The sequence below is a fragment of the Roseovarius sp. genome, assembly GCF_027019125.1.
Lineage (GTDB): Bacteria > Pseudomonadota > Alphaproteobacteria > Rhodobacterales > Rhodobacteraceae > Roseovarius.
Genome location: NZ_JALUXE010000030.1, coordinates 452151 through 507207 on the forward strand (window position 1 = coordinate 452151; position 55057 = coordinate 507207).

A 55057-nucleotide genomic window follows, 5' to 3' on the forward strand; every position below is an offset into this window, starting at 1 on the left:
GGGATGCGCCGATTTCCACGCTGGACCCGCGCGAAGTGGGCACGCTGAGCCCGGTCGCACCGGAAGCGGATCGCGACAGCGGTATCGCGCTGGCACTGCGCGAGGCGCAGGAGTTTGACGCACCGGGCCCGAACCGGCCACAGGTGGTGGCGGGAGCCATGGCCGAGGTGCAGGTGGTCGCGGTGCGCCCGGCATGGGTGCGGGTGCGCGCCGCCGATGGCAGCGTGATCTACGAGGGTATTCTGAACGCGGGCGACAGCTATGCCGTGCCCGCGACAGAGGAGCCGCCGACGCTGCGCGTTGGCGAATCGGGTGCCATCTATTTCGCGGTCAATGGTCAGCATTACGGGCCTGCGGGCACGCGCGGGGCTGTGACCTCGGGGCTGGCGCTGACGGCAGAGGAATTGACCGGGCGCTATGCCTTGGCCGATCTCGAGTCCGATCAGGACCTGATGCGTTATGTCGCCGAGGCCGAGATCGCGCCTGAGGCAGCACCGCAGCAATAAGCCACACGCGATTGCCGCGAACCCCGGCACGGTCTATCGTGCGGGGAACAGTCACCTTAAGTCGAATGGGGTCAGACGCGATGTCGCTCAATCATATCCGCCCGTGGCGCAATATCTATCGCCGCAAATCCCGTCAGATCATGGTGGGCAATGTGCCGGTCGGGGGGGACGCCCCGATTTCGGTGCAGACCATGACCAACACGCTGACCACGGATGTGGCGGGCACGGTGGCACAGGTGCAGGCGGCGGCAGAGGCGGGAGCGGATATCGTCCGGGTGTCGGTGCCGGACGAGGCAAGTGCGCGGGCGCTGAAAGAGATCGTGCGCGAAAGCCCGGTGCCAATTGTGGCCGACATTCATTTCCATTACCGGCGCGGGATCGAGGCGGCAGAGGCGGGGGCCGCCTGTCTGCGGATCAATCCGGGCAATATCGGCGATGAAAAGCGGGTGCGCGAGGTGATTGCCGCGGCGCGGGATCATGGCTGTTCGATGCGGATCGGCGTCAATGCCGGGTCACTGGAAAAGCATCTCCTGGACAAATACGGCGAGCCGTGCCCGGATGCGATGGTCGAGTCCGGGTTGGCGCATATCCGTATCCTGCAAGACAATGATTTCCACGAGTTCAAGATCAGTGTGAAAGCCTCGGATGTGTTCATGGCCGCTGCTGCCTATCAGCAATTGGCCGAGGTCACCGATGCGCCGATTCACCTGGGCATCACCGAGGCGGGCGGGCTCATGTCGGGCACGATCAAGAGCGCGATCGGTCTGGGCAATCTCTTGTGGATGGGGATTGGCGACACGATCCGGGTTTCCCTCAGCGCCGATCCGGTGGAAGAGGTCAAGGTGGGCTATGAGATCCTGAAATCTCTGGGCCTGCGGCATCGCGGGGTCAATATCATCTCTTGCCCGTCCTGCGCGCGGCAGGGCTTTGACGTGATCAAGACGGTCGAGGCGCTGGAAAAGCGGCTGGAGCATATCAAGACACCGATGAGCCTGAGCATCATCGGCTGCGTGGTGAACGGCCCCGGTGAAGCGCTGATGACCGATGTCGGCTTTACCGGCGGGGGCGCGGGGCATGGCATGGTCTATCTCGCGGGCAAGCAGAGCCACCGGTTGGACAATGACCAGATGATCGAGCACATCGTCGAACAGGTCGAGCGGCGGGCAGCCGAGATCGACGCGGAAGAGGCGGCGCGGGCGGCGGAGTAGCGCGGGCGTTGCTGCGGCTGCGTGATTTCTGCCGCGTTTGCAAAGCACGGAAAACTTGCTAAGGCAGGCGCGAGTTCATTCCAGCAGAGGATTCCCGCCCATGAGCAGCATCATCGACATTCACGCCCGCGAAATTCTGGACAGCCGGGGCAATCCGACGGTTGAGGTCGATGTCACGCTGGAGGATGGCACCATGGGCCGTGCGGCGGTGCCGTCGGGGGCGTCAACGGGTGCGCATGAGGCGGTCGAGCGGCGCGACGGCGACAAGGGGCGTTATCTGGGCAAGGGCGTGCTGGAGGCGGTGGCCGCCGTCAATGGCGAGATTGCCGAGGCGCTGGCGGGCATGGATGCGACGGAACAGGTCTCGCTCGACATGGCGATGATCGAGCTCGACGGCACGCCCAACAAGAGCCGTCTGGGAGCCAATGCGATCCTCGGCGTGAGCCTTGCCTGTGCCAAGGCGGCGGCGGATTACTCGGGTCAGCCGCTCTATCGCTATGTGGGAGGCACCTCGGCGCGGGTGTTGCCGGTGCCGATGATGAACATCATCAATGGCGGCGAGCATGCCGACAACCCCATCGACATTCAGGAATTCATGATCCTGCCGGTGGCGGCGGAGAATATCCGCGATGCCGTGCGCATGGGGTCTGAGGTGTTCCACACGCTGAAAAAGGAACTGTCGGCGGCGGGTCTGGCAACCGGCGTGGGCGACGAGGGCGGCTTTGCCCCGAACCTTTCGAGCACGCGCGACGCGCTGGATTTCATTCTCAAATCCATCGAGAAGGCGGGGTATCGCCCCGGCGAAGAGATTTACCTTGGCCTCGATTGCGCCGCGACCGAATATTACAAGGGCGGCAAGTACGAGATTTCGGGCGAAGGATTGAGCCTGAGCAGCGCTGAGAACGTCGCATATTTGCAAGCGCTGGTGGCGGATTATCCGATCATCTCGATCGAGGACGGCATGGCCGAGGACGATTGGGAGGGCTGGCGCGCGCTGACCGAGGCGCTGGGCGACAAGGTGCAGCTGGTGGGCGATGACCTCTTTGTCACCAACCCGGCGCGCCTGGCGATGGGGATCGAGCGCGGCTGCGGCAACTCCATGCTGGTCAAGGTCAACCAGATCGGCACGCTGACCGAGACGCTGCAAGCGGTCGATATGGCGCATCGCGCGCGCATGACCAATGTGATGTCGCACCGCTCGGGCGAGACCGAGGACGCCACCATCGCCGACCTGGCGGTGGCCACCAACTGTGGGCAGATCAAGACCGGCAGCCTTGCGCGGTCGGACCGGCTGGCGAAATACAACCAGTTGATCCGCATCGAGGAAATGCTGGGCGAGACCGCGATTTACGCGGGGCGTTCGATCCTCAAGTAAGCGGGCGCGCGACGGGGACGGAAAATTGAAAATTTTCCGGGGCGGAATTTTTTCAAAATTCCGGTCCCCCCTGCGCGGTGCTTTTGTTTTTCGCAGATTGGTTTTAGGCTTGGCCAAGGCGCACTGAGGCGTCTTGGCCCGGAGGCGGTCTGGCATGGGAATCGACGATCTGCGCAAGGATGTGGGCGACCAGACCTGGGTCGATGTGTTGCGCGCCATGGACCGGACCTATGCTGAACTGGTCGATTACCAGGAGCAGCTTGAGAGCCGCAATGCGGAGTTGACCAATCTGCGGCATTTCCTGTCGTCGATCATGGTGTCGATCAGCGATTACCTGGTGGTGGCTGACAAGCATGGCACGATTGCCGATGCGAGCGCGTCCTTTTGCACGCTGGTCGGAATCGAGGTGGCCGATCTGGTGGGGCGGCCCCTGCGCGATTTCGTGGCCGAGGCGGATACCGGGCGGTTGAGTGCCGCGATGGCCGAGACCGTGGCGCTGCGCCGCACCCATACGCAGAACGCCGATCTGGTGACGCCCAGCGGGCCTGAGCCTGTGGAATTCAGCATCGCGCCGCAACTGGACCGCCGCCGCAAGAGCACGGGTGTCGTGTTGACCGGGCGGCCACTCGGGGCGCTCAAGCGTGCCTATGCCGAGTTGGAGCGCAGCCATGAGGCGCTGAAACAGACCCAGGGGCAATTGGTGCGCAATGAAAAGATGGCCTCGCTAGGCCGATTGCTGGCCGGGGTGGCGCATGAGTTGAACAACCCGATCAGCTTTGTCTACGCCAATACGCACACGCTGGAGAAATACCTCTCGCAATTCGAGACCTATTTCGAGCGGGTGCAGGCGGGGGCGAGCCGCGAGGAGCTGGTGGCGTTGCGCGAGGCGCTGAAGCTGGATCGCAACCTCAAGAACCTTGCCCAGGTGGTGCAGGGCGCGCGCGACGGCGCAGAGCGGGTGCGCGACATTGTCGAGGATCTGCGGCGGCTATCGGCGGATGGCGCGGGAGAGATGACCGATTTCGACCTGTTCGAGACCGCGCGCGTTGCCGTCAACTGGATCGAACGGGGGGCGAAATCCGATCTGCGGACCAGCTATTCGGGGGAGGCGCCCTGTTTGGTGCGGGGGCGGCCGGGGCATATCCAGCAGGTGTTGATGAACCTCGTGCAAAACGCGGTGGATGCGATGGAGGGCATGGCGGACCCGGCGCTGCGGCTTGACCTGCGCTACGAGGGCGCGCGCGCGGTTCTGGAGATATGCGACAGCGGGCCGGGGATACCGGCGTCGGAGGTGCCGTCGATCTTTGATCCGTTCTTCACCACCAAGGAGGTGGGCAAGGGCACGGGCCTCGGCCTGTCGATCTCGCACAAGATTGTCGAGGAGCATGGCGGCACGCTGGAACTGGTCGAGCGGGCGGGACCGGGGGCGTGTTTCCGCCTCAGTCTGCCACGCGGGGGGACGGCATGAACATTCTCTGGCTGCAATCGGGGGGCTGCGGGGGCTGCACCATGTCGCTCTTGTGTGCCGAGGATCCCAATGTGCTGGCGCTGCTGGCGGGGGCGGGGTTGGACTTTCTCTGGCATCCGACGCTGAGCGAGGCCACGGGCGCGCCGGTGCGGACGCTGCTTGAGGAGATACGCGAAGGGCGACAGGCGCTCGACATTCTCTGTGTCGAGGGGTCGATTCTGCGCGGGCCCAATGGCACCGGGCGGTTTCACATGCTGGCGGGCACCGGGCGGTCGATGCTTGATTGGGTGCGTGATCTGGCACCGCGCGCGGGCCATGTGGTGGCGGTGGGCACCTGCGCCACCTATGGCGGTGTGACCTCTGCGGGCGAAAATCCCGCCGATGCGGTGGGGGTGCAATATGACGGGGCGCATCCGGGCGGCGCGCTGGCGGCTGATTTCCGGTCGCGTTCGGGCCTGCCGGTGATCAATGTGGCGGGCTGCCCGACTCATCCCGATTGGGTGACGGAGACGCTCTTGATGCTGGCGGCGGATGAGATGCACGAAGAGATGCTGGATGGCTACGGGCGGCCGAGGTTCTATGCCGATCATCTGGTGCATCACGCCTGTCCCAAGAACGAGTTCTACGAGTACAAGGCGAGTGCCACGCATCTGTCGGAGATGGGCTGCATGATGGAGCATCTGGGCTGCGTGGGCACGCAGGCGGTGGGCGATTGCAATATTCGCAGCTGGAACGGCGAGGGCAGTTGCACGCGGGCGGGATACCCTTGCATCAACTGCACCGCCCCGGAATTCGAGGAGCCGGGCCACGGCTTTGCCGAGACGCCGAAATTCGCGGGCATCCCGGTGGGTCTGCCCTCGGATATGCCGAAGGCGTGGTTCATGGCGCTGGCGAGCCTGTCCAAGGCCGCCACCCCGCCGCGCATCGCGCGCAATGCGGTGGCCGACCGGATCACCGTGCCCCCCAGCCTCAAGAAGCCCAAGCCATGAGTGATACACAGCTTTTGGTGGGGCCGTTCAACCGGGTTGAGGGGGATCTCGAAATCCGGCTGGATGTGGCGGAGGGCCGGGTGCGGGCGGCCTATGTCAATTCGCCGCTCTTTCGCGGGTTCGAGCGGATGCTCTTGGGCAAGGGGGCGATGGACGCGCTGACCATCACGCCGCGCATTTGCGGGATCTGTTCCATCAGCCAATCGGCGGCGGCGGCGCAGGCCCTGGCGCAGGCGGGCGGGATCGTGCCTGCCCCCGAGGGCGAGATGGTGGCGGCGCTCTTGCATGCGGTCGAGAACCAGGCCGATCACATGACGCATTTCAACCTCTTTTTCATGCCGGATTTCGCACGGGCCACCTATGGCGGGCGGCGCTGGCATGAGCGCGCGGTGGCGCGGTTCACGGCGATGCAGGGCTCGGCGTTGCATGGCGCCTTGGAGGCGCGGGCGCGGCTTTTGCATATTGTGGGGATGCTGGGCGGCAAGTGGCCGCACACATTGGCCATTCAGCCCGGCGGGGTGACGCGCGCGCCGTCGCTGCGCGACAAGCTCAGGATGCAGGCCAGTTTGCGGGCGTTTCGCACCTATCTGGAAGCGGAGATGTTCGGCGCGCCGCTGGAGGCGTTTGTCGCGCTGGAGAGTGTCGCGGCGCTGGAGGCGTGGGACACGGGCGATGTGGCGCTCTTTCTGGAGATTGCCGCCGATCTCGATCTGGCGGCGATGGGGCGGGGGGCCGGGCGGTATCTGTCCTATGGGGCCTATCCGACCGCTGGGGGGCCGGTTTTTGCGCGCGGCATCTGGGCAGAAGGGGCGCCGGGTGCCTTTGATCCTGCGTTGATCGCCGAGGACCTGAGCCACGCCTGGATGCTGGGAGAGGCGGTGCATCCGCAGGCGGGGGAGACCGTGCCCGATGAGGCGATGCGCGATCCCGGCTATAGCTGGTGCAAGGCCCCGCGGCTTGGGGGCCTGGGCTATGAGACCGGTGCCCTGGCGCGGCAGGTGGTGGATGGGCATCCCCTGGCGCGCGCGCTTGCCGGTGAAGGCGGGGTGCGGGCGCGGATCGTGGGGCGCCTTCTGGAGATTGCGCGCACGCAACGGGTGATGGAGGCGATGCTGGCGGGGATTGACCCCGCGGCGCGTTTCATGGCCGATTGGACCCCGCCGCGCGACGGGGTGGGCGCGGGGCTGGTCGAGGCGGCACGCGGGGCCTTGGGCCATTGGTGCCGGATCGAGAAGGGGCGCATTGCGTCCTGGCAGATCATCGCGCCGACCACGTGGAATTTCAGCCCGCGCGATGCGGGCGGCGTGCCGGGGCCGCTCGAGGCGGCGCTGGTCGGGGCCGAGGTGCAGCCGGGGGAGGACACACCGATTGCGGTGCAGCATATCGTGCGCAGTTTCGATCCCTGCATGGTCTGCACGGTGCATTGACCGGTGCATTGAGCGGGGAAGGTTGGGGGCGCTGCCCCCGTCCCGGACGCGGTCCGGGACTCCCCCGAGGTATTTGAGGCCAGATGAAAGGCCGGGGTATGGATGAAGGCTGGCGCATCCGGGTGCGGGGGCAGGTGCAGGGGGTGGGATTTCGCCCCTATATCTGGCAATTGGCGCGCAGCATGGGGTTGCGGGGACGGGTGCTCAACGACCCTGAGGGGGTGTTGATCGAGGCGGCGGGCGACGGTCTGGCGGCCTTCGTGGCGGCGATCCCTGCGCGTGCGCCGATTCTGGCGCGGGTTGATGCGGTGACGCATGAGGGGGCGGTGTTCGATCTGCCCGAGGAATTCGAGATTGCCGAGAGTCGCGGTGTTGGAGCCGAGACACGGGTGACACCCGATGCCGCGAGTTGCCCGGACTGCGTGGCGGAGGTGTTCGCGCCGGGGCGCAGGCAGGGCTATGCCTTCACCAATTGCACGCATTGCGGGCCGAGATTCACCATCCTGCAGGGGTTGCCCTATGACCGGGCGCGCACCACGATGGCGGCGTTTCCGATGTGTGCCGCCTGCCGGGCCGAATATGAGAACCCCGGCGACCGGCGCTTTCATGCGCAGCCTGTGGCCTGTCCTGACTGTGGCCCGCGTATCTGGCTGGAACCGGGGGGCGGCGAGGCCATCGCGGGGGCGGTGGCGGTGCTGCGGTCAGGGGGGATCGTTGCCGTCAAGGGGCTGGGCGGGTTTCATCTGGCCTGCGACGCGGGCAATGCCGGTGCGGTGGCGCTCTTGCGCGCGCGCAAGCGGCGGCCTGCGAAACCCTTTGCGCTGATGGGCACGCTGGCGATGATCGGTGCCACCTGTGCGGTGTCCGAGGTCGAGGCGGCGCTCTTGCGCGATCCGGCGGCGCCGATTGTTCTCTTGCAGAAGGTTGCAGAGCTGTTGCCGGAAGAGGTGGCGCCGGGGCAGGCGGTGCTGGGCTGGATGCTGCCCTATACGCCGTTGCATCATCTCTTGATCGCGGAATTTGGTGGGCCTCTGGTGATGACCTCTGGCAATCTGTCGGGCGAGCCGCAGGTGATTGGCAACGAAGAGGCGCGCGACAAGCTGGGGGCCTTTGCCGATGCCTTCCTGATGCATGACCGCGAGATTGCGCGACGGCTGGATGACAGCGTGGAGCGCGCCGCGCCGCCGATGGTCTTGCGCCGGGCGCGGGGGCGGGTGCCGGGCACGCTGCCCTTGCCCGAGGGGTTCGAGACCGCGCCGCAGGTGGTGGCCTATGGCGGGCAGATGAAGGCGGCCATCTGTCTCTTGAAGAACGGTCAGGCGCTTTTGGGGCATCACTTGGGCGAGTTGGACGAAGCGCTGACATGGGAGGCGTTTCTGGCGGCGGATGCGGATTATGCCGCACTCTTCGATCATGCGCCGGAAGTGGTGGCCTGTGACCCGCATCCCGGCTACCGGGCGACGCAAGCCGCCCACGGGCGCGGCCTGCCGGTGGTGGAGGTGCAGCATCATCACGCGCATATGGCTGCCTGCATGGCCGAGAATGGCTGGCCGCTGGGCGGCGGGCCGGTGGTGGGGATCGTGCTGGACGGGGCGGGGCTTGGCCCCGATGGCACGATCTGGGGCGGCGAGCTGCTCTTGGGCGATTATCTTGGGTTTGAGCGGCGCGGCTGGCTGAGCCCGGTCGCAATGCCCGGGGGCGACAGGGCAAGCCGCGAGCCCTGGCGCAATGCGCTGGCGCAGCTTGATGCGGCCGGGCTGGAGCATCTGGCCGACGAGATGTTCGGGGCGCAGCCGCTTGACCTGCTGCGGCAGGCGGTGCGTGCGGGGGTGAACGCGCCGCTGACGTCGTCGGCCGGGCGGCTTTTTGATGCCTTTGCGGCGGTTTTGGGATTTGCAGGCGCGCAGAGTTTCGAGGGCGAGGCGGCGATGGCGCTCGAGGCGCGCGCGGTCTTGGGCGATGTGGGGGCCTATCCGCTGGGGGGTGTTGAGGGCGTGATCGAGACCGCCCTGCTGTGGCAGGCCTGGGCGCAGGACCGTGCGGCGGGGGTCTCGCCGGAGGGGATGGCGGCACGGTTTCATGCCGGGCTGGCGCAGGGCTTTGCCCGCCGCGCGCGGGCGCTGGTGGAGCGGGGCGAGGCGCGTGCCGTGGCGCTGTCGGGGGGGTGTTTCCAGAATGCGCGGCTCTTGGGTTTGACGCTGGGGTCGCTGGGGGATCTGCCGGTGCTGATCCATCGCCGAACGCCGGCCAATGATGGCGGTCTGGCACTGGGGCAGGCGGTGGTTGCGGCGGCGCGGGCGGTAAGCGGCTGACCGGTTGCGGCGTGGGGGCGGTTAGTGACTGGCCGGTTGAGCGGCGCGAGCTCTGCGTCAGGGGCAGGTAAGCCCATGATTTCGTTTCAGATTATTATCCCGGTGAGAGAGTCGCCTTTTCTTGGACAGGCGCTTGGCGGCTTGGTCTGATGGCCCGTGAGGGGATGTATACGCATGCATCCCAAGGGGGACATCGAGGGAGGACCAGCCGTGAGCCAGATCGAAACCTTTTATGATGTGATGCGCAGGCAGGGGATCACCCGGCGCAGTTTCATGAAATATTGCTCTTTGACCGCCGCAGCCTTGGGGCTGAGCCCGGCCATGGTGCCGCGTATCGCACATGCGATGGAGACCAAGCCGCGCACGCCGGTCATTTGGGTGCATGGGCTGGAATGCACCTGCTGTTCGGAAAGTTTCATCCGCTCGGCGCATCCTTTGGCCAAGGATGTCGTGCTGTCGATGATCAGCCTTGATTACGACGACACGCTCATGGCGGCGGCGGGGCATGCGGCTGAGGCGGCGTTTGAAGAGACCATCGCGAAATACCGGGGCAATTACATCCTGGCGGTCGAGGGCAATCCGCCGCTCAACGAGGATGGGATGTTCTGCATCACCGGCGGCAAGCCCTTTGTCGAAAAGCTGCGCCATGCGGCCAAGGATGCCAAGGCGATCATCTCCTGGGGCGCGTGTGCGTCCTATGGCTGTGTGCAGGCGGCCAAGCCCAACCCGACGCAGGCCACGCCCGTGCACAAGGTCATCACCGACAAGCCGATCATCAAGGTGCCGGGATGCCCGCCGATTGCCGAGGTGATGACCGGGGTCATCACCTATATGCTCACCTTTGACCGTCTGCCGGAGCTGGACCGGCAGGGACGGCCGGCGATGTTTTACGGTCAGCGTATTCATGACAAGTGCTATCGTCGGCCGCATTTCGATGCGGGCCAGTTCGTCGAGGCGTGGGATGATGAGAACGCGCGCAAGGGCTATTGCCTCTACAAGATGGGGTGCAAGGGGCCGACCACCTATAACGCCTGTTCCACCGTGCGCTGGAATGAGGGCGTGAGCTTTCCCATTCAGTCGGGTCATGGCTGTATCGGCTGTTCCGAAGACGGGTTCTGGGATCAGGGCAGTTTTTACAACCGGGTGACGGATCTCACGCAGTTCGGGGTTGAGGCCAATGCCGACAAGGTGGGCATGGCTGCCGCCGGTGTGGCGGGGGCCGCTGTCGCGGTTCATGCTGCCGTCTCGGCGCTGAAAGCCGCGCAGAAGAAGACCCAGACGCAAACCAGCAAAGAGGAGGCATAAGCCATGACTGTAACCCCAAACGGCTTTGACCTCGACAATACGGGCCGCCGTATCGTGGTGGATCCGGTCACGCGGATCGAAGGGCATATGCGCTGCGAAGTGAACGTGGACGAGCAGGGCGTCATTCGCAACGCGGTCTCGACCGGCACCATGTGGCGCGGGCTGGAAGTGATCCTGAAGGGCCGCGATCCGCGCGACGCCTGGGCCTTTACCGAGCGGATTTGTGGGGTGTGCACCGGCACGCATGCGCTGACATCGGTGCGCGCGGTTGAGGATGCGCTGGGGATCACGATCCCGGACAATGCCAATTCCATCCGCAATATCATGCAGTTGAACCTGGAAATTCACGATCACGTGGTGCATTTCTATCATCTGCACGCCCTCGACTGGGTCAATCCGATCAACGCGCTGCGGGCCGATCCCAAGGCGACGAGCGAGTTGCAACAGGCCGTGAGCCCGTCGCATCCGCTGTCCTCGCCCGGCTATTTCCGCGATGTGCAGAACCGGCTCAAGAAATTCGTCGAGAGCGGGCAGCTTGGCCTTTTCAAGAACGGCTATTGGGACAATCCCGCCTATCTCTTGCCGCCCGAGGCGGATCTGATGGCGACGACGCATTACCTTGAGGCGCTCGACCTGCAAAAGGAGATCGTCAAGGTTCACACCATCTTTGGTGGCAAGAACCCGCATCCCAACTGGCTGGTGGGGGGCGTGCCGTGCCCGATCAACGTCCATTCCACGGGCGCGGTGGGCGCGATCAACATGGAGCGGCTGAACATGGTCAGTTCCATCATCGACATGTGCAACGAGTTCAACCGCAACGTCTATCTGCCCGATGTCATCGCCATTGGCGGGTTCTACAAGGGCTGGCTGCATGGCGGCGGGCTGTCGGGCAAATCGGTGCTGGCCTATGGGGATTTCCCCGAGAACCCCAATGATTTCTCGCCGTCGAACCTGCATCTGCCGCGGGGGGCCATCATCAACGGCAACCTCAACGAGGTGCATGAGGTCGATGTGCGCGATCCTGAGCAGATTCAGGAATTCGTCGATCATAGCTGGTATCGCTATGGCGAGGCGGGCAAGGGGCTGCATCCCTGGGATGGGGAAACGCAGGCCAATTACGAGCTGGGGCCCAATGCCAAGGGCACGCGCACCAATATCCTCGAGATCGACGAGGCGGCGAAATATAGCTGGATCAAGGCACCGCGCTGGCGCGGGCACGCGATGGAGGTGGGGCCGCTGGCGCGTTATGTCGTGGGCTATGCGCAGGGCCATGAGGACATTCGCAACCAGGTGGATGGTCTCTTGCGCGCGCTCGACGCACCGTTCGAGGCGATTTTCTCGACCCTCGGGCGGACGGCCGCGCGGGCGCTGGAAAGCGAATATTGCGGGCGGCTGCAAAAGCATTTCTTCGACAAGCTGGTGCAGAACATCAAGAACGGCGATGAAAGCACCGCCAATATCGCGAAATGGGATCCGAGCACATGGCCCAAGGAGGCCAAGGGCGTGGGCATGACCGAGGCACCGCGCGGTGCGCTGGGCCATTGGATCAAGATCAAGGATGGCCGCATCGAGAACTATCAATGCGTGGTGCCGACCACCTGGAACGGCAGTCCGCGCGACACGGCGGGCAATATCGGTGCCTTTGAGGCGTCGTTGATGAATACGCCGATGGAACGCCCCGACGAGCCGGTCGAGATCCTGCGCACGCTGCACAGTTTCGATCCGTGCCTCGCCTGTTCGACGCATGTGATGTCGGAAGAGGGTGCAGAGTTGACCACCGTCAAGGTCCGTTGAGCCAAGGGAGGGCAAGGCAATGAAATACGCGATCACGATCTATCTGGCTGGCACGGGGGCAGCACTTGCGCATGGGGGCCATGATCCGAGCCTGCCGCAATCGGGGCTGTCGCATTGGCTGGCGGCACCTGTGCATGCGCCGGGGCTGATCCTGTTGGTGGCGGTTCTGGGCGGGCTGGCGGTCTGGCGCGTCGCGCGCCAACGGGATTGAGGAGGTCCTGCCATGAGCACGAGCGAGAGCGGGCTGCATGACGTGGACGAGAGCGATCTCGCCACGGTCAGCCGACAGACGAGCGTCTATGTCTACGAGGTGCCGGTGCGGCTCTGGCACTGGATCAATGCGCTGGCGATCATGGTCCTCTGCGTGACGGGCTATTTCATCGGCTCGCCGCCGCCCTCGATGCAGATTGCCGAACCCACGCATCAGTTTGTCTTTGGCTATATCCGGTTCGCGCATTTCGCGGCGGGGTGGATATTGGCGATCGGCTTTCTCGGGCGGGTGTATTGGGCGATCTTCGGCAATCACCATGCGCGACAATTGTTCTATGTGCCGATCTGGCGCGGCTCCTGGTGGCGCGAGGTGTTTTTCGAGGTGCGCTGGTATCTGTTTCTGGAACGTGCCCCCAAGAAATACGTGGGCCACAACCCGCTCGCACAACTGGCGATGTTCTGTTTCATCACGCTGGGGGTGAGTTTCATGATCGTCACCGGCCTTGCGCTCTATTCCGAGGGGCTGGGCAAGGAGAGCGGGCTTTATGCGCTCTTTGGCTGGGTATTCACGCTGTTCGGCAACAACCCGCATATCGTGCATACCTATCACCATCTTGGGATGTGGTGGATCGTGATCTTCATGATCATTCATATCTACGTCGCCATCCGCGAGGATATCATGAGCCGTCAATCCATCGTTTCGACGATGATTTCGGGCACGCGCACCTTCAAGGATGATCTGCCGGACTGAAAAGCGGATCACCACTGGGGAGAGACTCAGAAAAGCGGGCTTTCGGCCCGCTTTTTTCATTTGGATGATTGGTGTTCGATTTGGTATAAATATGGAAAGTCACTTTGCATATTGGCGTGATCCTGGATGCTAATCCTCTGTTTTTAATTCACTTTTTATAAAGCCATCGGGAGCGGATTTTGGTGTTCTTTGGCATGCGGTCGCGGCCATTCTGAGCGCAGGGAAGGCTTTGGCATGGAGGAGGGGTCATGCAACCGAGCGTGCTGATACTGGGCATCGGTAATGTGCTCTGGGCTGATGAGGGGTTTGGCGTGCGCTGTGTCGAGCGGCTGGCGGCGCGCTGGTCCTTTGGGCCGGAGGTGACGGTGCTGGATGGTGGCACGCAGGGGCTTTACCTCTTGCCGTTTCTCGAGGCCGCCGACCGGCTGATCGTGTTCGATGCGGTGGACTACGGCCTGCCCCCCGGCACGATGAAGATCGTCGAGGACGAGGCCGTGCCCGCCTTTATGGGCGCGAAAAAGATGAGCCTGCATCAGACCGGGTTTCAGGACGTGATCGCGACGGCGCAATTGATGGGCTATTGCCCCGAGCACCTGTTGCTGATCGGCTGTCAGCCCGAGGAGTTGGAGGATTACGGCGGCGGGCTGCGCGATGTCGTGGCCGCGCAGATGGATCCCGCCATCGAGGTGGCGCTGGCGCGGCTGCGCGACTGGGGTATCGAGATGCGCCCCGGCATGAGCGATGCCACCTATCTTGCTGATCCCTCGATCCGGCAGGACGCCTATGAAGCGGGTCGTCCGAGTGCCGATGCCGCCTGTCGTGTGGGGGATGCGCGGTTCTTTCCCGGTGAGGGCTGAGCCATGTGTGTGGGCATTCCCATGCAGGTTCTGTCGCTGGACGGGGTCGCCGCGCGCGCCACGGATGGCGAGGGCGAGGCGCTGATTGATCTGACGCTGACAGGGCCGGTGGCGCCCGGCACATGGGTTCTGACCCATCTGGGGGCCGCGCGCGAGGTGCTGGACGAGGCCGAGGCGGTCAAGATCGCCGCCGCTGTGCGCGCGCTCAAATCCATCATGGCGGGGGGCGGTATGGGCGATGCCTTTGCCGATCTCGAGGCACGCGCGCCTGCCCTGCCGTCGCATTTGGAAGCCGCCCGCGTCGCGGGCAAGACAATCGCATGAAAGAGGGAACGCCATGACGCATCCGTTGATTGACCGGCTGAGTGCCGAATTGGGCTGGCCCTGTCTGGAGAGCCACGACGATCTGACCGCCTTTACCGCGCGCGAGGGGGTGCATGTGCTCTTTGTGCCCGGTGATCCCGCGCGCAACCTGGAAAGTGCCGATGTGGCGGTGATCCTGCCCGAATTGCGCATGGCCTTTCAGGGACGGTTCGATTGCGCCGTGGTGGGCGACACCATCGAGGCAGAGGTGCGCGAGGCGACCCGCGTGCTGAAAACGCCGAGCCTGATTTTCTATCGCGCGGGCGAGGTGATCGGCGCACTGCCCAAGGTGCGCGATTGGGATGAATACATGGCCCGGATCACGCAGATCCTGACCCGCAGCAACGCCGCCTGAGGAGGGCATCACATGGTCAGCAATTTTCACCTGCCTCCCACCGGATTTGGCCCCGGATCGCAGCCCTTGGGCGAGGATGGCGCGGCGTTGGAATACATGCCGATGCCGCAGGACATGCGCGCCTATGCCCCGCATCTGCCCGAGGTCGAGGTGGGTGCGCATCTGACGCCGGCGCTCGATCTTTTGGCCGAGATTGCAGGGGCGGCCGAGCTGTGCGGCCGCATGGGCGGCCATCGGCGGTTTGACCTGTCGGGGCTGGATGCCGCCAATCGCGCGCTGATTGCCGAGACGATGGGCGCGGGCGAGGTGGCGATCAAGATCCACGACATTCCGGCGATTGCGGCGCAGGAAAGCGTTTTTGCCGGGGTCTGGGGGCTGAAGGGGGCCGGCGTCGATGCCATCGAGGTCGGGGCGGTGCCCGCGCAGGCGCTGAGCCGCGCCTTTGCGCCGCGCCGGGCCGGGCGAGAGGTGCCGCGCAGCGCACAGGTGGTGAACGCGCCGCCGCTCTTGGTCGAATTGCGGGACAAGTCGGCGCATTTCACGCCGGGGGACGAGGCGCATGTGATCAACCTGACGCTGTTGCCCCATACCGAGGCGGATCTGGAGTGGCTGGAGGCGCAGCTTGGCCAGGGATCGGTCGATATTCTGTCGCGCGGTTATGGCAACTGCCGGATCACCGCGACGGCGCTGGCGCATGTCTGGCGGGTGCGGTTCTACAATTCGATGGATGTGCTCATTCTCGACACGTTCGAGGTGACGGTCATGCCCGAGGTGGCGCTGGCCGCACCCGAGGATCTGGGAGATAGCGGCGCGCGCATTCTCGAAGTGCTGGAGGCCATTCGATGAGCGGGTTCGAGGGGTCGTATCTGGGGGCCAATGACAAGATCAGCCCGCAGGCGATCATGGAATGCAAGATCTGCTGGACGCCCTATGATCCGGCGGAGGGCGATGATACGCGCCAGATCGAGCCCGGCACGCCCTTTGTGGCGCTGCCGGAGGATTGGAAATGCCCCAATTGCGATGCGCCCAAGGAGCAATTTCTGGTGGGCGAGGACCCCGGCAGCGGTGCGCTCGCCGAGGCGGCGATGATCGGAGCCAAGACCCATGCGCTGGTCACGGATTTCACCGAAGTTTGGCATGGCAAGATGCGCGACGTGCCGATTGTCAACAAGCTCTTGCATGTGCAGGCGGTGGGATTCCAGATGCACGAGGGGCGGCCGCTTGGCGTGCTCATCAGCCCGTGGTTCATGAACCTTGTGCAATTGCCCGCCGAGGGCGAGGATTGGTCGGCGCTTGTGCCGGGGGCCAAGGAGGTGATCGGTTTTGCCTCGGGCGAATATGAGTTCATCCATAATGTCCGCGAGATGGTGGGGGGCTACAAGACCTGTTCGCTGTTCTCGCCGATGGGCGAGTTTCGCAACCAGGCGCAGGCGGTCGATGTGGCGCGGGCGGTGATGGTGGCGCTCTTTCAGGACGAACACCGCGCCGAGACCGACCGCGCCGCCGATATTCGCGCGGCACGCGAGGCCGAGATTGCGGCGCTCGAGGTGCCGGCGGCATTACCCGAGGCCCCGACGCGGCGGCAGGTGATTTCCGCCGGTCTGGCGAGCGAGGGCTGAGGCGATGCTGGACCTTGACCGGACCACGAGCGGTTTGCGTGCGGTGCCTGCACCGTCCTTGCCGCTGGCGCGTCTGGTCGAGGGGCGCGGGGTAGAGGAGGTGGCCGACCTGCTGCCGCGTCTTTTCAACCTGTGCCGGGTGGCGCAGACCGTGGCACTGCGGATGGCCTTGGGGTTGGAGGGGATCGAGACCGGCGCGCTGGCGGCCGAGATTGCACGTGAACATGCGTTGAAGCTGAGCGTGGTCTGGCCTGTGCGGTTGGGCCTGCCGGTGCAGCCAGGGCAGGCGGCGCTGGGCGGGGAATTTCCGGACGATGCGGAGGGGTTTGTGCGCTACATGCGCGGCGAGGCCGGGATTGCACCGCTCTTGCGCACGGTGGCGGCGCGGTTTGCACCGGGCGAGGGCGTGAGCAGCGTTCTGCCCGAGGTCACGCCCGCGCGTATCCTGACCCTGACCGCGCAGGAGAATTCCATCGCGGCGCGGCATCTGGCGCATCCGGTGATGCGGCATGTCGAGGGGCGCTATGGGCGGGGGCCGCTCTGGCGGGTGGTGGCGCGGGCGCTGGATCATGCGGCGGCGGTTCGGGGCGATTTGCCCGCGCCGCAGCTGACCCCGGAGGGCGTGGCAATCGTGCCCGCCGCGCGAGGCCTTTATGCGGTGCGGGCCGAGGTCGAGGCAGGCCGGGTGCGGCACCTCTGCCGGGTCACGCCGACGGATCACCTGATGGCTGACGGCGGGATCATGGCGCAGGCGCTTGCCAGCCTGCCACGCGCAAAGCATGCTGAGGCGAGGCTCTTGGTCGATCTGCTCGATCCTTGCGCGCCGGTCACGCTGGAGGGGGCCCACCATGCATGAGATGTCGCTGGTCGAGGGGATGCGCCGGGTGATCGAGGATCAGGCGCGGGCGCATGACTTTGCCCGCGTCAAGGTGCTGCGGGTCGAGATCGGGCGCTTTGCCTGTATCGAGAAACCGGCGTTGGAGTTTGCCTTTGACGTGGTGATGCGCGGCAGCGTCGCGGAAGGGGCGCAATTGGAGATGATCGACCTGGCCGGTCGGGCCATGTGCTACGATTGCGTGGCCGAGGTCGAGATTGCCGAGCGGCTGTCGCCCTGTCCGCTCTGTGGTGGCGGGCGGCTGATGCCGGTGGGGGGCGATGAAATGCGGATCAAGGATATGGAGGTGATCTGATGTGCACGGTTTGCGGATGCGGGACAGGATCGGTCGAGGGGCATCATGGGCATGAGCACCACCACCATCATCACCACCACCCCCACGATCACGGGCACGGCCATGGCCATGGCGATCTGCATTTCGGCCAGGGTCCCGCCGGGGTCGAGGTGGCGGGGATGTCTCAGGCGCGGCTGATCGAGATCGAGACCGACATTCTGGCCAAGAATGACCGCTATGCCGCGGCGAACCGGGCGCGGCTGGCCGAATTGGGCGCGTTTGCGGTCAACCTTGTCTCGTCGCCCGGATCGGGCAAGACCACGCTACTGTGCCGGACCATCGAGGCCCTGGGCGCGCAGCCCCTGGCGGTGATCGAGGGCGATCAGCAGACCGCCAACGATGCCGATCGCATTCGCGCCACCGGCGCGCAGGCGGTGCAGGTCAACACCGGCAAGGGCTGTCATCTGGATGGGCATATGGTGGGCCATGCGATGGAGCATCTCGACATCGCGCCCGCCTCGCTGCTTTTCATCGAGAATGTCGGCAATCTGGTCTGTCCTGCGGCCTTTGATCTGGGCGAGGATTGCAAGGTGGCGATCCTGAGCGTGACCGAAGGCGAGGACAAGCCGTTGAAATATCCCGATATGTTCACCGCCGCTCGGCTGGCGCTGCTGAACAAGGTCGATCTGGCCCCCCATTGCGATGTCGATCTGGACCTCTACGAGGCCAATCTGACCCGCGTCAATCCGGGGCTGGAGGTGATCCGCGTCTCGGCGCGCACCGGCGAAGGGATGGACCGCTGGTTGGGGTGGTTGCAAGGCAGGCTGGCGCAGAAATCCAACCGCGCGGCGGCGGAGTAGAAGATGGCGGTGCTGCCCACCCTCTTGCTGGTCGATGACGAGGCGCATTCGCTCAATGCCATGCGGATGGCGCTGGAGGATGAATTCGACTGCCTGACGGCCAGTGACGCCGAGGAAGCCACACGGTTGATGGCCGAGCATGACGTGCAGGTGATCTTCTGCGATCAGCGCATGCCGGGGCGCTCTGGCGTGGCGTTCCTGACCGAGGTGCGCGACCGCTGGCCCGAGGCGGTACGTATCATCATCACCGGATTTACCGAGACCAATGACATGATCGCCGCGATCAATGAGGCGGGCATCTATCAGTTCGTCACCAAGCCCTGGCATCCCGATCACCTGCTGATGACCGCCAAGAATGCCGCCGACCTTTTTCGCCTGAGCCGCGAGCATGAGCGGATGTCGCTGGAAATGCGCTATCTGGCGCGCAATGTCGAAAGCAAGCTGGAGCAGCAGCGCCGGGCGCTGCGCGAGGGGTTGGGGTTTGAAAAGGTGTTGCGTGCGCCCAATTCGCCGCTCAACGCGGTGATCGCGCAGGCGCGGCAATACGCGAGCTTCGATGTGCCGGTGTTGATCACCGGCGAGGTGGGCACCGGCAAGGCCGCACTGGCGCGGGCGATGCATTACGGCTCTTTGCGGGCGGATCGGCCGTTTCAGGAAATCGACTGCACCGGGGTCGAGGATGATATTCTGGAGCTTGAGCTCTTCGGCGCGCGGCGCGGGGCGATTGCGGGGCTTCAGACCGGCAAGGTGGGGCTCTTGCAGAAGGCGGATCGGGGGACGCTGTTTCTCAATGGTCTGGCTGGGCTGAGCCCGCGGATGCAACTTGCGCTGTTGCGGGTGGCGCGCGAGGGGGCGTTTCGCCCGCTCGGCAGCCATGAGATGAGCCGCGTCGATCTGCGTCTTTTGGGAGGGGCGGATCGTGATTTGCGCGCCGAGGTGGCCGAGGGGCGGTTTCGCGCCGATCTCTATCATGCGCTGGCGCGCACCACGCTTGAGGTGCCGCCGCTGCGCGAGCGGCCGGGGGATTTGGGTATTCTGGCGCAAAGCCTCTTGTTCGAAGCGGCGGCGGCGCATGGCAAGCCGGTGCATGGTCTGTCGGAGGATGCGGTCCGGTTTCTGGCGGGCTATGACTGGCCCGGCAATCTGCGCGAGTTGGAAAACGAGATCACGCGCATGCTGATCTTTTCGCAAGACAGCCTGCTGGGGCCGGAGCTGATTTCGCGGCATATCCTGCAGGCGGCACCGGGAGCGCGGCCTGATCTGGCGCTGGATGCGGTGCTGGCGGGGCGCGGCACGCTCAAGGACCGGGTGGAAGAGGTCGAGGCGCGTATCCTGCGCGAGACCCTGACGCGGCTGAAATGGAACAAGAGCCGCGCGGCGCAGGAGCTGGACCTGAGCCGCGTGGGCCTGCGCGCCAAGATCGAGCGCTACGGGATCGAGGAACCGGGCAAGGTGCCCCAATCCGACCCCCAATCAGAGGAGGAGTGAGCCATGTGTCTGGGTATACCCGGTCAGATCGTTGCGGTGACGGATGCCGCCCGGATGATGGCCATGGCCGAGGTGTCGGGCGTGCGGCGTGCGGTCAATGTGGCCTGTATCGCGCAGGGGCCGCTTGAGGATCTCGTGGGGCACTGGGCGCTCATCCATGTGGGCTTTGCCATGGCGGTGATCGACGAGGACGAGGCCGCCAAGACGCTCGAGGCGCTGCGGGGCCTGGGCGAGGCGCAGGAAACGCTGGAGGCGATGGCGGCGGGCGATGCGGCACTGGAGGGTCAGATATGAAATATGCCGACGAGTTTCGCGATCCCAGGGCTGCGCGCGCGCTGTTGGACAAGATTGCCGATGTGACCGCCGCCATCGGGGCCACGGCGGAAAACCCCAAGCGGATCATGGAGATTTGCGGCGGGCATACCCATGCGATCTTTCGTTACGGTCTGGACAAGCTGGTGCCCGAGGGGCTGGATTTCATCCATGGCCCCGGCTGTCCGGTCTGCGTGCTGCCGATGGCGCGGGTCGATGAATGTGTCGAACTGGCCGAAGACCCGCGCGTGATCTTTACCACCTTTGGCGATGCGATGCGCGTGCCCGGCAGCCGCAAGAGCCTGTTGCAGGCCAAGGCCGATGGCGCGGACATCCGCATGGTCTATTCGCCGCTCGATGCACTGGAAATCGCGCGGCGTAATCCGGAACGCGAGGTCGTGTTCTTTGGCCTGGGGTTCGAGACCACGACCCCCTCGACGGCGCTGTCGATTCAGGCGGCGGCGGCCGAGGGATTGGAGAATTTCAGCGTCTTTTGCAATCACATCACCGTGCCGCCGCCCATCAAGGCGCTGCTTGATGATCCCTACATGCGGCTTGATGGTTTTGTCGGGCCGGGGCATGTGTCGATGGTGATCGGCATCCATCCCTATGATTTCATTGCCCGCGACTATGGCAAGCCGATCGTTGTCGCGGGGTTCGAGCCGCTCGACCTCTTGCAATCCGTGCTGATGGTGCTGGAACAGATCCGCGACGGGCGGGCGGAGGTGGAAAACCAATATGCCCGCGTGGTGCCCGAGCATGGCAATCCGGTAAGCCTTGCGGCGATGGCCGATGTCTACGAGCCGCGCCCCTCGTTCGAGTGGCGGGGGCTGGGCGAGATTGACGCAAGCGGGCTGCGCATCCGCCCCGCCTATGCCGCCTATGACGCGGAGGTGAAATTCGGCGTGGGCTATGGTGCCGCGCGCCGCAACGTGCCCGAGCCCGAGGGATGCGCCTGCGGAGCGGTGATGACGGGACGAATCAAGCCTGTGGCCTGTCCGCAATTCGGGCGCGGGTGCACGCCCGAGATGCCCTTGGGCGCGCTGATGGTCAGTTCGGAAGGGGCCTGTGCCGCCTATTACCAATACGGTGGCGCGCGGGCCGAGGCGGTCTAGGGGGCGCTGCCCCCGCGCCCGCGGCGCTCCCCCGGAGTAGTTATGGAAAGATGAAAACATGAGCTTGAGGGATACGCGGGTCACGCTGGCCCATGGCGGTGGCGGCACGGCGATGCGCGATCTGATCGAAGAGGTGTTCACCTCGGTCTTTGCGCCCGAGATGATGGAAGATCAGGCGCGGCTGATGGCGGCAGGATTGCAGGAGCCGGGCGCGCGGCTGGCCTTCACCACCGACAGTTTCGTGGTCGATCCGGTCGAATTTCCGGGCGGAGACATTGGCACCATCGCGGTGTGCGGCACGGTCAACGATCTGGCGGTGGGGGGCGCGCGGCCCCTCTGGCTGTCGGCGGCGTTCATCATCGAAGAGGGGACCGAAGTGGCGCTCTTGCGGCGGATCGTGGCCTCGATGCAGGCCGAGGCCGAGGCGGCGGGGGTGCGTATCGTGACGGGCGACACCAAGGTGGTGGGGCGCGGCATGGCCGACAAGCTCTTTGTGACCACCGCCGGTGTGGGGGTGATCCCGCCGGGGCGCGATTTGCAGGCGGGCCACATTCGCGCGGGCGACGTGGTGCTGGTCAATGGCGTGCTGGGCGATCACGGCGCGGCAATTCTGGCGGCGCGGGGGGATATGGCGCTCTCGGTGGATCTGGTGTCGGACTGTCAGGGATTGGGCCATCTGATGGAGGCGGTGCTGGCGGCGGCGCCGGGGACACGCGCGGCCCGCGATGCGACGCGGGGCGGGGTGGCCTCGGTGCTCAATGAAATGGCGGCGGCGGCGGGGCTGGCGATCGAAATTGATGAGGCGGCTCTGCCGCTGCGCACGGAAGTGCGGGGAATGTGCGAGATCCTCGGGCTTGATCCGCTCTATCTGGCCAATGAGGGGCGCGTGGTGGTGGTCGTGCCCGAGGCCGAGGCCGAGGCGGCCCTGGCGGCGATGCGCGCGCGCCCCGATGGCACCGGGGCGGTGGCGATTGGCCGCGTGATGCCGGGCCGCGCCGGGCAGGTCACGATGCGCACGCTCTTTGGCGGGACGCGGATTGTGGATATGCTGGTGGGCGAGCAGTTGCCGCGTATCTGCTGAGGCGCGGCGGCGGCATCCTAGTGCAAGAGCGCGTCCGCCCCGGCCGCAACCGACAGAATGATCGTGACGGTCAGCACGACCGACAGCACGCCCAGAAGGAGGCCGACGAAGCTGACAAGCCCGTCGCGTTCCACGATGCCCACCCCCACGGTAAAGAGCGAGACCGCCGGGAACCAGCCGCTGAGCGGCACCGGTAGAAAGAGCGCGAAGGCGATCACGAAGAGCACGAGGCCGAGCGGACGCTCGTTGCGGCGCGCAAAGAGCGTGATGTAGCGGGGCCGGAGAATACGTTCGAGCCGCCGCGTGATGGGACGCAGCCGCAGCACGCCGCGCCGCAGGCGATCCAGATCTATGCGCAGGCCTGACAGCACCCGAGGCAGGCGGACATGCGGATAGCCGAGAAACATCTGGCCGGTCGTGACGAGCAGCGGCAGCGCGGTCAAGAGCGTGGTGCCGGGGGGCAGCGGCAGCAGCGTGACCAGTGAAAACACAACGATGGCCCAGCCGAACGAGGTCTCGCCCAAGGCGGTGAGCAGCGTGCCGAGGGTCAGCGTTCCGGCGCGATGCTGGGCACGCGAGGTCCGCAGGATCGGAAGCGACAGCGACGGTCGTTTCCGCTTGGCCTTTTTGCCTGTCATGCTGCGCCTCTCATAATCCTGCGCGACATATCGGATGCTCTGCGCCTGAATTCAATCGCTGCTTTGTGTCTAGTCGGGAATGATGACGAATAGACATCGACCTGTGTCGCGTCCTCTTATCTTTGCGGGGTCGCGCACCTAGCTCTAGCGATGGTGCGCCCGGGCATGGGCCGGGGCGGTCAGGACAAGGTCTGACTCCAGATGGTGCAGGATGTAACGCTCGTGGCCGCAGGCCTCGTGTTGTTGTTCGTGGGTGGGGAGGCGCTGGTGCGGGGCGCTGTGGCCATGGCCGAGCGGATGGGCGTGTCCAAGCTCTTGATCGGGTTGGTCATCGTGGGCTTTGGCACCTCCACGCCCGAATTGTTGGTGTCAGTCAATGCCGCGCTGGACGGGGCCTCGGAGATCGCCCTTGGCAATGTCGTGGGGTCGAACATCGCCAATATCCTGCTCATCCTCGGTTTGGCGGCGGTGATTGCACCGATCATGGGCTGGGCCCGCACGGCGGTGCGCGAGGCCTTGGTGGCGACGCTGGTCAGTCTTGTGGCCTTTGCACTGGTGCAGGGCGCGGTGATCAGCCGGATGGAAGGGATCGCCATGTTGCTGGTCATGGTCGGCTATCTGGTTTCGAGCTATTGGCTGGAACGGCGTGACCGCACGGCACAAACCTTTCAGCATGAGGCGGAAGCGTTTGAGGGGCTGCCCGCCGCCCGGCCCTGGTTGCCGCCGCTCTTGGCCCTGGGGGGTATTGCGGCGCTGGTGTGTGGTGCCGACCTGCTGGTTGAGGGGGCGGTGAACATCGCGCGCGTCTTTGGCGTGCCCGATGCGGTGATCGGGCTGTCGCTGGTCGCGGTCGGCACATCCTTGCCGGAACTGGCGACCTCTATCGTCGCTGCGATTCGGCGGCAATCCGATGTGGTGCTGGGCAATGTGATCGGCTCGAATATCTTTAACATCCTGGCCATTCTGGGGGTGACGGTGGTGATCCAACCCATCGAGGTCAGCGCGCGGTTCCGCGAGATCGACACGCCGGTGATGCTGGCGGCGGCGCTCTTGCTCCTGGCGTTGCTCTTTGCCACGCGCGGGATTGGCCGGGTCTGGGGGGCCGCGATGCTGGCGATCTATGCGGCCTATATGGTGGTTCTCTTTGCCGGCGGCATGGTCGCCTGAGCCGCGCGCGCATCCCGGCGAAAACCTGCCCCGTGATGGGCAAGCTTCGATTCCCAATTCCTGAAATTCCAGCTATTTCAGGGATATGGATATTGTTCTTGTCACGACGATCATTGCGTCGCTCTTTCTGGTGATTGCGGCCGCCGATCCTTTGGCGGCGCGTCTGCGGCTGCCCTACAGCGTGATCCTCGCCTGTCTGGGGATGCTGATCGGGGTGGGGGCGATCTTTTTCCTGCGCACCGAGTTGACCGATGCGCTCAATCCGGTGGCCGAGGCCATTCTGGGGCTGCCGATCCGGTCGAACGTGTTTCTTTACGTCTTTCTGCCAACGCTGCTCTTTCAGGTCACGCTTGGGGTCAACCCGCGCAGGATGATGGACGACTGGGTGCCAATTCTGGTGTTGGCGGTGGTGGCAGTCGTGGTGGCGACGCTGGCGGTGGGCTATGCCTTGGCCTGGGCCAGTGCGCTGCCTCTGGTGGCCTGCCTGCTGATCGGCGCGATTGTCAGCACGACGGACCCATCGGCGGTGGTGGGGATTTTCCGCTCGATTTCGGCACCGCGCCGGTTGTCGCGGATCATCGAGGGCGAGAGCCTCTTGAATGACGCGGCGGCCATCGCGCTCTTTGGTCTCTTCATGGCGTTCGTGATGTTGGGGGTTCCGGATCCGAGTTTTCAGGACGCCCTCGCGCAGTTTCCGGTGCTGATCGCAGGTGGGGCGGTGGCGGGCTGGCTGATCGCGCGGATCGCCGTGTGGCTGATGGCGCTGATGGCGCGCTACGAGCTGGCGGTGATCTCGGTCTCGGTCGCGTTGCCCTATCTCGCCTATATCGGTGCGGAACAGAGCATCGGGGCCTCGGGTGTGATCGCGGTCGTCGCGGCGGGGCTCACACTGAACCTCACGGGGCCTGCGCGATTGCCGCCGCTGATCTGGACCAACCTGCGCGAGGTCTGGGATTTGCTGGCGCATTGGGCGGGGGCGCTCATCTTTATCCTTGCCGCGCTCCTGATCCCGCGCCTGCTGGAGGAGGTGCGGGCAGGGGATTTCGTGCTGATCCTTGTGGTCATCGCGGCGGCCATCGCGGCGCGGGCGGTGATCCTCTTTGGTCTCATGCCGGTGCTGAGCCTTCTGCGGCTCTCTCCGGTGGTGGAGCGGCCTTATCGTGTGGCGATCCTCTGGGGGGGATTGCGCGGGGCGGTCACGCTGGCGCTTGCCCTTGCCGTGACCGAGAGTTTCCGGGTGCCGGTCGAGGTCAAGCGGCTGGTGGGTATTCTGGCCACCGGCTTCACGCTGTTCACGCTGCTCGTGCAGGGCACGACGCTCAGGTGGGTGATCGGGCGGCTGGGGCTTGATCGGCTCTCGCCACTGGATCAGGCGTTGAGCAATCAGGTGATCGCCGTGGCGCTTCAGACCGTGCGCGCGGATGTGGCGCGCACCGCCGAGAACTATGAGTTGACGCGTGAAACGGTGCGTTCGGAGGCCAAGCGCTTTGCCGAGCGGCTGGACCGGGCGGTCGAGACCGCCGAAGAAGGGGCCGAGATACAGGACCGCGACCGTATCACGCTGGGGCTGATCGCGCTTGCGGGGGCGGAGCGCGATACGATCCTCGCACGGTTTCGCGAACAGGCGATTTCGGCGCGGTTGTCGGAACAGATCCTGACCGAGGCGGATCGTCTGATCGAGGCGACCCGCTCGGGGGGGCGCACCGGCTATCAGCGTGCGGCGCGGCGCAGTCTGCGGTTTGGGCGGGCCTTTCGCTTTGCCGTGCTGCTGAACAATCGGTTGCGGATTTCGCGGCCCCTCGCCTTGATGACGGCAGACCGGTTCGAGGTGCTGTTGTCGCAGCGCCTGATCCTGCGCGATCTGAGCGGGTTCATCGACGGGCGTATCCGGCGCATCCATGGCAAGCGGGTGGCCGACCTCCTGCACGAGTTGCTGGCGCGGCGGCAAGAGGCGGTGGAAACCGCACTTGAGGGGCTGCGCCTGCAATATCCCGGCTATGCCGAGGAACTGGAGCGCCGGTTCATCCGCCGCACCGCGCTGCGGCTGGAAGAGCGCGAATATGGCATGTTGCGTGAGGATGGGCTGATCGGCGCGGAACTGCACGTGGCCTTGATGCAGGATATTGCCACGCGCCGCCTGCGCGAGGAACAACGCCCCAAGCTGGACGTGGCCGTGCAAAAGGCCGAACTGGTGCGGCAATTCCCGCTCTTTGCCGATCTCGACGAGCGCAGTTTGCGGCAACTGACGCGCGCGCTGCGCACGCGCTATGTCAACGAGGGCGATGTGATCCTGCGCAAGGATACGCCCGCGCGGCGCGTGTTCTTTATCGCCTCTGGCGCCGTGGAACTGGCGGTTGCGGGGCAGACATGGCGTTTGGGACGGGGCGAGATGTTTGGCCAGATGGCCATCCTGATGCAGAAACCGCGCCGCACGGCGGCAACGGCAATCTCCTCCTCGACCTTGCTGGTGCTGGACGAGGCGCGGTTTCGGCGATTGCTCAGGCGCAGCGCGGGGTTGCAAGAGGCGGTGCGTCAAAGCGCCAAGGCGCGCGGGGTCAAGACCGACGCCTTCACCATTCCGGAGTTGATCGAACAGGACTGAGACGCCCGCCCCGCACCGGCATGCTGCGTTGCAGCGATAAGGGCTTGGCATCCGGAGACGGGTCCGGTAAAGGCCACGGGTAATCGCATGGACCCCGGGTGCAAGCCCCGGGTGGCTCTTCCGGCCGCTTATCCGCCGGATCATTGAACCCTATCAAGATGCACAATCGGGCCGCGCGTCGGCTGGCCTGATCGGGACGGATTTCACATGATTTCAATAGCTGCCTATCGGGCGCAATGGTTTGGCAATATTCGGGGTGACCTGCTCTCGGGGCTGGTGGTGGCGCTTGCGTTGATCCCCGAGGCGATTGCCTTTTCGATCATCGCGGGCGTGGATCCCAAGGTGGGGCTTTATGCCTCGTTCTCGATTGCCGTGCTCACGGCGATCACCGGCGGGCGGCCCGGCATGATCTCGGCGGCGACGGCGGCGACAGCGGTGCTGATGGTGACGCTGGTCCGGGATTACGGGCTGGAATATCTCTTGGCGGCGACGGTGCTGGCGGGGCTGATCCAGATCGGGATGGGGCTGTTGCGGCTGGGGTTCGTGATGCGCTATGTGTCGAAATCGGTGATGACCGGGTTCGTCAACGCGCTGGCCATTCTGATATTCATGGCGCAATTGCCGGAACTTGATCCAAGGTCGGTGCCGTGGATCACCTATCCGCTGGTCGCGGCGGGACTGGGGATCATTTATCTCTTTCCGCTTGTGACCAAGGCGGTGCCGTCGCCCTTGGTGACAATCATCGTTCTCACGGCGCTCACGCTGGCGCTTGGCCTGGATGTGCGCACGGTGGGCGACATGGGCGCGCTGCCCGACACATTGCCGGTGTTCCTGATCCCCGATATTCCGCTGACGTTTCAAACGCTGATGATCATTCTGCCCTATTCGGTGGCGGTGGCGGTCGTGGGGCTGCTCGAGAGCCTGATGACCCAGAATATCGTCGATGATCTGACCGACACGAAATCCAGCCGGAGCCAAGAGATGATCGGGCAGGGGATCGCCAATAGCGCCACCGGATTCATCGGTGGCATGGCGGGCTGTGCGATGATCGGGCAATCGATCATCAACGTCAAATCGGGTGGGCGCGGGCGGCTGTCGTCCTTTGTGGCCGGTCTGTTCCTGCTGATCCTCGTTGTGGGTCTGGGGGATGTGGTCAGCCTCATTCCGATGGCGGCGCTGGTAGCGATCATGATCATGGTCTCGATCGGCACGTTTTCCTGGTCCTCGATCAAGAACCTGCGCGAGCATCCGCGCTCGTCCTCGATCGTGATGATCGCGACGGTGGTGACGGTGGTCTATACCCACAACCTCGCCATCGGGGTGCTGGTGGGGGTGCTTTTGTCGGGCATCTTCTTTGCCGGCAAGATCGCGCAGTTGTTCCGCATTACGAGCGTGATCTCCAAGGATGGGCGCGAGCGTATTTACCGGGTCGAAGGACAACTGTTCTATGGGTCGGTCGAAGATTTCATGAATGCCTTTGATTTCAGGGAGGCGCTTGAGAAAGTGGTGATCGACGTGAGTGCCGCGCATATCTGGGATATTTCATCTGTGCAGGCGCTCGACATGGCGGTTCTGAAATTCCGCCGCGACGGGGCCGAGGTGGAAATCCGGGGCATGAACGCCGCGTCGGAGACGCTCGTGGACAAGCTGGCGGAACATCACAAGCCAGGGGCCATCGACAAGTTGATGGCGCATTGAGGGAGGAAAGAGACATGGCGGACAAGATCATCGCGCTGGTCGACGGCTCGATCTATTCGGCCTCGGTTTGCGAACATGCGGCGTGGATTGCCGCGCGCACCGGCGCGCCGGTGGAGCTATTGCATGTGTTGGGGAGGCGCGAGGGGGCAGAGACCTCTGATCTCTCGGGGTCGATCCGGCTGGGCGCACGCACGGCGCTGTTGGAAGAGTTGGCAGCGCTCGACGCACAGCGTGCCAAGCTGGTGGCCAACCGGGGGCGGGCCATTCTGGAGGACGCTCTGGCGCTGGTGGAGGCGGCGGGCGTGACGGAAATCAGCGTGCGGCTGCGTCATGGCGATCTCGTGGAGACGGTGGGCGAGGTCGAGAAGGACGCCCGCGTGATCCTGATCGGCAAACGCGGCGAGGCCGCGGATTTTGCCAAGGGGCATCTGGGGTCGAATCTCGAGCGGATCGTGCGTGCCTGTCACAAGCCGGTCGTGGTCGCGGCCCGCGCCTTTCGGCCCATCGAGAAGGTGTTGCTGGCCTATGACGGGGGCATCTCGGCGATGAAGGCGGTGGATCATATCGCGCGCAGCCCGGTCCTTGCCGGGCTCAAGGTGCATGTCGTGACCGTGGGCACGGCCACGGCAGAGGTCAGGAAAGGGCTGGAAGATGCCCGCGCCTTGCTCGCTGCGGCGGGACTCGCGGTCGAGACCGAGGTCATCGCCGGACAGCCGGAAACCGCGCTTGGCAAGCTGGTGGATGAGGCGGGGTTCGACATGGTGGTGATGGGGGCCTATGGCCACAGCCGCATCCGTAGCCTCATCATCGGGTCGACCACGACCGAGATGATACGGTCCTGCAAGGTGCCGGTGGTTCTGCTGCGCTGAATGGGTCTGGCAGGCTGACCCCTGGTCGAGGGGCAACCGGTCGTTAGCGCCCCAAGATCTCGAAATGTGCCTCGGTCGGCACGCAGGCCGCCCCGTTGATCGGCAGGATGTCCTGTGGGCAGGCAGACATGGCCACCACGCAATCCATCACCGCGCGCAGCACGACGTGATCCCCCGGCTTGCTGAGCGGAGTGCCCCAAGAGGTGCGCCCCTCGGCATCGACAGGAATATTCATCCACAGGTTCAGCGGGCTGGGGGTTTCGGGGCTGCGCAGGCCCAATTGGCGCAGGGCGGCGTGCAGGTTGTCGGTGCAGTTGTCATGATATTCGGTGCAGCCCAGAAGCCCGAAGCGATAATCGTCGCAGGCGGCGATCAGCGTGTCGTGGCGGCCCATGGAGCTGTCTTCTTCGAACATGAGGATCGGACGACGCCGGTTGGTGACAAGCGCGTCGCCCGCCGTGGGAAAAATGCGGCCCAAGGTGGGGCGGATATGCTCCATCGACATGAACTCGCTCATGTCATCGGCGCTGAAGGCCCAGGTATCCACCACCTGCGCGCCATGGGTATTGATGATGCGAATAGCCTCTCCGGCGTTCAATCGCGTGGCCTTGCCGCGCCGGGCGGGGATGGTTTGAAGGGTGGGAGACATGCCTGCGCCTTTCCTGAAAGCCTGAGGCAAGCTAGCAGCTTGCGGCCCAATGCCAAGGCCAAATCGCGAGACATCGTCGCGATAGTTGGAACCGTCTCTGAGGAGGATTGGTAGCGGAGGAGGGACTCGAACCCCCGACACGCGGATTATGATTCCGCTGCTCTAACCAACTGAGCTACTCCGCCAAACCGTGCGGCTAGGTAAGACAGCCCGCGCCAAGCGTCAAGGGCGAAAATGCCGGGATTGGCGCTCTTGTGGCGGGCCAAGGTTTGTTTCATGATCCAGGCCATGACCGGTCATAACCCCGCAATTCTCAACGAAATCGCCGCAATCGTCGGTGCCGCGCATGTGGCGTCCGGGGCAGAGGCTGCGCAGTGGTCGCAGGACTGGCCGGGGTTGACCCGGTGGCGGCCATTGGCGGTGGCGCGGCCCAAGACCACGGGTGAGGTGGCGGCGCTGGTGCGGCTGGCCAATGCGCGGCGGCTGCCCATCGTGCCGGTGTCGGGCAATACCAACCTCGTTAAGGGAACGGTGGCGGAGGGGGCGCTGATGCTCTCGCTCGACCGGATGTCGGCCATTCGCGAGATTCGGGCCGATGCGCGGGTGGCTGTGGTTGAGGCCGGGGTGATCCTGGCCACGCTGCATGCGGCGGCGGCGGAACATGACCTGATCTTTCCGCTCAGTTTTGGGGCGCGCGGGTCGGCGATGGTGGGCGGCGTACTCTCGACCAATGCGGGGGGCTCGAACGTGCTGCGCTATGGCAATACGCGCGATCTTTGTCTGGGGCTCGAGGTGGTGACGCCGACAGGCGAGGTGATGAACCTGATGAGTGCGCTGCACAAGAATAATTCGGGCTATGACCTGCGTCACCTGATGATCGGGGCGGAAGGCACGCTCGGGATCATCACGGCGGCGGTGCTCAAGCTCTTTCCGCGCCCGAGAGCCTATGCCACGGCGATGGTGGCGGTGCCGTCGGTCGGGGCCGCTCTGCGGCTGCTCCACCGCCTGCAGGATGAGACCGGGGGCGCGGTGGAGGCATTTGAATATATGCCGCGTTCGTTCCTGACGGCACTGTTGCAGCGATTTCCACAGATGCGACCGCCGTTTGAAAAGTCTTATGATGTCAACGTCTTGGTCGAGCTTGGGGCGCGGGCACCGCGGGATGTGACACCGGATGCCTCAGGTGTGGTGCCAATCTCTGCGCATCTCGAGGCGGTTCTGGCGGGGTTGTACGAGGAGGGGCTGGTTCTCGATGCCATCGTCGCACAGAGCGAGGCGCAGCGGGCGGAAATCTGGGCGCGGCGCGAGGCCTCGGCGCATATCCTGCGCGTGCGCAAGCCGGTGGTCGAGAATGACATCGCGGTGGCGACAGATCGGATGGAAGAGCTGATCGCGCGCATTCAAAGTGTCAGCCAAGCAATTGATCCAGATATAGAAAATACTGGCGTTGCACATCTGGGGGACGGCAATCTGCACTATGTCGGCTGGCCCTCGCGGGAGGATCCGGCGCTGTGCCGGGCGGTGCAAGAGGCGGTGGAACGCGAAGTGATCGCCCTTGGCGGCAGTTTTTCGGCGGAACACGGCATCGGCCTGTCGAAACTGCCCGCGATGGCGGCGCACAAGGACCCCGCCGCCCTTGCGATGATGCGCGCGATCAAGGCGGCGGTGGATCCGAACGGGATATTGAATCCTGGAAAGCTAATTCCCGATCAATGACTTAGCTGCGCCAGTCAAAGAACCCTTCGCCCGCCTGTGCCAGCAGTTTCGCCGCCATGGCGCGACCGAGTTCTGCCCCATCCTCGATCGGGGCGGATTGATCGTCTGTCAGGCTCTCGCTGCCATCAGGGCGCAGGATTTCGCCGCGCAGACGCAAGGTGTTGCCGTTGAGTTCGGCCAGACCGGCAATCGGCGTCTCGCAGGAGCCATCAAGGGCTGCAAGGAAAGCGCGTTCAGAAACAAGGCGTTGGCCGGTTTCCTTGTGGTGAATGGCGGCCAGCATATCGGCGGCGCGATGGTCGTCGGCGCGGCGTTCGATGCCAATCGCCCCTTGGGCCACGGCGGGCAGCATCACGTCGGCCTCGATGGCGCAGGTGGCCACCTCGGATCGGCCAAGGCGGTTGAGACCGGCCATCGCGAGAAAGGTGCACGCGGCCACGCCGTCGGCCAATTTTTTCAATCTTGTCTGGACGTTACCGCGAAACTCGACAACCTCGAGATGCGGATAGGCGACCAGAACCTGGGCCTTGCGCCGCAAGGAGGAGGTGCCGACGAGAGCACCCGCGGGCAAATCCGCCAGAGAGGGCGCGGACGGCGAGACAAATGCGTCGCGGACGTCTTCGCGCGGCAGGTAGGTGTCGAGCAGGAGACCCTCGGGTTGCAGGACAGGCATGTCCTTCATCGAGTGGACGGCGATGTCGATGTCGCCGCTCAAAAGCGCCTGTTCAATCTCGCGGGTAAAGAGCCCCTTGCCGCCGATCTCTTTGAGAGGGCGATCAATGATCTGATCGCCGGTCGTCTTTATGACAACGATTTCAAAGGCTTCTTCGGGCAGATCAAAGGCCGCACCAAGGCGCGCGCGTGTCTCATGGGCCTGGGCAAGCGCCAGAGGCGATCCGCGGGTGCCGATCTTGAGCGGGTGGGACGGGGTGGGTAAATCGCGTGTCATGGCGCAGGTGTAGACGTGACAAAGCGACGTGGCAAGCGCCTGACGCTTGACATCTGGAAGTGTCAAGGCGACCACAGGCAAAACGGAGGAACCGATGCCCGCGCAAAAGACCATTCTGAGAGCCCTCGCCGGGGAAACCCTGCCTACACCACCAATCTGGATGATGCGGCAGGCGGGGCGTTATCTGCCGGAATACCGGGCCACGCGGGAAGAGGCGGGTGATTTCCTTTCCTTGTGTTATAACAGTGACTTGGCGACCGAAGTTACATTGCAGCCGATCCGCAGATACGGGTTTGACGCGGCGATTCTCTTTGCTGATATTCTGCTTTTGCCGCAGGCGCTTGGGGCGGATTTGTGGTTTGTGACGGGGGAAGGGCCGCGGCTCTCGACGATCACCGATCGGGCGGGGCTGGAGAAGCTCAAACCCGTGGAGGAGATTCACGAGACATTGAATCCTGTCTACCAGACCGTGCGCAACCTCGCCGGGGCGCTGCCCAAGGAGACCACGCTGATCGGATTCGCGGGCGCGCCGTGGACGGTGGCGACCTATATGATCGCGGGTCGCGGCACCCCGGATCAGGGGCCGGCACATGCGTTGAAGGCTGAAAACAAAGAGGTTTTCGAGGGGATCATAAAGATCCTGACGGAGGGCACGATCGAGTATCTCTCGGCCCAGATCGCGGCGGGCGCAGAGGTGGTCAAGCTCTTTGACAGTTGGGCCGGATCGCTGAAAGGTGACGATTTCGAAAACTACGCGGTCGCACCGGCCAAGCGGATCATTTCCGAGCTGAAAGCGCGGCATCCGGGGATTCCGGTGATCGCGTTTCCCCGGGAAGCGGGCGACAAGTATATGGGATTCCACGCGAAAACCGGTGCCGATTGTGTGGCGGTCGATGATTCGGTGAGCGCGGAATGGGCGGCGGAGAACGTCCAGAAGGATGGCTGCGTTCAGGGAAATCTCAAGTCTTCCCATATGGTTACGGGGGGAGAGGACCTTGTGCGCGAGACCCGCAAGATCGTCGAGGCCTTCCGCGGCGGCCCGCATATTTTCAACCTTGGCCATGGCATCACGCCCGATGCGGACCCGGACAATGTGCAGCTGATGATCGACACGGTGCGGGGCGGCTGACCTTACAGAACGTAAGGTTTGCACGGGGATTTTGTAAGGTCGCGGGCGGCGCGCCGGTCATTTCCGGCGCGTCAACGGTTTCTTAAGGTGTCTTGGGCAGGATTGGGGCAGGTTTCAGCACAGGAGCAGACCATGCCCATGACCCATCCGCCGCCCGGCGCCCGCGCCAAATGCGACCATAGGCGATGTCGCCACTGAGCGCGCCAAGCCGGGGGGCCGGTCACAGTCTGGATGTCGGAGGACCTGCCGATGAACAGACATTACCGCGACACCCGCAAGATCGATCCAAGCCGGGGCAGCATGCTGGGCGATGGCACGCCCAATGATGCCGACCGGGTGGAGATCGGACCGACGCAACTGGCATATGCCGAATGGGCGGCGGCGGGGCTTGAGCTGCCGGACCTGCCCGCGATGCGGCAATTCCGCTGGGAGAGGCTGACGGCGGCGATTGGGGCGCGGGATTACGCGGGGCTGTTGCTGTTTGATCCGCTCAATATCCGCTATGCGACCGACAGCACGAATATGCAGCTCTGGAACACGCATAACCCGTTCCGTGCCGTGCTGCTGTGCGCCGATGGCTATATGGTGATCTGGGACTACAAGAATTCGCCGTTTCTGTCGCGGTTCAATCCGCTGGTGCGCGAGGCGCGCTCGGGGGCGGACCTGTTCTATTTCGACCGGGGCGACAAGGTGGATGTGGCCGCCGATGTCTTTGCCCGCGATGTGGCCGCGCTCTTGGCGGAGCATTGCCCCGGCAACCGGCGGCTGGCGGTGGACAAGGTCATGCTGCACGGGCTGCGCGCGCTGGAGGCGCAGGGGCTGACGATCATGGAGGGGGAGGAGCTCACGGAGAAGACCCGCGCCATCAAGGGACCGGACGAGATCAAGGCCATGCGTTGCGCGAGTCACGCCTGCGAGGCGGCGGTGGCGGAGATGGAGCGGTTTGCGCGGCAGGCGGTGCCGGGCGGCGGGGTCAGCGAGGATGATATCTGGGCGGTGCTGCATGCCGAGAATATCCGGCGCGGCGGTGAATGGATCGAGACGCGCCTGTTGGCGAGCGGCCCGCGCACGAATCCGTGGTTTCAGGAATGTGGGCCAAGGATCGTGCAGAATAACGAGATCGTGGCCTTTGATACCGATCTGATCGGGAGCTACGGTATTTGCGTCGATATCAGCCGGACCTGGTGGATTGGCGGCGCAGCCCCGCGCCCGGATATGGTGGCGGCGATGCGCCACGCGCGCGAGCATATCGACGCCAATATGGCGATGCTGCGCCCCGGTGTCACGATCCCGGAGTTGATCGCGGGTTGTCATCGGCTGGAGGAAAAGTATCAGGCGCAAAAATACGGCTGCATGATGCATGGCGTGGGGCTGTGTGATGAGTGGCCGCTCGTTGCCTATCCCGATACAGCGGTGGCGGGCGCGTTCGATTATGCGCTGGAGCCGGGAATGGTGCTCTGTGTCGAGGCTCTGGTGAGCGAGGCGGGCAGCGATTTCTCGATCAAGCTGGAGGATCAGGTTCTCATCACCGAAGATGGCTATGAGAACCTGACGCGCTATCCGTTCGATGCGGCGTTGATGGGGGCCGCTTAGGGCGCGTGGCGCTCGATCGAAGCACAGCCGTCCCGGGCCAAGCCCGGGGCGACGTGGTCCTGATCGGATACCACGTGCTCTAACGAGGCTGACCCGCGCCTGTCCAGTGCGAGCGCATGACATTGCCGTGCCAGTCCTCGAGGATCGGGGGCTGGGCGGCCGTTTTTTCGGCGGGTTGGGCGGGGGCCAGAGCCGCGACGGCCAAGGCCGCGACCAGGATGGCGGCGATGGGGGCAAGCGCGGGGGCCTGCGGCGCACGGGCCGGAGCGCTGGCGTTGTGGCAGAGGTCTTGGGGCATGGTCCGATCCTTTCGTTTCCGGAATGACCCAGAGATAGGTGCCGCATATGAATTCGGAAAACAAATTTATGAAGGGGTTTTGATCACGTATCGTGATGGATTCCGGACGTGCCTTGCGGTCTGGCCGGAGGCGCGTCGAGCACCGGGTCGTGCAGGCCGGTGCGGGTCGGTCAAGGACGGGTTGGGGGCGGGTGGCGGAATGGGCCGGGTTCGAGGCAAATGCCACAGAGCCTCACCTTCGCGTGACATCGGGCGGGGCGGGGTGGCGATCCGTGCTGCGACTGCATAGTCTGTGGCCATGCAATACTGAGGATCCGACATGCCCACTGAACGCCTGACATTTTCCGGCCATGGCGGCCATGATCTCGTGGCGCGACTGGACCTGCCTGAGGGGCCGCATCTGGCGACGGCGCTTTTTGCGCATTGTTTCACCTGTTCCAAGGATATTCCGGCCGCGCGGCGGATCGCGGCGCGTCTGGCAGGGGCGGGGATCGCGGTGTTGCGCTTTGATTTCACGGGCTTGGGGCATTCGGGGGGCGAGTTCGAGAACACGTCGTTTTCATCGAATGTCGCGGATCTGGAGCGGGCGGCGGCGGCGCTGGAGGCGCGTGGCATGGCGCCGGGGCTGCTGATCGGGCATAGCCTGGGCGGAGCGGCGGTCCTGGCGACCGCGGGGCAGATCAAATCGGTGCGGGCGGTCGTGACGATCGGTGCGCCCTTCGATCCCGGCCATGTGACGCAGAATTTCGGGGATGCCCTGGCGCGAATCGAGGCGGAGGGCGTGGCCGAGGTCCGGCTCGGGGGGCGGGATATTCGCATCGGGCGCGGCTTTGTCGAGGATGTGCGCGCCGAGGTGCTGGGCCCCAAGATCGCGGGGTTGCACCGGGCGCTCTTGGTGTTGCATGCGCCGCGCGATGCCGTGGTCGGGATCGAGAACGCGTCCGAGATTTTCCGCGCGGCGAAGCATCCCAAGAGCTTTGTCACGCTCGATGGGGCGGATCATCTGATCACCGGCCCGGAGGATGCCGAATATGCCGCGCAGGTGATTGCCGCCTGGGCGCCGCGCTATCTGGACATGCGCGTGCCTGCGCCGCCGCCCGGTGCGCCCGAAGGCGTGGTGCGGGTCAGCGAGGCGGATGCGGACGGGTTCCTGCAGGATGTGAACGCGGGGCCCGCGCATCACGTGCTGGCGGATGAGCCGGTGGCCTATGGCGGCACCGATCGCGGCATGTCGCCTTATGGGTTTCTGGCGGCGGGGCTGGGGGCCTGCACCTCGATGACGATCCGGATGTATGCCCGGCGCAAGGGTTGGGCGCTCGCGCATGTGAGCGTCGATGTGTGCCATGACAAGGTGCATGCGCAGGATGCCGACGCGCGGGGCGAGGCCAAGGTGGATGTCTTTACCCGGGTGATCCGGCTGGAGGGGGATCTTACCGCCATTCAGCGCGAAAAGCTGCGCGAGATTGCGGACAAATGCCCGGTCCATCGCACGCTGGAGAAGTCATCGCGCGTGGAAACGCGGGTCGTTGATATGGAGTGAATCCTGTTTGCCGCCCCCGCGCGCGCCCTGGCTGGAGAACAGGGCGCACACGGGGGCAAGCGCTGAGCGGGGAGCGCTCAGATCCGCAGGAAGGGTTGCGCGAGGCGCGGCATGAGAGAGCGGAAGCGCAGAGGCGCGTCGGTTGCCGCCAGACAGATGCAATCGGCCCCGATCTCGGCCACGGGGGTGTGGTTCAACTCTTCGTTGGCCACCTCGATGTCGCCGGGGCCAAAGCGCGCCACCTCATCGCAAAAGGCCCCTTGCAGCACGAGGGTCAATTCCGTGCCGCGATGGCCGTGGTCGGGCACCGCGGCCCCTGCCGGGATAAAGAGCAGCCGCGCTGTCGCCGCGCGAGAGGTGGGCAGGATCGCCTGTTTCACGCCCATGCCGACGGGCCGCCAGCGCACGGACTCCAGATCGCCGCCCACGTAGTCGCGCAGCGGCGCGGGAAAGAGGCCGGCGCGGCGGACAGGTGTTTCGCGCTGTGGTTTGCCGGCGCGGATGCGCGCCATGGTGGCGGCAAGGCTGTCCTGGGCCAGTTCGACCGTGTCTGCACCGTCGATCATCGCGCCGCCCACGCTGTCAAAGGCCGCTGCCCGCGCGCGGCACTCGTCGCACATCGACAGATGGGTGGCGACCGTGAGGTTGAATGCCTCGGGCAGGCTGCCTGCCGAATAAGCCATCAGGAGGGCGTCGGTCAGGTGGTGGGTGATCTGGTTTCTGGTCATGGTTCGCACTTTACTTCATTGCGTGGCGCAGTCGGTCGAGCGCCAGTCTGATACGGGATTTGATCGTGCCGAGCGGCAGGCCCGTGTCGGCGGCAATCTCGGAATGGCTGAGATCGCCAAAATAGGCCTTTTCGATCAGTTCCCTCTGTTTCGCGGGCAGGGCGGCGATGGCGCGCCCCAGTTGGTCGCTTTCCTGTTGCAGGGCGAGCACGTCGGCCTGGTCGGGTTCCGGGTCCTGGCCCCAGGGTAATTCCTCGGGTTCGGGACGTTTCTGTTTGCGCAGCGCGTCGATCTTGCGATTGCGTGCGATGGTGAAAATCCAGGTGGCGGCAGAGGCGCGGGTGGGATCGAAGAGATGCGACTTTTGCCAGAGGGTCGCCATCACCTCCTGAGTGCATTCCTCGGCCAGTGTCGCATCCGCACCCGAGCGCATCAGAAATGCCTTAACCCGCGGGGCGAAATGGGCGAAGAGCCGGGCAAAGGCAGCCTCATCCCCGTGATCGCGGATCGCCGTGATGCAGGCCACCCAATCGGTATTCTCAGTCTCTCGTCGTGTCGTCACCTGTGCCGGTCCCGCCCTTTTGCCCGTTGTCCCGCGCCTCATAGCACGGGCCACAGGCACCGGCGAGGGGGGTGGGTCAACAAGAAGGGTGGCATCGTTTAACATGGACGAGTTACGCGACGCGGTGCATGGTGGATCACCGGCGGATGAAAAAAACCTGAGGAGCCTACGAAAACAATCTAATCCGTTTGCGGTTTCGGCCCGTAATGATTGGTATGAACGCAGACAAACTGCACATAGACAGGTGAAACGCCCCATGCCCTTTGAGACGAGCGCCGCCGCGCGCAAGAAAATCGCCGTGATCGGCGCCGGTATTACGGGAATGGGGGCGGCGGAGCGATTGGCGGACAAGCACCATGTCGTGCTGTTCGAAGCCGAGGCGCGGCTGGGGGGCCATGCGCGTACGATCATGGCGGGCAAGCGCGGGGATCAACCGGTCGATACCGGCTTTATCGTGTTCAACTATGCCACCTATCCGCATCTGAGCGCGCTGTTCGAGCGGCTGGATGTGGCCGTGACCCCGAGCACCATGAGTTTCGGGGCCTCTTTCCGGGGCGGTGCGCTGGAATACGGGCTTCAGGGTGCGGGCGCGTATTTTGCGCAGCGGCGCAATCTGGCCAACCCGGCGCATTGGGCGATGCTGCGCGATATATTCCGGTTCAACGCCGGGGCGCTGGAGGCCAGCCGCGAGCCGGGTTTGACCATGGGCGGGCTGATTGCCAAGATGAAGCTGGGCCGCGCGTTCCGCGACTATTATCTCACGCCCTTTTCCGGCGCGATCTGGTCGATGCCGGTGGAGCAGGTGTTGGATTTTCCGGCGCAGGCGCTGGTGACATTCTTCAAGCAGCATGGCCTGCTTGGCTATAGCGAACAGCATCAGTGGTATACGGTGGTCGGCGGGTCGGTGGCCTATGTCAGCCGGTTGCGCCAATCCTTGTATTCAAAGGGCGTCGAGATCCGGCTGGGCGCGCCGGTGGCGGGTATCCGGCGTCTGGCCGAGGGGGTCGAGGTGCGGGCCGAGGCGGGCGACTGGGAGCCGTTCGACGAGGTGGTGATCGCCGCCCATAGCGATGACGCGCTGCGGCTGCTGGCGGATGCCGATGAGACCGAGCGCCGCGACGTGGGCGCGATTGCCTATCAGCCCAATGACATCATCCTGCATGCCGACACGAGCGTGATGCCGCGTCGCCGGGCGGTCTGGTCGTCGTGGAATTACACCGAGGCCCAGGTCAAACGGGCGGGGCAGATTGATCTGACCTATTGGATGAACAGCCTGCAACCCATTCCGCAGGACGATCCGCATTTCGTCACCCTCAACACCACGCGGCCCATTCGCGAGGCGTTGATCTATGATCAGGTGACGCTGCGCCATCCGGTCTACGATCTGGAGGCGGTGGCGGCACAAAGCCGCGTGCGGGCCGGAAACGGGCGGCGGAACACGTGGTTTTGCGGCGCCTGGATGCGGCACGGGTTTCACGAGGACGGGCTGTCGAGCGGGCTGGAAGTGGCAGAGGCGCTCTGCGCCAAGGCCGCGCAGACCGTGGCGGTGGCGTGAGCCGGGTCGATCATATCGCAGGCCATACCTGGCATGGGCGCAAGGGCGGGATCGAGAATGCCTTTCGCTACGGCATTGATTACGTGCTGCTGGATGCTGAGGCGGAGGTTGCCGCGCCACGCCTCTTTGGGCGCAACCGGCGGGGGCTGGTCTCGGTCTGGGACCGCGATCACGGTGGCGCGCCGGGGCAGGGGCACGGGGCCGCCTGGGTGCGTGCGGTGCTGGCGGAACGGCAGATCCCCGCGCCCGCGCGCATCGAGCTGTTGGCACAGCCGCGCATGTTGGGCCATGTGTTCAACCCGGTCAGTTTCTGGATATGCCGCGATGCCGCCGGTCAGGTTCCGGTGATCATCGCCGAGGTCACGAATACCTATGGGGATCGTCATTCCTATCTCTGCCACCGCGACGACATGGGGCCGATCACGGCTGAGGACAGACTCCACGCGCGCAAGATGTTCCATGTCTCGCCCTTTCTGAAGATCGAGGGCGGGTATGAATTCCGCTTTGATCTGCGCGCGGACCGGATTGGCATCTGGATTGATTTCAGCGGCGGGTATGGCGGGGTGATCGCCACGCTGGTGGGCACGCGCAAGCCCTTGACCACGGGCGGGCTGATCCGGGCCATGCTGCGGCGGCCCTTTGGGTCGCGGCGGGTGCTGGGCCTGATCCATTGGCAGGCGCTGAAGCTGTGGTGGAAGGGGGCGCGGTTTCACAGCCGCCCGGCACCGCCTGCCGACGAGGTCAGCCGGTGAGTGCGGTTCTGACCGGGACAGTGGCGCAGAGCGCGCCGCGCCTTCCGGGCTATGCGCTCTTTGGGGCCATGCTCGCGGCGGCGGGGCTGCCGCTCTATATCCATGCGCCGAAATTCTATGTGGATGAATATGGCGTGTCCTTGGGTGCGCTGGGCGCGGTGCTCTTTGCATTGCGGCTGGTGGATGTGGTGCAGGACCCGGCGCTGGGGCGTTTGGCAGAGCGGCTGCGGACCCATCGCGCGGTGAGCATCTGGGTCGCGGTGGCGGTGATGGCGGCGGCGATGCTGGGCCTGTTTGCGGTTGTGCCGCCGATTGCGCCGCTCTGGTGGTTCGCGGCGATGCTGGTGCTGGTGTTTTCGGCCTTCAGCTATCTCACCATCTGCTTTTACGCGCAGGGCGTGGCCACGGCGGCGGCGCTGCCGGGGCAGGGGCATTTGCGGCTGGCGCGGTGGCGGGAAACCGGCGCGCTGTTGGGGATATGCGCGGCGGCGGTGGCCCCGGTGGTCCTGGGCGGCTTTGGCGGCTTTGCCGTCAGCTTTGCGATTTTGTCGGGGCTGGCGGTGCTGGCCATGCTTGGGCAATGGCAGGATTGCGGCGGGGTGCCCGGCACAGGCTTTGGCCCGGTGTTGCGCGATGGGGTCGCCCGACGGCTCTTGCTGGTGGCGATGGTCAATGCGGCCCCTGTCGCGGTGAGTTCGACGCTCTTTCTATTTTTCGTCGAAAGCCGGTTGCAGGCCCCCGGATGGGAAGGCCCGTTTCTCTTGCTGTTTTTCCTGTCCGCGGCTGCGGCAGCCCCGGCCTGGGGGGGATTGGCGGAGCGGTTTGGCGCGAAGCGGATGCTCTTGGCGGGCATGGTTCTGTCGATTGCGGCTTTTGCCGGGGCGGTCACGCTGGGGGCGGGCGATCTCTGGGCCTTTGCGGTGATCTGCCTCGCCTCTGGGGCGGCGATGGGCGCGGATATGACACTCTTGCCCGCCCTCTTTGCGCGCCGGATGGCGCAGGTATCGCCGGGGGCGGCAGAGGCCTTTGGCCTCTGGTCCTTTGTGTCGAAATTCACGCTGGCGCTGGCGGCGGTGGCGCTCTTGCCGCTGCTGGAGGCGGGCGGATTCGTGGCGGGGCAAAGCAATGCGGCGGGTGCGCTGACCTTGCTCAGCCTGCTTTATGGCGGCTTGCCCTGCGTGCTGAAGGTTCTGGCCATACTTCTCTTGGCCAGAACACCGATTGAGGAAAGGAGCTGATCTGATGGAGGCTTTGGGGTGGGCCTTGCTGGGGGCCGTTGCGATGTTGGCGCTGGGGATGCTGAAGGAGCGATATGCCGGGTTTCGCGCACAGGCCCCCGAGGATTATGCGAAACAGGTGCCGCAATTCGATCTGCGCGAGCATCTGAGTGGCGCGATCAAATGCGAAGGGGTGATTTACGGCCCTCTGGGGCGGGTCGCGTCGCGATTCACCGGCGATTTCGAGGCCAGTTGGCAGGGCAATCGTGGCGTGATGCGCGAGCATTTCGAATATGACAGCGGCAATGCGCAGGATCGCGAGTGGCAGCTTGAACTGGGCAATGATGGCAGCATCCGGGCCGAGGCCGAGGATCTGGTGGGCACAGGCACGGGACGGCAGATGGGGGCCGCCGCGCGGCTTTGTTATCGAATCCGGCTGCCGAAAGAGGCGGGGGGCCATGTTCTGAGTGTCACCGACTGGATGTATCTGGCCCCCAACGGGGTGGTGGTCAATCGCAGCCAGTTCCGCAAGTTCGGGATCAAGGTGGCGGAGCTGGTCGCGGTAATGCGGCGGGTCGAGGCATGATGGACTGGAGCGGCAAACGCTATTGGCTGGTGGGGGCAAGCGAGGGTCTGGGCGCGGCACTGGCGCACAAGATCAGCGCCGCCGGGGCCGAGGTGATCGTGTCGGCGCGCAGTGCCGAGCGGCTGGACGAGGTCGTGGCCGGGTTGCCGGGGCGGGCGCGGGCCGTGCCCATGGATGTGCAGGACGCCGAGAGCGTGGCCGGGGCCGCGCGCGCGGTGGGGCAAATCGACGGGCTGGTGTGGCTGGCCGGGGTTTACTGGCCGATGCCCGCGACCGCGTGGGCCCCCGAAGAGGCGGTGGCCATGGCGGATGTGAATTTCACCGGTGCCATCCGGGTGATTGGCGCCGTGCTGCCCGATATGGTGGCGCGGGACGCGGGCCATGTGGTGCTCACCGGGTCGCTCTCGGGGTTTCGCGGGCTGCCGGGGGCGATCGGCTATGCCGCGTCCAAGGCCGGGGTCATGTCGTTGGCGGAATCGCTGCGCGCGGACCTGTGGCGCACCGGCGTGCGGGTGCAACTGGCCAACCCGGGTTTCATCAAGACACGGCTGACGGACAAGAACCAGTTTCGCATGCCCTTTCTCATGACCCCCGAGGCCGCGGCCCAAGAGATGTTCGAATTGATGTGCGACGAGGCGGCGTTTCAGCGGCATTTCCCGCGCCTTTTCAGCTATGTCTTTCGTTTGTCACGGTTTTTGCCGGATTGGGCCTATTACCGTCTGTTTGCGTGAGATCAAGGACGGGTGGCTGTGCGCCCGGCAATCCTGTGCTAGGATAAGCGCGACAGGAGGACGGGGCCATGCTGGACATCACGGTACATAAAATCGCACAGGTGGTGCTGATGGCGCGGGAACTGGAACGCGCCGAGGGCGAATTGCGCGCCTTTATCGACCGGCTCAGCGAAGAGGAGCAGGCAAGCCTTGTTGCCGTGATGTGGATCGGGCGCGGCAGTTTCGAGGCCGAGGAACTCGAAGACGCCAAGCGCACCGCCTATGAAGAGGCGACGACGCCCTGCGCCGATTACCTCTTGGGCACACCGCATCTGTCGGATCATCTGGAAAATGGCCTGGATGCGCTGGGATTGTCGGCCTCGGATGACGAGGATGAACTGATCCGGGGCGGCTGAGCGGATTCGGGTGCCGCGGTCGCATTGATCCTGCCTGCGCTTGGCCCTATAGGCGAGGGGGACACGCGATGGAAACCCGAGGAGACGCCCATGTCGAACGCCGCATTGGAAACCGCAATCGAAGCCGCCTGGGAGGCGCGCGACACGATCACCTCCGCCACGGGAGGCGAGACCCGCGAGGCCATCGAGGAAACGCTGGCGGCGCTTGACAGCGGCAGCCTGCGGGTGGCGGAGCGGCAGGCGGATGGCCAGTGGCATGTGAACCAGTGGGCCAAGAAGGCGGTGCTTCTGGGGTTCCGGATCAAGGATATGGAAGTGCACGCTGGCGGGCCGCAGGGCGCGGGCTGGTGGGACAAGGTCGACAGCAAGTTCAAGGGCTGGGGCGACAACGAGTGGAAGGCGGCGGGATTCCGCGCCGTGCCCAACTGCGTCGTGCGCAAGTCGGCCTATATCGCGCCGGGCGTGGTGCTGATGCCGTCCTTTGTCAATCTCGGCGCCTATGTGGACAGCGGCACCATGGTGGATACCTGGGCCACGGTGGGGTCTTGCGCGCAGATCGGCAAGAATGTGCATCTCTCGGGCGGTGTGGGCATCGGCGGCGTGCTGGAGCCGATGCAGGCGGGACCGACGATCATCGAGGACAATTGCTTTATCGGCGCGCGCTCCGAGGTGGTCGAGGGCTGTATCGTGCGCGAAGGATCGGTTCTGGGCATGGGGGTTTTCATCGGGAAATCCACCAAGATCGTGGACCGCGAGACCGGCGAGGTCATGTATGGCGAAGTGCCGCCCTATTCGGTCGTCGTCGCGGGCTCGATGCCGTCGAAGAATGGCATCAACCTTTATTGCGCGGTGATCGTCAAGCGGGTGGACGCGCAGACGCGTTCCAAGACCGGGATCAACGAGTTGCTGAGGGATTGAGAGGGCAGGCGCAGGGGCGTGCCCTCTGCGCCAAATAGTCTTTGCGCGGAATCAAGGTGCCGCAGGCACCGCCGCGCAGCGGTCATGCCGACGGCATGCCTCTGGCATGACCCGCCCCCTTTCTCTCGGCACGCCTCTGGCGTGACGGGCGGGCGCTTTTGCAACGGCCCATCTCATTGAAAACGCGAAAGACGTCTCAGGCATAACGTGCCAATCACATCTGTTGCTGCGCCCACTCGGCGGACGGGCACCGCGCGGCTTGTTTCGCGAGGCAAGCCACGCAAAGAGCCATCCCCCAAAGAAAAACCCCGCCGGTTGGGCGGGGTTTTGATCCTTCAGCCTTGGGGCTGATCGCGGCTCAGCCCTGACGGGCTTTGAAACGCGGCTGGGTCTTGTTGATCACGTAGACGCGGCCTTTGCGGCGCACGACACGGCAATCCCGGTGCCGGTTCTTGAGCGAGCGGAGCGAATTACGAACCTTCATGGTCGTCTCCTCGGTTGTCGCGGCGCGGGCCAGCGCCTGGGGTTGCGGGCGTCCCGATGTGCGGGACAGTGAATTCATGGTGGGCGATACAAGGTTCGAACTTGTGACCCCTTCGATGTCAACGAAGTGCTCTACCACTGAGCTAATCGCCCATGAATGCCAGCCGATCGCCTGCCCCAAAAAGAGGGGCGCGGAAATCCGCGCCGGTTCGGTGGTCTATAAAAGGAGTCGGAGAGGGGATCAAGGGCTTTTAGAACACCAATTTCAGTCTATTATCACCGGTGAAAGGAACATGCATGCCAAAGGTTGCCTATCACCTCACGCATCCCGAACGGCGGACCACCGCGGTGGTGTTCGCCTCGCCTCATAGCGGGCGGGATTACCCCTGGACCTTTCTGCGCCGCACCAAGCTGAACGAGCATTCGGTGCGCTCGTCCGAGGATGCGTTTGTCGATCAACTGTTCGATGTGGCACCGCGTTTTGGCGCGCCGTTCATCAAGGCTGGCGCCCCGCGCGCCTATGTCGATCTGAACCGCAGCGCCGATGAGTTGGACCCGGCCCTGATCGAGGGCGTGGCGCGGCAGGGGCATAATCCGCGCGTCGCCTCGGGGCTGGGTGTCATTCCGCGCGTCGTGGCCAATGGGCAGGCGATCTATTCGGGCAAGCTGAGCATGACCGAGGCAGAGCACCGGATCGAGAATTACTGGAAGCCCTATCACACGGCGCTGCAGGGGCAGCTGGATCAGGCGCATCTGATGTTCGGGCAGTCCATTCTGATTGATTGCCATTCGATGCCGCATGAGGCGATGGATGCGGTGGCGCGGCGCGGCGTGCGCCGGCCCGAGATCGTTCTGGGCGACCGGTTCGGGGCGGCGGCGGATGGGGCGATCGTGGACCGGATCGAGGCGGCCTTTGTGCGGGCGGGTCTGGTGGTCACGCGCAACACGCCTTTTGCCGGGGCCTATATCACGCAGGCTTATGGCCGCCCTGGGCGCGCGCGCCATGCGGTGCAAGTGGAGATTGACCGCGCGCTCTACATGAACGAGCGGCTCATCCGGCCCAATGGCAATTTCGAGGCGTTCCGCAAATTGCTGTCCGGGGTGATCCATGACATCGCGGAGATCGGGCGCGCCGAGGCGCGGCCACTGGCGGCGGAGTAGGGGGCAGGTTTTATAGCTGAGCCGCGCGGTGCCCGACCGCCGGGTGGGCGCAGCAACAGTATTCATTGGCAATTTATGCCTGCCAAGTCTTCCGCGTTTTTAGTGAGGTGAGCCGTTGCAAATGCGCCCGCCCGGTGGGGCGGTCGGGCGCAGCGCGGCGGTGCCTGCGGCACCTTGATTCCGCGCCATGGTGATTGGGGCATAGCTCAAAACATGATCGAACCTCCCGCGCCCAATCCCTACCGCAAGGCCCGCCCTTTCACGATTGCATCTGGCCCGAATTTGGCGCGGATGGCGTCGGTGGCGCGCTCTGCGCCAGCGCGGCGGGTGGCCTGGGGGTCCAAGAGATCGCCTGAGCGGTCGGCGGCGGTCTCGGGCACAAGATCCGACAGGCCGACGCCGATCAGCCGGTAGGCGGCCCCCTCGGGCACCTGATCGAGGAGCGCGCGGGCGGTGCGATAGAGCGTGTCGGCAAGCTGGGTGGCGTCGCGCAGGGCGTGGCGGCGGGTGAGCAGCGTGTGATCGGCGCGCTTGAGCTTGAGCGTGACGACGCGGCCAGCAAGGGCGCGGGCCTTGGCGCGGTCAGCCACCTTTTCCGCGAGCCGCCAGATGTGGCCATCGAGCAGGTCGCGGTCGCGGGTGTCCTCGTAGAATGTCGTTTCGTTCGAGATGGATTTGACCGGCGCATTGGCCGAGACGCGGCGGCGGTCCTGCCCGCGCGCCAGATGCCAGAGCCGGTCGCCCATCGCGCCAAAGCGCGCGTTGAGATCGCGGCGGTCCCACCGAAGGAGATCGGCAAAGCTGCGGATGCCCGCGTCATTCAGCGCCTTGAGGGTGGACTGGCCCACGCCCCAGATGAGGCTGACGGGGCGGTCGCGCAGGAAGTCGGCGGTTTCCCCCGCGCCGATCACGGCAAAGCCATGAGGTTTGTCGAGGTCCGAGGCGATCTTGGCCAGAAACTTGTTGTGACTGAGACCGATGGAGCCGGTCAGGCCCAACTCGTCGCGCATCCGCTTGATGAGGCGCGCGAGCATCACGGCGGGCGGTGCGCCATGCAGGCGCGCGGTGCCGGTGAGGTCCAGAAACGCCTCATCCAGCGAGAGCGGTTCCACGTCCGGCGTGAGATCGAGCATCATGGCGCGGATGGCGCGCGAGGCCTCGGCATAGACCTGCATGCGCGGCTTGATCACCACCGCCTCGGGGCAGAGCTTGAGCGCCTGAAACATCGGCATGGCAGAGCGCACGCCCTTGATGCGAGCGATATAGCAGGCGGTCGAGACCACGCCGCGCCGCCCGCCGCCGATGATGAGCGGCTTGTCGACAAGCTCTGGATTGTCGCGTTTCTCGACCGAGGCGTAGAAGGCATCGCAATCCATATGGGCGATGGAGAGGTCAAAAAGCTCGGGATGGGACACGATGCGGGGGCTGCCGCAGGCGGGACAGCGGCGGGCAGTGTCGAATCGGGTCAGGCAATCGCGACAGAGGCTGGGCATGATGAGAGAGTGTAGGGGTGGCGCACGGGCGCGCGCAAGTTGGGGGATGTGTTGGAAGAGATGCGCGGATCGCTGGGCCGCGGGGCGGCCCGGCGATCCGCGCGGCATACCGAAAAAGAAAGAGCCCGGACGCGGGGCATCCGGGCTCTAAATAAACTGGCTTAGTTCCCTCAGAGCAGGGATTTGACCTTTTCCGCCACGGCCTCGGGGGTGATGCCGAATTCCTTGTAGAGCGTGGGCGCGGGGGCGGAGGCCCCGAAATCGTGCATCCCGACAAAGCCGCCCTTTTCGCGGCGGCCGCGCTCGCCATAGAGCCAGCGGTCCCAGCCAAAGCGGATCGCCGCCTCTATGGCGACGCGCACCGGGCCTGCGGGCAGGACGCGCTTGCGGTAGCTGTCATCCTGTTCCTCGAAGAGTTCCCAGCAGGGCATGGACACCACACGCGTGCCGATGCCCTCGGCTTGCAGAAGATCGCGGGCCTTCATGGCAATCTCGACCTCCGATCCGGTGGCCATCAGGATCGCCTGGCGCTTGCCTTCCGCATCGGCCAGCACATAGGCGCCTTGGGCGGTCAGGTTCTTGGCCTTGTGTTCGCGCCGCAGGGTGGGCAGGCCCTGACGGGTAAGCGACAGGACCGACGGCGTTTCCTTGGAGGTGAGCGCCAGTTCCCAGGCTTCGGCGGTTTCGACCGTGTCGCAGGGGCGGAACACCCAGGTGTTGGGCGTGGCGCGGCTGATCGCGAGATGTTCGATGGGCTGGTGGGTGGGCCCGTCCTCGCCCAGACCGATGCTGTCATGGGTCATCACGAACACGGTCGGGATCTTCATCAGCGCGGCCAGACGCATGGCGGGGCGGGCGTAATCGGTAAAGCACATAAAAGTGCCGCCATAGGGACGGATGCCGCCATGCAGCGCCATGCCGTTCATCGCGGCGGCCATGCCATGTTCGCGAATGCCCCAGTGGATATAGCGGCCCTTGCGGTTGTCCACGTCAAAGACGGTCATGTCGCCCGAGCGGGTGTTGTTCGAGCCCGAGAGATCGGCAGAGCCGCCGACGGTCTCTTGCAGGATCGGGTTCACGACCTCGAGCACCATTTCCGAGGATTGGCGGGTGGCCACCTTGGGGGTCTCGGCACTGATCTGCTTTTTGAGGGCGCGGATGCGCGCGCCGAGTTTCGCCGGCACATCGCGGTTGAAGATGCGGGCGATCTCGGCCTGACGCGCGGGCGAGGCCTCTGCCAGACGCTTGGCCCATGCGGCATGGGTTGCGGCGCCCCGTTGGCCGATTTTCTCCCATGCCGATTTCACATCCGCGGGGATTTCGAACGGGCCATAGGGCCAGCCATAGGCCTCTTTCGCGGCGGCAAGCTGATCGGCATTGGTCAGCGCGCCATGGCCCTTGGAGGTGTCCTGGGCGGCGTGACCAAGGGCGATATGCGTCTTGCAGGCGATCATCGTGGGCTGGGCCGTGGTCTTGGCCTCGGTCAGGGCTGCGTCAATCGCCACCGGGTCATGCCCGTCGATTTCCAGCACATGCCAGCCGGAGGCGCGGAAGCGCGCCACCTGATCGGTGCGATCGGCCAGATCGACGGTGCCGTCGATCGTGATGTTGTTGTTGTCCCAGAGCACGATCAGGCGCGACAGCTCGTGCCGTCCGGCGAGGCCGATGGCCTCCTGGCTCACCCCCTCCATCAAGCAGCCGTCGCCGGCGATGACATAGGTATGGTGATCCATCAGTTTCGCGCCAAAGCGGGCGCGCAGCATCTCTTCGGCCATGGCAAAGCCCACGGCGTTGGAAATCCCCTGACCGAGCGGGCCGGTGGTGGTCTCGATGCCGGTGGCGTGGCCGTATTCCGGGTGGCCTGCGGTTTTCGCGCCCCATTGGCGGAAATTGCGAATCTGCTCGATCGTCATGTCGGCATAGCCGGTCAGATGCAGCAGGGAATAGAGCAGCATCGAGCCATGACCCGCCGAGAGGATGAAGCGGTCGCGGTCGGGCCAGTTGGGGTTGGCGGGATCGAACTTGAGGTGTTTTTCGAACAGCACGGTCGCGACGTCGGCCATGCCCATGGGCATGCCGGAATGGCCGGAGTTGGCGGCAGCGACGGCGTCGAGGGTCAGCGCGCGGATGGCGGTGGCCTTGGACCAGTGATCGGGGTTGGCGGTGCGGAGGGCGGCGATGTCCACGGGGCGTGCATCCTTTGAATGGCAGTGTGTGACGGGTGTATCTGGGCGTTGCATACCAGCCCGGTCCAGAAGTTCAAGCGCGAGGCGGCTGACGCGATGGATTGAGCGGGTTTGGGGGCGCATTTCGCCATTCCTTTCATTAGACTTGATCAAAACCCGCCCGGTGTGCGATTCGTGGGATGGCCGGGCAAACAAGCGAGGACCCCGAGGATGAGCCAGATAAACGAGTTGCAGGCACGGATCACCGCGGCGCTGGATCGCATCGCGCAGGGGCTGGAGGGGCGGCCCGTGGCCGCGCCAGAAGCTGTCGGCGATCCGGAAGAAGTAACGCGGCTGCGCGGGCAGCTGGAGGAAGAGCAACTGGCCAATGCGCAGTTGCAGGAGCGGATCAAGGCGCTGCATGCCAAGCTGGACGCGGTGGAGGGGGCGCAGGCCGAAAGCCTGCGCAAGCTCGACGCGGATCTGCAAGCGCTGCGCAAGGCCAATCAGCAGTTGCGCGACAACAATCAGGCGCTGCGCGACGCGCAGGCGGCGGGCGTGGCCGAGCCGCATCTGATCAACAAGGCGATGATGGCCGAGTTGGAGGGGCTGCGCGCCGCGCGCGGTGCGGATCGGGGCGAGGTCGAGGCGGTGCTGGCGGCCTTGGGGCAGGTGATTGCCGAGGCTGGCACCGCGCCGGAGCAGACAGAGAAAACGGAGACATCGGATGCCTGAGGTTCAGATCGAGATCGGGGGGCGCCGCTTCGAGGTGGCCTGTCAGGCGGGCGAGGAGCATTACCTCCATGCCGCCGCCAAGATGCTGGATGAGGAGGCCACCGTATTGGCGGCACAGATCGGGCGCATCCCCGAGCCGCGCATGTTGCTCATGGCGGGTCTGATGCTGGCCGACAAGACCGCAGGCCTGCAGGACAAGCTGCGCGAGGCCGAGGACCGGCTGGCGGAAAAGGAGGCGGAGTTGGATCAGCTGCGCACCGCACCCGCCCCCGAGGCGCAGCGGATCGAGGTGCCGGTGGTGCCCGATGCGGTGGTCGAGACACTGGCCGAAATCGCCGCGCGGGCCGAGGCACTGGCCGAGACCGTGGACGGGGCACAGGCCGGGTGAGGGGCGCGAGGGCGCTGCGATGAAACTCTGGCTTGGTCTGGTCCTGCTCGGGATCGTGGCGGGGATGGCCTATGTGCGGCTTGCGCCAAGTGATCCGGCGCGTTGGCATGTGATGCCCGAGAGCGCCACGCCGGGCGATCTGGCGGGCGGGGCCGTGCGGGTGGTGCCGGGGGATCTGGCCGCGCTTGATGCCATCATCCGCGCCACGCCGCGCACGCGAGTGCTGGCCGGGGATGTGGCGCAGGGCATGATCACCTATGTCACGCGCTCGCGGCTCTTTGGCTTTCCCGACTATACCACGGTGCGGCAGGACGGCGAGACCCTCGAGATCTACGGGCGTCTGCGCTTTGGCAGGTCAGATCTGGGCGTCAACGCCGCCCGTATCGACGGCTGGTTGCAGCGATTGGGGCAGGCGGGAGGATAGGCATCCATCCGTGATCTTGCGCCACATCGGCACGTTGAGCGACATCTGGCATTGCGCCATGAACATGTTGCCATCGACCTGAAGGCAGATCGTCTCGCCCATTTCGACGCGCGCGCCATTGCGGTCGGTGCAGTAGCATTCCACGGTCTTGCGCCCGATGGTGCCATCGGCGAGCGCCGGGGTGGCGCAGATCAGCAGGAGAGGCAAAAGCGCTTTCATAGGGCGATTCTAGCACAGGTGACGCCTCTTGACCAAGTCACAAGGATGGGACAGAGGATCATCCATGGTACCCTTGGACAGATTGCAACAGATCGCGGAGCGCTTTGACTTTGTCGAGGCGCAGATGATGCAGGGCGGTGGCGATATTGCCCGCCTCGGGCGCGAGTATTCGGAATTGCGGCCCGTGGTCGAAGAGATCCGCGCCTATCGGCAGGCGCTGAACGATCTGGAGGGCGCGCGCGCGATGCTGGGCGACCCCGAGATGCGCGATCTGGCGCGCGAAGAGGTGGCGGCGCTGGAGGCGCGGTTGCCGGAGATGGAGGAACGGCTGCAACTGGCGCTCTTGCCGCGCGACGAGGCGGATGCGCGACCGGCGATCCTGGAAATCCGGCCCGGCACGGGAGGCGAGGAGGCGGCGCTCTTTGCGGCCGACCTCATGCGCATGTATCAGCGCTATACGGAGGCGCGCGGCTGGAGCTTTGAGGTGATCGAGGAACAGCAGAGCGAATTGGGCGGTATCCGCGAATTGGTGGCACGGATCGGCGGTGAGGGGGTCTTTGCCCGCCTCAAATACGAATCGGGGGTTCACCGGGTGCAGCGCGTGCCCGAGACCGAGAGTGGCGGGCGAATCCATACCTCTGCCGCCACGGTGGCGGTGCTGCCCGAGGCGGAGGATGTGGATATCCAGATCAACGCCAATGACCTGCGGATCGACACGATGCGCTCGTCCGGTGCGGGCGGTCAGCATGTCAACACCACCGATTCGGCGGTGCGGATCACGCATTTGCCCACCGGGATCGTGGTTACGAGTTCCGAGAAGTCGCAGCATCGCAACCGCGAGATTGCCATGCAGGTGCTCAAAACCCGGCTCTATGATCTGGAGCGCAACCGCGTGGACAGTGAACGCAGCGCCAATCGGGCGGCGCAGGTGGGCACGGGCGACCGGTCCGAGCGCATTCGCACCTATAATTTCCCGCAAGGGCGGATGACCGATCACCGGATCAACCTGACGCTCTACAAGTTGGAACAGGTCTTGGGCGGGGACCTGGATGAGGTGATCGACGCGCTGACGGCGGATGCGCAGGCCACATTGCTGGCCGAGATGTCGTGACCCTGCGCGAGGCCCTGCTTGAGGCGGCGCGGCGGCTGGAGGCGGCGGGCATCGACGGGGCGGCGGGGGATGCGCGCGCGCTCTTGGCCGAGGCAGTTGGGATCGCGCGGGACCGGCTGACGCTGCATCTGGGGGATGACCTGGAGCCGGGGGCGGCTGAGCGGTTCGCGGCGATGATCGCGCGGCGCGCGGCGCGGGAACCTGTGGCCAAGATCCTCGGGCGGCGGGAGTTCTGGGGGCGGGACTTTGCCGTGACGGCGGATGTGCTCGATCCGCGCCCCGAGACGGAATGCCTGATCGCCGAGGCGCTGGCCGGGCCCAAGCCCCTGACTTTGCTCGATCTTGGCACCGGGAGTGGTATTCTGGCGGTGACGCTCTTGGCGGAATGGCCCGGCACGCGGGGCGTGGCCACGGATATTTCCGAGGCGGCGCTTGCGGTGGCGGCGCGCAATGCCGCGCGGAACGGGGTCGCGGAGCGGCTGGAGTTGATCCGGGCGGATTGGTTCGAGGGCGTCACGGGGGTATTTGACCTGATCGTGTCGAACCCGCCCTATATCGCAATTGATGAAATGACCGGGCTGATGCCGGAGGTGCGCGCGCACGATCCGCGCGGGGCGTTGACCGATGAGGCGGATGGGCTGAGCGCCTATCGCGCGATTGCGGGCGGGGCGGGCGCGCATATGTGCCCCGGTGGGCGGTTGATGGTCGAAATCGGCTGGATGCAGGGGCCGGCGGTGGCCGACATCCTGCGCGCGGCGGGATTCGAGGCGGTGGTGGTCCTGCCTGATCTGGAAGGGCGCGACCGGATTGCAAGCGGTGTCTGGCCGGGAACTTCACGCAGAAATGAGCCATAATCGGCTCGATTTGCGGAAATATTCCGCTTTGCTCTTGTGTGACCGGGCGGCGCGTGCTTATTGGTGTGCAGTCACGACGGAGGATGCCTATTCGGGCGGTCCCGCTTGACACCAAGCCAGAACATGTCCGATCCGGTTTCATTCGGCGCAAGGGGCGCCCATCGGGTCAAGCGAACATTTTGAGCATCAGGGCTGGACAGCACCATATGAGATCATCGAAGTCACGTCAGCGGAACAAGCCGAACCGCAACCGCACCGTCGGGAATGTCGTCAACCGTGTGTTTGACAGTTCCGGCCCCGAAGGCAAGGTGCGCGGCACGCCGCAGCAGATCATTGAGAAGTACAACCAGTTGGCGCGCGATGCGCAATTGGCGGGCGACCGGGTGGCGACCGAGAATTTCCAGCAGCACGCGGAGCATTACCTGCGCCTGCTGAGCGAAGCGCAGAAGGAACAGGATGCGCGCCGCGAAGAGCAGGAACGCTTCAACCGCGACCGCCAGCAGGAGCGCGACCGCGACCGGTCCGAGCGGTCCGGTGGCCGCGAGAGCGACGAGGCTGATCAGCCCGTGTCGCAGGATCCTGCCGCACAGACGCAACCCGACATCATCGGCGGCTATGACGACCGCGACATCGGCCTGGTCGAGACACCCGAGAGCAAGCCGCAATCGGAACCGTCGCGCCGTCGGGCGCACGCGCCCGAGCGGGGGCCGCGCCGTGGGCATGACCGCGCGGGCGACGCCGCAGAACCGCGCGCAGAGGCCGCACAGGAGCCGGGCGAGGCCGTGATGGCCGAAGCGCCGGCTACGGAGGGCACAGAGACCGCCGACGTGTCGGGGGCCAAGGAGGCCGCCGCCAAGCGCCCGCGCAAGCCGCGCGCCAAACGTCCGGCCAAAGCCGACAGCGACGCGGCTGCGACCAAGGCGGCCGAGTGATCCGGCCAACCGAACGGGCCGCGCACATGCGGTATCGGTCGATTTGAGTATTTGAAATACGATGAAAGAGGGGGCTTGCCGGTGGCGGGCCCCCTTGCATGACAACAGGAATGAGACCCCCATGCCGAGCGCGCATCCCCAACCTGCCTTTGTCCTCGTGCGTCCGCAGATGGGCGAGAATATCGGGGCGGCGGCGCGGGCCATGTGGAACTTTGGCCTCGACCGGATGCGGATCG

The 55057-nt window shown here is 65.1% G+C and carries 56 protein-coding genes, 2 tRNA genes and 1 other annotated feature (2 of these 59 only partly in view); of the genes, 46 read left to right on the top strand and 12 right to left on the bottom strand.

The features are described 5' to 3' along the window. The 23 genes from MVC20_RS14430 to hypE all read left to right on the top strand — a co-directional run. Positions 1 to 506, top strand: the final stretch of a protein-coding gene (locus MVC20_RS14430; protein ID WP_297542560.1) for a helix-turn-helix domain-containing protein. It extends 727 nt beyond the left edge of the window; only the last 506 of its 1233 coding nucleotides appear in the window; its start codon lies beyond the left edge, outside the window; its stop codon occupies positions 504 to 506. A gap of 80 nt (positions 507 to 586) precedes the next feature. After that, positions 587 to 1714, top strand: a complete 1128-nt coding sequence (gene ispG / locus MVC20_RS14435) for a flavodoxin-dependent (E)-4-hydroxy-3-methylbut-2-enyl-diphosphate synthase (RefSeq protein WP_297542562.1) — start codon at positions 587 to 589, stop codon at positions 1712 to 1714. Positions 1715 to 1814: 100 nt separating this feature from the next. Then, complete coding sequence (gene eno, locus MVC20_RS14440) at positions 1815 to 3089, top strand: phosphopyruvate hydratase (protein WP_297542564.1); 1275 nt, start codon at positions 1815 to 1817, stop codon at positions 3087 to 3089. 154 nt (positions 3090 to 3243) lie between these two features. Beyond that, positions 3244 to 4557 carry an ATP-binding protein gene (locus MVC20_RS14445; RefSeq protein ID WP_297542566.1) on the top strand — a complete coding sequence of 438 codons (1314 nt, stop codon included), beginning with the start codon at positions 3244 to 3246 and terminating at the stop codon, positions 4555 to 4557. After that, a complete protein-coding gene (locus tag MVC20_RS14450; protein WP_297542568.1) occupies positions 4554 to 5546 on the top strand; it encodes a HupU protein in 993 nt (330 codons plus the stop codon). The genes MVC20_RS14445 and MVC20_RS14450 overlap by 4 nt, the downstream gene beginning before the upstream one ends. After that, positions 5543 to 6973, top strand: coding sequence for a nickel-dependent hydrogenase large subunit (locus tag MVC20_RS14455; protein ID WP_297542570.1), 1431 nt, complete (start codon positions 5543 to 5545; stop codon positions 6971 to 6973). Before MVC20_RS14450 ends, MVC20_RS14455 begins: the two co-directional genes overlap by 4 nt. A gap of 98 nt (positions 6974 to 7071) precedes the next feature. Further along, the gene (hypF, locus tag MVC20_RS14460; RefSeq protein ID WP_297542572.1) at positions 7072 to 9285 is read left to right on the top strand and encodes a carbamoyltransferase HypF; all 2214 of its coding nucleotides are present in this window, start codon (positions 7072 to 7074) and stop codon (positions 9283 to 9285) included. A 210-nt stretch (positions 9286 to 9495) separates the two neighbouring features. After that, positions 9496 to 10590 (top strand): hydrogenase small subunit, encoded by a 1095-nt coding sequence (locus MVC20_RS14465; RefSeq protein ID WP_297542574.1) that lies wholly within the window; start codon positions 9496 to 9498, stop codon positions 10588 to 10590. A gap of 3 nt (positions 10591 to 10593) precedes the next feature. Beyond that, positions 10594 to 12384, top strand: a complete 1791-nt coding sequence (locus tag MVC20_RS14470; RefSeq protein WP_297542576.1) for a nickel-dependent hydrogenase large subunit — start codon at positions 10594 to 10596, stop codon at positions 12382 to 12384. A gap of 19 nt (positions 12385 to 12403) precedes the next feature. Then, positions 12404 to 12595 carry a hypothetical protein gene (locus MVC20_RS14475; RefSeq protein WP_297542578.1) on the top strand — a complete coding sequence of 64 codons (192 nt, stop codon included), beginning with the start codon at positions 12404 to 12406 and terminating at the stop codon, positions 12593 to 12595. Positions 12596 to 12607: 12 nt separating this feature from the next. Continuing rightward, positions 12608 to 13345 (top strand): Ni/Fe-hydrogenase, b-type cytochrome subunit, encoded by a 738-nt coding sequence (cybH, locus tag MVC20_RS14480; protein WP_297542580.1) that lies wholly within the window; start codon positions 12608 to 12610, stop codon positions 13343 to 13345. 248 nt (positions 13346 to 13593) lie between these two features. Then, on the top strand, positions 13594 to 14202 hold the full coding sequence (locus tag MVC20_RS14485; RefSeq protein ID WP_297542582.1) for a HyaD/HybD family hydrogenase maturation endopeptidase: 609 nt from the start codon (positions 13594 to 13596) through the stop codon (positions 14200 to 14202). Between the two features lie 3 nt (positions 14203 to 14205). After that, positions 14206 to 14526, top strand: coding sequence for a HypC/HybG/HupF family hydrogenase formation chaperone (gene hypC / locus MVC20_RS14490; RefSeq protein ID WP_297542585.1), 321 nt, complete (start codon positions 14206 to 14208; stop codon positions 14524 to 14526). Between the two features lie 13 nt (positions 14527 to 14539). Then, positions 14540 to 14920, top strand: a complete 381-nt coding sequence (locus MVC20_RS14495; RefSeq protein ID WP_297542587.1) for a hydrogenase accessory protein — start codon at positions 14540 to 14542, stop codon at positions 14918 to 14920. Between the two features lie 12 nt (positions 14921 to 14932). Further along, positions 14933 to 15766 (top strand): hydrogenase expression/formation protein, encoded by an 834-nt coding sequence (locus tag MVC20_RS14500; protein WP_297542588.1) that lies wholly within the window; start codon positions 14933 to 14935, stop codon positions 15764 to 15766. After that, complete coding sequence (gene hybE, locus MVC20_RS14505; protein ID WP_297542590.1) at positions 15763 to 16539, top strand: [NiFe]-hydrogenase assembly chaperone HybE; 777 nt, start codon at positions 15763 to 15765, stop codon at positions 16537 to 16539. Before MVC20_RS14500 ends, hybE begins: the two co-directional genes overlap by 4 nt. Positions 16540 to 16543: 4 nt before the next feature. After that, positions 16544 to 17395, top strand: a complete 852-nt coding sequence (locus MVC20_RS14510) for a hypothetical protein (protein ID WP_297542592.1) — start codon at positions 16544 to 16546, stop codon at positions 17393 to 17395. Beyond that, entirely contained in the window at positions 17388 to 17729 is a 342-nt protein-coding gene (gene hypA, locus MVC20_RS14515) for a hydrogenase maturation nickel metallochaperone HypA (RefSeq protein WP_037269238.1), read from the top strand. The genes MVC20_RS14510 and hypA overlap by 8 nt, the downstream gene beginning before the upstream one ends. Continuing rightward, positions 17729 to 18568 (top strand): hydrogenase nickel incorporation protein HypB, encoded by an 840-nt coding sequence (gene hypB / locus MVC20_RS14520; RefSeq protein ID WP_297542595.1) that lies wholly within the window; start codon positions 17729 to 17731, stop codon positions 18566 to 18568. Before hypA ends, hypB begins: the two co-directional genes overlap by 1 nt. A 3-nt stretch (positions 18569 to 18571) precedes the next feature. Further along, entirely contained in the window at positions 18572 to 20056 is a 1485-nt protein-coding gene (locus MVC20_RS14525; RefSeq protein WP_297542597.1) for a sigma-54 dependent transcriptional regulator, read from the top strand. 3 nt (positions 20057 to 20059) lie between these two features. Then, positions 20060 to 20350: a HypC/HybG/HupF family hydrogenase formation chaperone gene (gene hypC / locus MVC20_RS14530; RefSeq protein WP_297542599.1), complete on the top strand. Its 291-nt coding sequence runs from the start codon at positions 20060 to 20062 to the stop codon at positions 20348 to 20350. After that, on the top strand, positions 20347 to 21483 hold the full coding sequence (gene hypD / locus MVC20_RS14535) for a hydrogenase formation protein HypD (protein ID WP_297542601.1): 1137 nt from the start codon (positions 20347 to 20349) through the stop codon (positions 21481 to 21483). The genes hypC (MVC20_RS14530) and hypD overlap by 4 nt, the downstream gene beginning before the upstream one ends. A 58-nt stretch (positions 21484 to 21541) precedes the next feature. Then, positions 21542 to 22564 carry a hydrogenase expression/formation protein HypE gene (hypE, locus tag MVC20_RS14540; protein WP_297542603.1) on the top strand — a complete coding sequence of 341 codons (1023 nt, stop codon included), beginning with the start codon at positions 21542 to 21544 and terminating at the stop codon, positions 22562 to 22564. A gap of 17 nt (positions 22565 to 22581) precedes the next feature. Here the strand turns inward: hypE and MVC20_RS14545 are convergent, their stop codons facing one another. After that, a complete protein-coding gene (locus MVC20_RS14545; RefSeq protein WP_297542606.1) occupies positions 22582 to 23202 on the bottom strand; it encodes an exopolysaccharide biosynthesis protein in 621 nt (206 codons plus the stop codon). 201 nt (positions 23203 to 23403) lie between these two features. On the opposite strand from MVC20_RS14545, the gene MVC20_RS14550 reads away from it, so the two are divergent. From MVC20_RS14550 to MVC20_RS14565, 4 genes are all read left to right on the top strand, one after another. Then, positions 23404 to 24369, top strand: coding sequence for a calcium/sodium antiporter (locus tag MVC20_RS14550; RefSeq protein WP_297542608.1), 966 nt, complete (start codon positions 23404 to 23406; stop codon positions 24367 to 24369). A gap of 85 nt (positions 24370 to 24454) precedes the next feature. After that, a complete protein-coding gene (locus MVC20_RS14555) occupies positions 24455 to 26971 on the top strand; it encodes a cation:proton antiporter (RefSeq protein ID WP_297542610.1) in 2517 nt (838 codons plus the stop codon). A gap of 86 nt (positions 26972 to 27057) precedes the next feature. Further along, positions 27058 to 27116 (top strand) — a sequence feature (sul1 is cis-regulatory element that is thought to sense ions involved in sulfur or methionine metabolism; They are found in Alphaproteobacteria). Between the two features lie 62 nt (positions 27117 to 27178). Then, positions 27179 to 28669: a SulP family inorganic anion transporter gene (locus MVC20_RS14560; RefSeq protein WP_297542612.1), complete on the top strand. Its 1491-nt coding sequence runs from the start codon at positions 27179 to 27181 to the stop codon at positions 28667 to 28669. Between the two features lie 14 nt (positions 28670 to 28683). Next, a complete protein-coding gene (locus MVC20_RS14565) occupies positions 28684 to 29538 on the top strand; it encodes a universal stress protein (RefSeq protein ID WP_297542613.1) in 855 nt (284 codons plus the stop codon). 43 nt (positions 29539 to 29581) lie between these two features. On the opposite strand, the gene MVC20_RS14570 is transcribed toward MVC20_RS14565, so the two are convergent. Together MVC20_RS14570 and MVC20_RS14575 are read right to left on the bottom strand one after the other, a co-directional pair. Beyond that, positions 29582 to 30187, bottom strand: coding sequence for an urea carboxylase-associated family protein (locus MVC20_RS14570; RefSeq protein ID WP_297542615.1), 606 nt, complete (start codon positions 30185 to 30187; stop codon positions 29582 to 29584). A gap of 108 nt (positions 30188 to 30295) precedes the next feature. Next, positions 30296 to 30372 (bottom strand) — tRNA-Met (locus MVC20_RS14575). Positions 30373 to 30463: 91 nt separating this feature from the next. Between MVC20_RS14575 and MVC20_RS14580 the strand changes: the two genes are divergently transcribed. Next, positions 30464 to 31903 (top strand): FAD-binding oxidoreductase, encoded by a 1440-nt coding sequence (locus MVC20_RS14580; protein WP_297542617.1) that lies wholly within the window; start codon positions 30464 to 30466, stop codon positions 31901 to 31903. 1 nt (position 31904) lies between these two features. Here MVC20_RS14580 and hemC read toward each other — a convergent pair whose 3' ends face one another. Further along, on the bottom strand, positions 31905 to 32852 hold the full coding sequence (gene hemC / locus MVC20_RS14585; RefSeq protein WP_297542619.1) for a hydroxymethylbilane synthase: 948 nt from the start codon (positions 32850 to 32852) through the stop codon (positions 31905 to 31907). A gap of 94 nt (positions 32853 to 32946) precedes the next feature. On the opposite strand from hemC, the gene hemE reads away from it, so the two are divergent. Both hemE and dddP read left to right on the top strand, forming a co-directional pair. Then, positions 32947 to 33981, top strand: coding sequence for a uroporphyrinogen decarboxylase (gene hemE / locus MVC20_RS14590; RefSeq protein WP_297542621.1), 1035 nt, complete (start codon positions 32947 to 32949; stop codon positions 33979 to 33981). A 249-nt stretch (positions 33982 to 34230) separates the two neighbouring features. Further along, positions 34231 to 35574, top strand: a complete 1344-nt coding sequence (dddP, locus tag MVC20_RS14595; RefSeq protein ID WP_297542624.1) for a dimethylsulfonioproprionate lyase DddP — start codon at positions 34231 to 34233, stop codon at positions 35572 to 35574. A gap of 79 nt (positions 35575 to 35653) precedes the next feature. On the opposite strand, the gene MVC20_RS14600 is transcribed toward dddP, so the two are convergent. Further along, on the bottom strand, positions 35654 to 35872 hold the full coding sequence (locus MVC20_RS14600; RefSeq protein ID WP_297542626.1) for a hypothetical protein: 219 nt from the start codon (positions 35870 to 35872) through the stop codon (positions 35654 to 35656). Between the two features lie 319 nt (positions 35873 to 36191). Between MVC20_RS14600 and MVC20_RS14605 the strand changes: the two genes are divergently transcribed. After that, a complete protein-coding gene (locus MVC20_RS14605) occupies positions 36192 to 37412 on the top strand; it encodes a bifunctional alpha/beta hydrolase/OsmC family protein (protein WP_297542628.1) in 1221 nt (406 codons plus the stop codon). 77 nt (positions 37413 to 37489) lie between these two features. Here the strand turns inward: MVC20_RS14605 and MVC20_RS14610 are convergent, their stop codons facing one another. Next, positions 37490 to 38140, bottom strand: coding sequence for a ChrR family anti-sigma-E factor (locus MVC20_RS14610; protein WP_297542630.1), 651 nt, complete (start codon positions 38138 to 38140; stop codon positions 37490 to 37492). 10 nt (positions 38141 to 38150) lie between these two features. Continuing rightward, positions 38151 to 38744 carry a sigma-70 family RNA polymerase sigma factor gene (locus tag MVC20_RS14615; protein ID WP_297542632.1) on the bottom strand — a complete coding sequence of 198 codons (594 nt, stop codon included), beginning with the start codon at positions 38742 to 38744 and terminating at the stop codon, positions 38151 to 38153. A gap of 214 nt (positions 38745 to 38958) precedes the next feature. Here MVC20_RS14615 and MVC20_RS14620 point away from each other — a divergent pair, with 214 nt between their 5' ends. From MVC20_RS14620 to dapD, 7 genes are all read left to right on the top strand, one after another. Beyond that, positions 38959 to 40257: an FAD-dependent oxidoreductase gene (locus MVC20_RS14620; protein ID WP_297542634.1), complete on the top strand. Its 1299-nt coding sequence runs from the start codon at positions 38959 to 38961 to the stop codon at positions 40255 to 40257. Continuing rightward, positions 40254 to 41009 (top strand): DUF1365 domain-containing protein, encoded by a 756-nt coding sequence (locus MVC20_RS14625; RefSeq protein WP_297542635.1) that lies wholly within the window; start codon positions 40254 to 40256, stop codon positions 41007 to 41009. The genes MVC20_RS14620 and MVC20_RS14625 overlap by 4 nt, the downstream gene beginning before the upstream one ends. After that, positions 41006 to 42247: an MFS transporter gene (locus MVC20_RS14630; RefSeq protein WP_297542637.1), complete on the top strand. Its 1242-nt coding sequence runs from the start codon at positions 41006 to 41008 to the stop codon at positions 42245 to 42247. Before MVC20_RS14625 ends, MVC20_RS14630 begins: the two co-directional genes overlap by 4 nt. A 4-nt stretch (positions 42248 to 42251) precedes the next feature. Continuing rightward, positions 42252 to 42812, top strand: a complete 561-nt coding sequence (locus MVC20_RS14635; protein ID WP_297542639.1) for a DUF3833 family protein — start codon at positions 42252 to 42254, stop codon at positions 42810 to 42812. Next, a complete protein-coding gene (locus tag MVC20_RS14640) occupies positions 42809 to 43543 on the top strand; it encodes an SDR family NAD(P)-dependent oxidoreductase (RefSeq protein WP_297542641.1) in 735 nt (244 codons plus the stop codon). The genes MVC20_RS14635 and MVC20_RS14640 overlap by 4 nt, the downstream gene beginning before the upstream one ends. A 68-nt stretch (positions 43544 to 43611) precedes the next feature. Next, positions 43612 to 43938 carry a DUF3775 domain-containing protein gene (locus tag MVC20_RS14645; RefSeq protein WP_297542642.1) on the top strand — a complete coding sequence of 109 codons (327 nt, stop codon included), beginning with the start codon at positions 43612 to 43614 and terminating at the stop codon, positions 43936 to 43938. A gap of 90 nt (positions 43939 to 44028) precedes the next feature. Then, entirely contained in the window at positions 44029 to 44856 is an 828-nt protein-coding gene (dapD, locus tag MVC20_RS14650; protein ID WP_297542644.1) for a 2,3,4,5-tetrahydropyridine-2,6-dicarboxylate N-succinyltransferase, read from the top strand. A gap of 358 nt (positions 44857 to 45214) precedes the next feature. On the opposite strand, the gene ykgO is transcribed toward dapD, so the two are convergent. Both ykgO and MVC20_RS14660 read right to left on the bottom strand, forming a co-directional pair. After that, positions 45215 to 45340, bottom strand: coding sequence for a type B 50S ribosomal protein L36 (ykgO, locus tag MVC20_RS14655; RefSeq protein ID WP_008282420.1), 126 nt, complete (start codon positions 45338 to 45340; stop codon positions 45215 to 45217). A 77-nt stretch (positions 45341 to 45417) separates the two neighbouring features. Continuing rightward, positions 45418 to 45492, bottom strand: a tRNA-Val gene (locus MVC20_RS14660). Between the two features lie 144 nt (positions 45493 to 45636). Between MVC20_RS14660 and MVC20_RS14665 the strand changes: the two genes are divergently transcribed. Further along, positions 45637 to 46500, top strand: a complete 864-nt coding sequence (locus MVC20_RS14665) for an N-formylglutamate amidohydrolase (protein ID WP_297542649.1) — start codon at positions 45637 to 45639, stop codon at positions 46498 to 46500. 239 nt (positions 46501 to 46739) lie between these two features. Here MVC20_RS14665 and MVC20_RS14670 read toward each other — a convergent pair whose 3' ends face one another. Then, entirely contained in the window at positions 46740 to 47993 is a 1254-nt protein-coding gene (locus MVC20_RS14670) for a DNA polymerase IV (RefSeq protein ID WP_297542651.1), read from the bottom strand. 170 nt (positions 47994 to 48163) lie between these two features. Next, a complete protein-coding gene (tkt, locus tag MVC20_RS14675) occupies positions 48164 to 50179 on the bottom strand; it encodes a transketolase (RefSeq protein ID WP_297542653.1) in 2016 nt (671 codons plus the stop codon). 210 nt (positions 50180 to 50389) lie between these two features. On the opposite strand from tkt, the gene MVC20_RS14680 reads away from it, so the two are divergent. Genes MVC20_RS14680 through MVC20_RS14690 form a run of 3 tightly spaced genes read left to right on the top strand, consistent with a single transcriptional unit; the run spans position 50390 to position 51705 of the window. Further along, the gene (locus MVC20_RS14680) at positions 50390 to 50893 is read left to right on the top strand and encodes a hypothetical protein (protein WP_297542655.1); all 504 of its coding nucleotides are present in this window, start codon (positions 50390 to 50392) and stop codon (positions 50891 to 50893) included. Next, entirely contained in the window at positions 50886 to 51281 is a 396-nt protein-coding gene (locus MVC20_RS14685) for a cell division protein ZapA (protein WP_297542657.1), read from the top strand. The genes MVC20_RS14680 and MVC20_RS14685 overlap by 8 nt, the downstream gene beginning before the upstream one ends. A 19-nt stretch (positions 51282 to 51300) precedes the next feature. Then, positions 51301 to 51705 carry a DUF1499 domain-containing protein gene (locus MVC20_RS14690; RefSeq protein WP_297542659.1) on the top strand — a complete coding sequence of 135 codons (405 nt, stop codon included), beginning with the start codon at positions 51301 to 51303 and terminating at the stop codon, positions 51703 to 51705. Here the strand turns inward: MVC20_RS14690 and MVC20_RS14695 are convergent. Then, positions 51637 to 51924, bottom strand: coding sequence for a hypothetical protein (locus MVC20_RS14695; RefSeq protein ID WP_297542661.1), 288 nt, complete (start codon positions 51922 to 51924; stop codon positions 51637 to 51639). The two genes, MVC20_RS14690 and MVC20_RS14695, sit on opposite strands and share 69 nt — an antisense overlap. A gap of 64 nt (positions 51925 to 51988) precedes the next feature. On the opposite strand from MVC20_RS14695, the gene prfA reads away from it, so the two are divergent. The 4 genes from prfA to MVC20_RS14715 all read left to right on the top strand — a co-directional run. Next, a complete protein-coding gene (gene prfA, locus MVC20_RS14700; RefSeq protein WP_297542663.1) occupies positions 51989 to 53035 on the top strand; it encodes a peptide chain release factor 1 in 1047 nt (348 codons plus the stop codon). Next, entirely contained in the window at positions 53032 to 53889 is an 858-nt protein-coding gene (prmC, locus tag MVC20_RS14705) for a peptide chain release factor N(5)-glutamine methyltransferase (RefSeq protein ID WP_297542665.1), read from the top strand. The genes prfA and prmC overlap by 4 nt, the downstream gene beginning before the upstream one ends. 206 nt (positions 53890 to 54095) lie before the next feature. Continuing rightward, positions 54096 to 54821: a DUF4167 domain-containing protein gene (locus MVC20_RS14710; RefSeq protein ID WP_297542667.1), complete on the top strand. Its 726-nt coding sequence runs from the start codon at positions 54096 to 54098 to the stop codon at positions 54819 to 54821. 121 nt (positions 54822 to 54942) lie between these two features. Next, positions 54943 to 55057, top strand: partial view of an RNA methyltransferase gene (locus MVC20_RS14715; protein WP_297542669.1) — the 5' end (the start) only. It continues 629 nt past the right edge of the window; 115 of the gene's 744 nt are visible here — the first part of the coding sequence; it begins with the start codon at positions 54943 to 54945; the stop codon falls past the right edge of the window.

Bases quoted from the DNA above. Each gene is read 5' to 3' on its own strand.
- ispG (WP_297542562.1), top strand. From the start codon at position 587: ATGTCGCTCAATCATATCCGCCCGTGGCGCAATATCTATCGCCGCAAA.
- eno (WP_297542564.1), top strand. From the start codon at position 1,815: ATGAGCAGCATCATCGACATTCACGCCCGCGAAATTCTGGACAGCCGG.
- MVC20_RS14445 (WP_297542566.1), top strand. From the start codon at position 3,244: ATGGGAATCGACGATCTGCGCAAGGATGTGGGCGACCAGACCTGGGTC.
- MVC20_RS14450 (WP_297542568.1), top strand. From the start codon at position 4,554: ATGAACATTCTCTGGCTGCAATCGGGGGGCTGCGGGGGCTGCACCATG.
- MVC20_RS14455 (WP_297542570.1), top strand. From the start codon at position 5,543: ATGAGTGATACACAGCTTTTGGTGGGGCCGTTCAACCGGGTTGAGGGG.
- hypF (WP_297542572.1), top strand. From the start codon at position 7,072: ATGGATGAAGGCTGGCGCATCCGGGTGCGGGGGCAGGTGCAGGGGGTG.
- MVC20_RS14470 (WP_297542576.1), top strand. From the start codon at position 10,594: ATGACTGTAACCCCAAACGGCTTTGACCTCGACAATACGGGCCGCCGT.
- MVC20_RS14475 (WP_297542578.1), top strand. From the start codon at position 12,404: ATGAAATACGCGATCACGATCTATCTGGCTGGCACGGGGGCAGCACTT.
- cybH (WP_297542580.1), top strand. From the start codon at position 12,608: ATGAGCACGAGCGAGAGCGGGCTGCATGACGTGGACGAGAGCGATCTC.
- MVC20_RS14485 (WP_297542582.1), top strand. From the start codon at position 13,594: ATGCAACCGAGCGTGCTGATACTGGGCATCGGTAATGTGCTCTGGGCT.
- hypC (WP_297542585.1), top strand. From the start codon at position 14,206: ATGTGTGTGGGCATTCCCATGCAGGTTCTGTCGCTGGACGGGGTCGCC.
- MVC20_RS14495 (WP_297542587.1), top strand. From the start codon at position 14,540: ATGACGCATCCGTTGATTGACCGGCTGAGTGCCGAATTGGGCTGGCCC.
- MVC20_RS14500 (WP_297542588.1), top strand. From the start codon at position 14,933: ATGGTCAGCAATTTTCACCTGCCTCCCACCGGATTTGGCCCCGGATCG.
- hybE (WP_297542590.1), top strand. From the start codon at position 15,763: ATGAGCGGGTTCGAGGGGTCGTATCTGGGGGCCAATGACAAGATCAGC.
- MVC20_RS14510 (WP_297542592.1), top strand. From the start codon at position 16,544: ATGCTGGACCTTGACCGGACCACGAGCGGTTTGCGTGCGGTGCCTGCA.
- hypA (WP_037269238.1), top strand. From the start codon at position 17,388: ATGCATGAGATGTCGCTGGTCGAGGGGATGCGCCGGGTGATCGAGGAT.
- hypB (WP_297542595.1), top strand. From the start codon at position 17,729: ATGTGCACGGTTTGCGGATGCGGGACAGGATCGGTCGAGGGGCATCAT.
- MVC20_RS14525 (WP_297542597.1), top strand. From the start codon at position 18,572: ATGGCGGTGCTGCCCACCCTCTTGCTGGTCGATGACGAGGCGCATTCG.
- hypC (WP_297542599.1), top strand. From the start codon at position 20,060: ATGTGTCTGGGTATACCCGGTCAGATCGTTGCGGTGACGGATGCCGCC.
- hypD (WP_297542601.1), top strand. From the start codon at position 20,347: ATGAAATATGCCGACGAGTTTCGCGATCCCAGGGCTGCGCGCGCGCTG.
- hypE (WP_297542603.1), top strand. From the start codon at position 21,542: ATGAGCTTGAGGGATACGCGGGTCACGCTGGCCCATGGCGGTGGCGGC.
- MVC20_RS14545 (WP_297542606.1), bottom strand. From the start codon at position 23,202: ATGACAGGCAAAAAGGCCAAGCGGAAACGACCGTCGCTGTCGCTTCCG.
- MVC20_RS14550 (WP_297542608.1), top strand. From the start codon at position 23,404: ATGGTGCAGGATGTAACGCTCGTGGCCGCAGGCCTCGTGTTGTTGTTC.
- MVC20_RS14555 (WP_297542610.1), top strand. From the start codon at position 24,455: ATGGATATTGTTCTTGTCACGACGATCATTGCGTCGCTCTTTCTGGTG.
- MVC20_RS14560 (WP_297542612.1), top strand. From the start codon at position 27,179: ATGATTTCAATAGCTGCCTATCGGGCGCAATGGTTTGGCAATATTCGG.
- MVC20_RS14565 (WP_297542613.1), top strand. From the start codon at position 28,684: ATGGCGGACAAGATCATCGCGCTGGTCGACGGCTCGATCTATTCGGCC.
- MVC20_RS14570 (WP_297542615.1), bottom strand. From the start codon at position 30,187: ATGTCTCCCACCCTTCAAACCATCCCCGCCCGGCGCGGCAAGGCCACG.
- MVC20_RS14580 (WP_297542617.1), top strand. From the start codon at position 30,464: ATGATCCAGGCCATGACCGGTCATAACCCCGCAATTCTCAACGAAATC.
- hemC (WP_297542619.1), bottom strand. From the start codon at position 32,852: ATGACACGCGATTTACCCACCCCGTCCCACCCGCTCAAGATCGGCACC.
- hemE (WP_297542621.1), top strand. From the start codon at position 32,947: ATGCCCGCGCAAAAGACCATTCTGAGAGCCCTCGCCGGGGAAACCCTG.
- dddP (WP_297542624.1), top strand. From the start codon at position 34,231: ATGAACAGACATTACCGCGACACCCGCAAGATCGATCCAAGCCGGGGC.
- MVC20_RS14600 (WP_297542626.1), bottom strand. From the start codon at position 35,872: ATGCCCCAAGACCTCTGCCACAACGCCAGCGCTCCGGCCCGTGCGCCG.
- MVC20_RS14605 (WP_297542628.1), top strand. From the start codon at position 36,192: ATGCCCACTGAACGCCTGACATTTTCCGGCCATGGCGGCCATGATCTC.
- MVC20_RS14610 (WP_297542630.1), bottom strand. From the start codon at position 38,140: ATGACCAGAAACCAGATCACCCACCACCTGACCGACGCCCTCCTGATG.
- MVC20_RS14615 (WP_297542632.1), bottom strand. From the start codon at position 38,744: ATGAGGCGCGGGACAACGGGCAAAAGGGCGGGACCGGCACAGGTGACG.
- MVC20_RS14620 (WP_297542634.1), top strand. From the start codon at position 38,959: ATGCCCTTTGAGACGAGCGCCGCCGCGCGCAAGAAAATCGCCGTGATC.
- MVC20_RS14635 (WP_297542639.1), top strand. From the start codon at position 42,252: ATGGAGGCTTTGGGGTGGGCCTTGCTGGGGGCCGTTGCGATGTTGGCG.
- MVC20_RS14640 (WP_297542641.1), top strand. From the start codon at position 42,809: ATGATGGACTGGAGCGGCAAACGCTATTGGCTGGTGGGGGCAAGCGAG.
- MVC20_RS14645 (WP_297542642.1), top strand. From the start codon at position 43,612: ATGCTGGACATCACGGTACATAAAATCGCACAGGTGGTGCTGATGGCG.
- dapD (WP_297542644.1), top strand. From the start codon at position 44,029: ATGTCGAACGCCGCATTGGAAACCGCAATCGAAGCCGCCTGGGAGGCG.
- ykgO (WP_008282420.1), bottom strand. From the start codon at position 45,340: ATGAAGGTTCGTAATTCGCTCCGCTCGCTCAAGAACCGGCACCGGGAT.
- MVC20_RS14665 (WP_297542649.1), top strand. From the start codon at position 45,637: ATGCCAAAGGTTGCCTATCACCTCACGCATCCCGAACGGCGGACCACC.
- MVC20_RS14670 (WP_297542651.1), bottom strand. From the start codon at position 47,993: ATGCCCAGCCTCTGTCGCGATTGCCTGACCCGATTCGACACTGCCCGC.
- MVC20_RS14680 (WP_297542655.1), top strand. From the start codon at position 50,390: ATGAGCCAGATAAACGAGTTGCAGGCACGGATCACCGCGGCGCTGGAT.
- MVC20_RS14685 (WP_297542657.1), top strand. From the start codon at position 50,886: ATGCCTGAGGTTCAGATCGAGATCGGGGGGCGCCGCTTCGAGGTGGCC.
- MVC20_RS14690 (WP_297542659.1), top strand. From the start codon at position 51,301: ATGAAACTCTGGCTTGGTCTGGTCCTGCTCGGGATCGTGGCGGGGATG.
- MVC20_RS14695 (WP_297542661.1), bottom strand. From the start codon at position 51,924: ATGAAAGCGCTTTTGCCTCTCCTGCTGATCTGCGCCACCCCGGCGCTC.
- prfA (WP_297542663.1), top strand. From the start codon at position 51,989: ATGGTACCCTTGGACAGATTGCAACAGATCGCGGAGCGCTTTGACTTT.
- MVC20_RS14710 (WP_297542667.1), top strand. From the start codon at position 54,096: ATGAGATCATCGAAGTCACGTCAGCGGAACAAGCCGAACCGCAACCGC.